48 protein-coding genes, 2 tRNA genes, 1 other RNA gene and 2 pseudogenes (1 of these 53 running past the window's edge) are annotated in these 56462 nt (G+C 69.6%); 25 read left to right on the plus strand and 28 right to left on the minus strand.

Annotated features, from left to right (window positions below; all coding sequences use genetic code 11):
- Positions 1 to 650: 650 nt before the first annotated feature.
- Positions 651 to 724 (minus strand) — tRNA-Gly (locus MFF64_RS09250).
- Between the two features lie 98 nt (positions 725 to 822).
- Entirely contained in the window at positions 823 to 4254 is a 3432-nt protein-coding gene (locus tag MFF64_RS09255) for an AsmA-like C-terminal region-containing protein (RefSeq protein WP_238190535.1), read from the minus strand.
- A gap of 272 nt (positions 4255 to 4526) precedes the next feature.
- Here MFF64_RS09255 and MFF64_RS09260 point away from each other — a divergent pair, with 272 nt between their 5' ends.
- Together MFF64_RS09260 and MFF64_RS37820 are read left to right on the plus strand one after the other, a co-directional pair.
- Complete coding sequence (locus MFF64_RS09260; protein ID WP_099907834.1) at positions 4527 to 4991, plus strand: peroxiredoxin; 465 nt, start codon at positions 4527 to 4529, stop codon at positions 4989 to 4991.
- A gap of 376 nt (positions 4992 to 5367) precedes the next feature.
- Positions 5368 to 6648 carry a M23 family metallopeptidase gene (locus MFF64_RS37820; protein ID WP_273557145.1) on the plus strand — a complete coding sequence of 427 codons (1281 nt, stop codon included), beginning with the start codon at positions 5368 to 5370 and terminating at the stop codon, positions 6646 to 6648.
- A gap of 180 nt (positions 6649 to 6828) precedes the next feature.
- Here MFF64_RS37820 and MFF64_RS09270 read toward each other — a convergent pair whose 3' ends face one another.
- Positions 6829 to 7194, minus strand: coding sequence for an ArsR/SmtB family transcription factor (locus MFF64_RS09270; protein WP_099907836.1), 366 nt, complete (start codon positions 7192 to 7194; stop codon positions 6829 to 6831).
- 107 nt (positions 7195 to 7301) lie between these two features.
- On the opposite strand from MFF64_RS09270, the gene MFF64_RS09275 reads away from it, so the two are divergent.
- Positions 7302 to 8048 carry a glucose 1-dehydrogenase gene (locus MFF64_RS09275; protein WP_099907831.1) on the plus strand — a complete coding sequence of 249 codons (747 nt, stop codon included), beginning with the start codon at positions 7302 to 7304 and terminating at the stop codon, positions 8046 to 8048.
- A 467-nt stretch (positions 8049 to 8515) separates the two neighbouring features.
- On the opposite strand, the gene MFF64_RS09280 is transcribed toward MFF64_RS09275, so the two are convergent.
- The 4 genes from MFF64_RS09280 to MFF64_RS09295 all read right to left on the minus strand — a co-directional run bounded on the left by MFF64_RS09280 (position 8516) and on the right by MFF64_RS09295 (position 12709).
- The gene (locus tag MFF64_RS09280) at positions 8516 to 8746 is read right to left on the minus strand and encodes a DUF2934 domain-containing protein (protein ID WP_099907829.1); all 231 of its coding nucleotides are present in this window, start codon (positions 8744 to 8746) and stop codon (positions 8516 to 8518) included.
- 186 nt (positions 8747 to 8932) lie between these two features.
- Entirely contained in the window at positions 8933 to 10561 is a 1629-nt protein-coding gene (pyrG, locus tag MFF64_RS09285) for a CTP synthase (protein ID WP_099907827.1), read from the minus strand.
- Positions 10562 to 10725: 164 nt separating this feature from the next.
- Complete coding sequence (secG, locus tag MFF64_RS09290) at positions 10726 to 11175, minus strand: preprotein translocase subunit SecG (RefSeq protein WP_099907825.1); 450 nt, start codon at positions 11173 to 11175, stop codon at positions 10726 to 10728.
- A 193-nt stretch (positions 11176 to 11368) separates the two neighbouring features.
- Entirely contained in the window at positions 11369 to 12709 is a 1341-nt protein-coding gene (locus MFF64_RS09295; protein WP_238190536.1) for a dihydroorotase, read from the minus strand.
- Positions 12710 to 12819: 110 nt separating this feature from the next.
- Between MFF64_RS09295 and ygfZ the strand changes: the two genes are divergently transcribed.
- Positions 12820 to 13647: a CAF17-like 4Fe-4S cluster assembly/insertion protein YgfZ gene (gene ygfZ / locus MFF64_RS09300; RefSeq protein WP_238190537.1), complete on the plus strand. Its 828-nt coding sequence runs from the start codon at positions 12820 to 12822 to the stop codon at positions 13645 to 13647.
- Between the two features lie 212 nt (positions 13648 to 13859).
- Here ygfZ and MFF64_RS09305 read toward each other — a convergent pair whose 3' ends face one another.
- The 3 genes from MFF64_RS09305 to fumC all read right to left on the minus strand — a co-directional run bounded on the left by MFF64_RS09305 (position 13860) and on the right by fumC (position 15790).
- Positions 13860 to 14111, minus strand: coding sequence for a ribbon-helix-helix domain-containing protein (locus MFF64_RS09305; protein WP_099901536.1), 252 nt, complete (start codon positions 14109 to 14111; stop codon positions 13860 to 13862).
- Positions 14108 to 14299, minus strand: a complete 192-nt coding sequence (locus MFF64_RS09310; RefSeq protein WP_099901538.1) for a DUF4169 family protein — start codon at positions 14297 to 14299, stop codon at positions 14108 to 14110. The genes MFF64_RS09305 and MFF64_RS09310 overlap by 4 nt, the downstream gene beginning before the upstream one ends.
- 81 nt (positions 14300 to 14380) lie before the next feature.
- Positions 14381 to 15790 (minus strand): class II fumarate hydratase, encoded by a 1410-nt coding sequence (fumC, locus tag MFF64_RS09315; RefSeq protein WP_238190538.1) that lies wholly within the window; start codon positions 15788 to 15790, stop codon positions 14381 to 14383.
- A 103-nt stretch (positions 15791 to 15893) separates the two neighbouring features.
- On the opposite strand from fumC, the gene MFF64_RS09320 reads away from it, so the two are divergent.
- Complete coding sequence (locus tag MFF64_RS09320; RefSeq protein ID WP_099904267.1) at positions 15894 to 17285, plus strand: cytochrome P450; 1392 nt, start codon at positions 15894 to 15896, stop codon at positions 17283 to 17285.
- Between the two features lie 135 nt (positions 17286 to 17420).
- On the opposite strand, the gene MFF64_RS09325 is transcribed toward MFF64_RS09320, so the two are convergent.
- Both MFF64_RS09325 and ssrA read right to left on the minus strand, forming a co-directional pair.
- The gene (locus MFF64_RS09325; RefSeq protein WP_099904265.1) at positions 17421 to 18068 is read right to left on the minus strand and encodes an SspB family protein; all 648 of its coding nucleotides are present in this window, start codon (positions 18066 to 18068) and stop codon (positions 17421 to 17423) included.
- 43 nt (positions 18069 to 18111) lie between these two features.
- Positions 18112 to 18477, minus strand: a transfer-messenger RNA (tmRNA) gene (gene ssrA, locus MFF64_RS09330).
- 96 nt (positions 18478 to 18573) lie between these two features.
- On the opposite strand from ssrA, the gene MFF64_RS09335 reads away from it, so the two are divergent.
- From MFF64_RS09335 to MFF64_RS09365, 7 genes are all read left to right on the plus strand, one after another.
- A complete protein-coding gene (locus tag MFF64_RS09335) occupies positions 18574 to 19257 on the plus strand; it encodes a CPBP family intramembrane glutamic endopeptidase (RefSeq protein ID WP_099904263.1) in 684 nt (227 codons plus the stop codon).
- Positions 19258 to 19420: 163 nt separating this feature from the next.
- Complete coding sequence (locus MFF64_RS09340) at positions 19421 to 20215, plus strand: thymidylate synthase (protein ID WP_238190539.1); 795 nt, start codon at positions 19421 to 19423, stop codon at positions 20213 to 20215.
- A gap of 2 nt (positions 20216 to 20217) precedes the next feature.
- A complete protein-coding gene (locus MFF64_RS09345; protein WP_099901305.1) occupies positions 20218 to 20712 on the plus strand; it encodes a dihydrofolate reductase in 495 nt (164 codons plus the stop codon).
- A 207-nt stretch (positions 20713 to 20919) separates the two neighbouring features.
- Entirely contained in the window at positions 20920 to 22134 is a 1215-nt protein-coding gene (hflK, locus tag MFF64_RS09350; protein ID WP_238190540.1) for an FtsH protease activity modulator HflK, read from the plus strand.
- Positions 22131 to 23051, plus strand: a complete 921-nt coding sequence (gene hflC, locus MFF64_RS09355; RefSeq protein ID WP_099907652.1) for a protease modulator HflC — start codon at positions 22131 to 22133, stop codon at positions 23049 to 23051. Before hflK ends, hflC begins: the two co-directional genes overlap by 4 nt.
- 202 nt (positions 23052 to 23253) lie before the next feature.
- A complete protein-coding gene (locus tag MFF64_RS09360) occupies positions 23254 to 23448 on the plus strand; it encodes a DUF2065 family protein (RefSeq protein ID WP_093571202.1) in 195 nt (64 codons plus the stop codon).
- A gap of 197 nt (positions 23449 to 23645) precedes the next feature.
- Positions 23646 to 25154 carry a DegQ family serine endoprotease gene (locus MFF64_RS09365; RefSeq protein ID WP_099907651.1) on the plus strand — a complete coding sequence of 503 codons (1509 nt, stop codon included), beginning with the start codon at positions 23646 to 23648 and terminating at the stop codon, positions 25152 to 25154.
- 349 nt (positions 25155 to 25503) lie between these two features.
- On the opposite strand, the gene tolB is transcribed toward MFF64_RS09365, so the two are convergent.
- From tolB to ruvB, 7 genes are all read right to left on the minus strand, one after another.
- A complete protein-coding gene (gene tolB / locus MFF64_RS09370) occupies positions 25504 to 26844 on the minus strand; it encodes a Tol-Pal system beta propeller repeat protein TolB (RefSeq protein WP_099907649.1) in 1341 nt (446 codons plus the stop codon).
- Positions 26845 to 26886: 42 nt separating this feature from the next.
- Positions 26887 to 28410 carry a cell envelope integrity protein TolA gene (gene tolA, locus MFF64_RS09375; protein WP_099907656.1) on the minus strand — a complete coding sequence of 508 codons (1524 nt, stop codon included), beginning with the start codon at positions 28408 to 28410 and terminating at the stop codon, positions 26887 to 26889.
- Between the two features lie 19 nt (positions 28411 to 28429).
- Positions 28430 to 28873 (minus strand): protein TolR, encoded by a 444-nt coding sequence (tolR, locus tag MFF64_RS09380; RefSeq protein ID WP_099907647.1) that lies wholly within the window; start codon positions 28871 to 28873, stop codon positions 28430 to 28432.
- Between the two features lie 30 nt (positions 28874 to 28903).
- Entirely contained in the window at positions 28904 to 29620 is a 717-nt protein-coding gene (gene tolQ / locus MFF64_RS09385) for a protein TolQ (RefSeq protein WP_099907645.1), read from the minus strand.
- A 186-nt stretch (positions 29621 to 29806) separates the two neighbouring features.
- Positions 29807 to 30211 (minus strand): tol-pal system-associated acyl-CoA thioesterase, encoded by a 405-nt coding sequence (ybgC, locus tag MFF64_RS09390; RefSeq protein WP_099907654.1) that lies wholly within the window; start codon positions 30209 to 30211, stop codon positions 29807 to 29809.
- A gap of 206 nt (positions 30212 to 30417) precedes the next feature.
- Positions 30418 to 31365, minus strand: a complete 948-nt coding sequence (locus tag MFF64_RS09395; RefSeq protein WP_099907643.1) for a metallophosphoesterase — start codon at positions 31363 to 31365, stop codon at positions 30418 to 30420.
- A complete protein-coding gene (gene ruvB / locus MFF64_RS09400) occupies positions 31358 to 32365 on the minus strand; it encodes a Holliday junction branch migration DNA helicase RuvB (RefSeq protein WP_238190541.1) in 1008 nt (335 codons plus the stop codon). The genes MFF64_RS09395 and ruvB overlap by 8 nt, the downstream gene beginning before the upstream one ends.
- 182 nt (positions 32366 to 32547) lie before the next feature.
- Between ruvB and chrA the strand changes: the two genes are divergently transcribed.
- Complete coding sequence (gene chrA, locus MFF64_RS09405; RefSeq protein ID WP_099907850.1) at positions 32548 to 33939, plus strand: chromate efflux transporter; 1392 nt, start codon at positions 32548 to 32550, stop codon at positions 33937 to 33939.
- Between the two features lie 230 nt (positions 33940 to 34169).
- On the opposite strand, the gene MFF64_RS09410 is transcribed toward chrA, so the two are convergent.
- Positions 34170 to 34823, minus strand: coding sequence for a glutathione S-transferase (locus MFF64_RS09410; RefSeq protein ID WP_099907840.1), 654 nt, complete (start codon positions 34821 to 34823; stop codon positions 34170 to 34172).
- Positions 34824 to 35147: 324 nt separating this feature from the next.
- On the opposite strand from MFF64_RS09410, the gene MFF64_RS09415 reads away from it, so the two are divergent.
- Positions 35148 to 36377, plus strand: coding sequence for a polyhydroxyalkanoate depolymerase (locus MFF64_RS09415; protein WP_099907842.1), 1230 nt, complete (start codon positions 35148 to 35150; stop codon positions 36375 to 36377).
- Positions 36378 to 36694: 317 nt separating this feature from the next.
- Positions 36695 to 36994: a 30S ribosomal protein S21 gene (rpsU, locus tag MFF64_RS09420; protein ID WP_093566187.1), complete on the plus strand. Its 300-nt coding sequence runs from the start codon at positions 36695 to 36697 to the stop codon at positions 36992 to 36994.
- A 99-nt stretch (positions 36995 to 37093) separates the two neighbouring features.
- Here rpsU and MFF64_RS09425 read toward each other — a convergent pair whose 3' ends face one another.
- Entirely contained in the window at positions 37094 to 37477 is a 384-nt protein-coding gene (locus MFF64_RS09425) for a response regulator (RefSeq protein ID WP_099907843.1), read from the minus strand.
- Positions 37478 to 37997: 520 nt separating this feature from the next.
- On the opposite strand from MFF64_RS09425, the gene MFF64_RS09430 reads away from it, so the two are divergent.
- Both MFF64_RS09430 and MFF64_RS09435 read left to right on the plus strand, forming a co-directional pair.
- Complete coding sequence (locus MFF64_RS09430; RefSeq protein WP_099907845.1) at positions 37998 to 38789, plus strand: class II glutamine amidotransferase; 792 nt, start codon at positions 37998 to 38000, stop codon at positions 38787 to 38789.
- 570 nt (positions 38790 to 39359) lie between these two features.
- A complete protein-coding gene (locus MFF64_RS09435) occupies positions 39360 to 40646 on the plus strand; it encodes a glycosyltransferase (RefSeq protein WP_238190542.1) in 1287 nt (428 codons plus the stop codon).
- 221 nt (positions 40647 to 40867) lie between these two features.
- Here MFF64_RS09435 and MFF64_RS37825 read toward each other — a convergent pair whose 3' ends face one another.
- Entirely contained in the window at positions 40868 to 40990 is a 123-nt protein-coding gene (locus tag MFF64_RS37825) for a hypothetical protein (RefSeq protein WP_273557146.1), read from the minus strand.
- Between the two features lie 214 nt (positions 40991 to 41204).
- A complete protein-coding gene (locus MFF64_RS09440; protein ID WP_099907848.1) occupies positions 41205 to 42695 on the minus strand; it encodes a carboxypeptidase M32 in 1491 nt (496 codons plus the stop codon).
- A 302-nt stretch (positions 42696 to 42997) separates the two neighbouring features.
- On the opposite strand from MFF64_RS09440, the gene MFF64_RS09445 reads away from it, so the two are divergent.
- Complete coding sequence (locus MFF64_RS09445) at positions 42998 to 44416, plus strand: metallophosphoesterase family protein (protein ID WP_238190543.1); 1419 nt, start codon at positions 42998 to 43000, stop codon at positions 44414 to 44416.
- Positions 44417 to 44568: 152 nt separating this feature from the next.
- On the opposite strand, the gene MFF64_RS09450 is transcribed toward MFF64_RS09445, so the two are convergent.
- Positions 44569 to 45333 (minus strand): AprI/Inh family metalloprotease inhibitor, encoded by a 765-nt coding sequence (locus tag MFF64_RS09450; RefSeq protein ID WP_099903462.1) that lies wholly within the window; start codon positions 45331 to 45333, stop codon positions 44569 to 44571.
- Between the two features lie 19 nt (positions 45334 to 45352).
- Entirely contained in the window at positions 45353 to 46309 is a 957-nt protein-coding gene (locus MFF64_RS09455; protein ID WP_207768118.1) for a 2-hydroxyacid dehydrogenase, read from the minus strand.
- 276 nt (positions 46310 to 46585) lie between these two features.
- Between MFF64_RS09455 and MFF64_RS09460 the strand changes: the two genes are divergently transcribed.
- The 6 genes from MFF64_RS09460 to MFF64_RS09485 all read left to right on the plus strand — a co-directional run bounded on the left by MFF64_RS09460 (position 46586) and on the right by MFF64_RS09485 (position 53151).
- The gene (locus MFF64_RS09460; protein ID WP_238190544.1) at positions 46586 to 47677 is read left to right on the plus strand and encodes an ABC transporter ATP-binding protein; all 1092 of its coding nucleotides are present in this window, start codon (positions 46586 to 46588) and stop codon (positions 47675 to 47677) included.
- A gap of 90 nt (positions 47678 to 47767) precedes the next feature.
- A complete protein-coding gene (locus MFF64_RS09465; protein WP_238190545.1) occupies positions 47768 to 49078 on the plus strand; it encodes an ABC transporter substrate-binding protein in 1311 nt (436 codons plus the stop codon).
- 392 nt (positions 49079 to 49470) lie between these two features.
- On the plus strand, positions 49471 to 50415 hold the full coding sequence (locus MFF64_RS09470) for a carbohydrate ABC transporter permease (RefSeq protein WP_238190546.1): 945 nt from the start codon (positions 49471 to 49473) through the stop codon (positions 50413 to 50415).
- 18 nt (positions 50416 to 50433) lie between these two features.
- Positions 50434 to 51324: a carbohydrate ABC transporter permease gene (locus MFF64_RS09475; RefSeq protein ID WP_099903482.1), complete on the plus strand. Its 891-nt coding sequence runs from the start codon at positions 50434 to 50436 to the stop codon at positions 51322 to 51324.
- 223 nt (positions 51325 to 51547) lie between these two features.
- Positions 51548 to 52963 (plus strand): 3-isopropylmalate dehydratase large subunit, encoded by a 1416-nt coding sequence (gene leuC, locus MFF64_RS09480; protein WP_099903480.1) that lies wholly within the window; start codon positions 51548 to 51550, stop codon positions 52961 to 52963.
- 103 nt (positions 52964 to 53066) lie between these two features.
- Positions 53067 to 53151: transfer RNA gene (locus tag MFF64_RS09485), tRNA-Leu, on the plus strand.
- Positions 53152 to 53308: 157 nt separating this feature from the next.
- On the opposite strand, the pseudogene MFF64_RS09490 reads toward MFF64_RS09485, so the two are convergent.
- From MFF64_RS09490 to MFF64_RS09500, 3 genes and pseudogenes are all read right to left on the minus strand, one after another.
- A pseudogene (locus MFF64_RS09490) lies at positions 53309 to 54175 on the minus strand (IS256 family transposase); the annotation flags it as partial.
- Positions 54176 to 54194: 19 nt separating this feature from the next.
- Positions 54195 to 55033: pseudogene (locus tag MFF64_RS09495) on the minus strand (IS5 family transposase).
- 66 nt (positions 55034 to 55099) lie between these two features.
- The gene (locus tag MFF64_RS09500) at positions 55100 to 56161 is read right to left on the minus strand and encodes an IS630 family transposase (RefSeq protein ID WP_238190547.1); all 1062 of its coding nucleotides are present in this window, start codon (positions 56159 to 56161) and stop codon (positions 55100 to 55102) included.
- 288 nt (positions 56162 to 56449) lie between these two features.
- On the opposite strand from MFF64_RS09500, the gene MFF64_RS37830 reads away from it, so the two are divergent.
- Positions 56450 to 56462, plus strand: the 5' portion of a protein-coding gene (locus MFF64_RS37830; protein WP_273557147.1) for a hypothetical protein. 113 nt of this gene lie beyond the right edge of the window; the window shows 13 of its 126 coding nt (coding positions 1–13); it begins with the start codon at positions 56450 to 56452; its stop codon lies beyond the right edge, outside the window.

Raw genomic sequence — 56462 nt, forward strand, 5'->3', positions numbered from 1 at the left:
CAGAATGCCCGAAAAACTTGCGCTCGGTGTGGACCAGTTCGCCGGGTCAGGGTCAAGGGTCACTCCATCAAACGTTCCGCTCGACGTCTTTCGCCGGCGAGGCTGTCATGCACTGGATCGTACAGGGCAGGGTCGTCGGTGACCCGACCCATGCGCTCAGACGTCTTCTTTCCCTCCACCAGGACCCGGGAAAGCGCGAGCTTGAGGGCCCCAATGTCTTCGTCCGTGAGCGTGTGGTCAGCCAAGGTACCCCCCGGGTCGGCTAGGTTGCATCCGACGACTATAACGACGCATGGGCGTCATGGCTGCATCAATGCCCGTGACGGGAGTAGGTGACATTCACTGGCGTCCTAACGGAGTGCGTGCGCTCCCCTAGAAGGGCGACGGTGACACGGCCGGCGGCCGCCCTCGACCGGAGGGGGTGCTGCGTCATGAGAGGGGCCTACGGTCGCGCCGGATGCGCTCCCTGATTTTCACACGAGCGCGTTAGCGGCGGCCCCGGGTAGGGGAATTCACACGATCGTGTGAAGACGCCTGATTCGCGGCTGGCGGGGTGGATACCAGCCAGCCTCCGGGGCCGCGACTGGTATCGATCTGGTATCCACGCTTCAGGCGGGACGCCATCCACAGGCTAAGTGCCTGAGAGATAATGGAGCGGGCGGCGGGAATCGAACCCGCATATTCAGCTTGGGAAGCTGACGTTCTACCACTGAACTACGCCCGCGGCCGTCTTCGTCATACGGGGTCGACCCGGTGCTGTCCACCTCGAAATGCCGCGCTGACGGGGACCTTCGTCGGCGCTCCCGCATCAGCGTTTCGAGGTCAGCGCTCCATGCGCTGGGATTGCGATGCGTTGGGGTCGCCACCGCCGGCGCCGAAGAGCTTGCGCAGGAAGCCCGGGGCGATCGCCGAGAGGGGGTTGACGCTGATGTTGGGGGCGCTCATCGCTCCGGCGACGCGGAAATTGATGCCGAACAGGCCCTCGTTGTGGCCGCCGCCGAGGAGTGGCCCGAAGATCGGCACCTGGGACACCACATTGTTGAGGCCGTAGAGCGGCACGAAGGTGCCGGAGACGTCGGTGCGGTCCTTGCCCGTGTCGATCCAGCCGCCCAGGGTAAAGCCCATCGCCGGGCCGGAGATCGCGGCTTCCGCGAAGGCGACGCGGGTGCCGGTGCGCTGGAAGGCGGCGCGCAGGCGGTCGAAGCCGACGTCGTTGGCGTCGCTGCGCCGGTCCTCGCTCTCGCCCTGGGCCATGATCCGGCCGAGCGCCGGCTCGTTGCGCAGGGCGAAGGAGCGGATCTGCACCAGGCCCGATTGCGGCCCGTCGTTCATCGTCATCTGCAGCGACAGGAACCCACCCTGCATGCGCTTGTAGATGTCGAGGAAGCGGAGCGCCGCGCCGGCGTCGCTGGTCTCGGCATTGAGGACCGGCGGGGTGCCGCGGTCAGGTTTCGCTACGTCCAGGCTGACCCCGGCCGAGCGCAGGCGGCCCTGGATCCGGGCCTGGCGCACGTCGTCGCCGCGTAACGACAGCTTCAGGCTGGCATTGGTCAGCGCCTCCTCGTTGAAGCCGGTGAGGATCGCGAAGCTGAGATCGGCCTCGATGTCGCGGGCGGAGGTGTCCTTGCCGCCCTTGCGCGGCGGTGCGGTCATCGCGCGCAGGAACGGCCTTGCATCGGCGACGCCGCCCTTGGCGCTGATGCGGTAACCGCTGCCGGCGCGCTCGACCTGGGCGCGGATGTCGTCGCCCGGCGAGAGCTTGAGGCTGGTGAGGTCGGCCCGCTCGAACCCCCCGTCGGCGTTGAGCGAGGCGCTGCCGCGCAGCTGGACCGAGCCGGAATCGAGCGCGATGTCGCGCAGATCGCTGCCCTGGCCGGTCTCGGTGAGGGACAGGGTGAGACGGCCCGGCCTGCCGGCGGCCTTGATCCAACCCGGCAGGAGCCCGTCGACGCTCGCCCGGGCGAGGTCGGCCTCGACCCGGACCGGGTTCCTGCCCGGCCGGCCGACCGGCACGACGAAGCGGGCATTCACCGGCCCGGCGAGCTGGGGCGCCGTGGGCAGGCCCTTGCGGGCCCGGGCCGCGTCGTCGAGGACCATGGTCACCACCGCCTCGCCCGGGGCGCCGGCCTTCGGCTGGTGCAGGTCGAGGTTGAGCGGGGCGCCGGCGAGCCGCCCGTCGCCCTTCAGGCTGAACCCGTTCCGGTCGTAGGCGACCGCGAAGCGGCCGTTCTCGAGCTTCTCCTTGCCGACGATACGCTCGGCCGCGATATCGGTGAGGGTTCCGCTCACGGTCACCGGCAGGTCGGCGATGTCGGGTACCGCCTCGAGGGAGAGGGGGAAGTCGATGCGCAGGTCGGCCTGGCCGCGCAAGGTCGCGGGGTCGAACTCGGTGCCCGACAGCGACCGAAAGAGCTTGGTCTGGAGCAGCGAGGCCAGGGCGTCGGCGCCGCCGGTGAGGCGCAGCCCGATCTGCGCGGTCACGTCGTGCGGCACCGCGTCCTTGATGACGAAGGAGCCGTCCTGAAGGGCGAGGGCGCGACCGTCCGGCATCCGGATCTCGGCGGTCGCCCCGCGGATGGCGGTGTTGCGCCCGGTGACGAGCCCGGCGACCCGGGCGCGGGAGAGCGGCGGCGCGTCGGAGGAGATGGTGAGGCCACCCTCGCTCACCGCAAAGGCGATCCGCACCGCCTGGTCGGGCATCGGCTCGCCGCGGGTGGCGGCGGCGAACTCGGCCATGCTCATGTCGACCACGATGTCGAGGCTGTCGAGCCGCCCCGTCCGCATGTTGTCGACGAGGTAGCTGCGGATCGGCGGCGCGACGTTCTCGGGCCAGAGCCGCAACGCCGCGCGCCCGTCGGTGCGGTCGGCGGTGATGCGCAAGGTCAGGCCGCCCTCGTCGGCCCGGGTGCCGAGGGTCCCGCTGACCGTGCCGTGCACGGCATCGCCCGACAGGGTGAGGGCGTCGATCTGCACGCCGTCGTCGCGGCCGGAGAGGCGGGCCTCGACCTTGGCGATCTTGACGGACGCGTCGCCGGGCGCGGCGCCGCGCAGCACCGCGTCGGTGCCCGACAGGGCGGCCGTCCAGCGTGGCCCGGCGCCGTCCGGCCCCGCCACCCACTCGCCGGCGAGGCGCACGCGGTTGCCGGCGCCGCGGTAATCGAGGGCGTCGACCTTCAGGGCGCGGCGGGCCTCGTCCCAGGCGGCGTCGACCGTCACCGCCTCGATCGTCACCGGATTGAAGTCCTTCTCCTCGATCAGGAGGTTGCCCTCGCTGGTGGCGAGCCGCAGCGTCATGCCGTCGAGGCGCGCGCCGTGCATCGCCACCTGGGCGCGGCCGGAGAGCTTCAGGTCGGTGGTGAGCGGCAGGCGCGACTGGCCGGAGAGCAGCAGCAGGTCGGAGACCGGCAGGTCGTCGAGGGTGAGCACGCCGTGGCGGCCGCCATCGGACGCCTGCTCCACATCGCCGCCGAAGCGCCAGGGCCCGTGCGGGCCGACGATGCGCATCTCGAACACCCGGGCGGGCCGCGCCGCATCGCGGTTGAACAGCCCGTCGACCCGCGGGAAGACCACGCGCTCGGCCCCGGATTCGTCGAGAAGCGTCAGGCGGGCATTGGTCAGGCGGGCCCGGTCGAGGCTGCCGATCACCCCGGACGGATCGAGCACCAGGCTCAGGATCGACGCCACGGTCGCGGAGACCGGCGAGACGGTGCCGCGGGCGGCCACCACCGCCGGCGGGGTGTGGGGCTTCACCTCCGAGGGATCGTTGGAGGCCGCGAAGGCGATCGAGCCGTCATGATGCAGGAGCGCCCGCAATTGCAGGTCGCGGAACTCGACCGAGCGGGCCTGGACCGAGAGGCCGAGGAGCGACCACAGGTCGATGGCGACCACCGCGAGGGGCGCCCGCACCACGAGGTCGCCCTCCGGATTGCGGATGTCGAGGCCGCTGGTGCGCAGGGCCAGCGCCCCGTCCCGGTCGATCTCGATGGCGCTGTCGTGCAGGCTCGCGCTCCAACCCGGGCCGAGCCGCTCGGCGATCGCCGCCGCCACCCGGGGCTCGAGCCAGGAGAAGCTCACCGGGCCGCTCGCCAGCCGCAGGTAGGCGAGGCCGAGGCCCACGCTCAGGAGGATGACGGCCGCGAGCTTGAGCAGCAGCACGCCGCGGACGCAGGTCCGCAGCAGCGACCGGGGCGCCGCCTTGATCCGCACCGCGCAAGGCTCCGGGTTCTCGCGGCCCGGCTGCGTGACGGGATCCATTCCTGGTGTCGCTCGGCCTGTCGTCACGCGTGCGTCGCCACTCCGGGCGCCCTGCGCAGGGCGCCGCCCCTTGAAGGGCCTCGTGCCCGGAGCGTGAGGGCCACGCTCCGGGCGGCGAGGCCACCGCCGATGATTGCCCGCTCCGGTGACCGGAGGGTAACGTCCTGCCGCTTATCCGTCGGGCGGCGCGCCGGGCCGGTCCCTCGCCCACGGCTGACGCCCTTCCCGCCTCTCCCAGAGGCACACCATCAATCGGCCGAAAGGAAGGCACGATGGCGCTGAACCCGGGCGACCCCGCCCCCGATTTCTCCCTGCCGGCGACCGGCGGCGAGACCCTGAGCCTCGCCGGACTCAAAGGACGCAAGGCCGTTCTGTACTTCTACCCCAAGGACGACACCAGCGGCTGCACCCTGGAGGCGCAGGCCTTCAACGGGCTCCGGCAGGCTTTCGCGGAGGCCGATACTGCCGTGATCGGCGTCTCGCCCGACCCGATGAAGAGCCACGACAAGTTCCGGGAGAAGTACGGCCTGGAATTCCCCCTGGCCTCGGACGAGACGAAGGCGATGCTCGAGGCCTACGGCGTCTGGGTCGAGAAGAGCATGTACGGCCGCAAGTACATGGGTGTCGAGCGCACGACGTTCCTGATCGACCGCGAGGGGACGATCGCCAAGGTGTGGCAGAAGGTGAAGGTGCCGGGCCACGCCGACGCGGTCCTGGCGGCGGCGCGGGCGTTGTGAGGCGCGCGATCCGGCCGCGCGCCATGGACGGCGAAGTGGGCGACGACGTTTCCAAGTAAACCGATGTTCCCCTCTCCCATGCGCGACAGGGGTCGGAAGTAAGGGTGACACGTTTCAATGTAAAACGCCGACCGTCGTGCCGGCAGCGGGACAGACTGAGCTGAACTCGAAACCGTCGCACCCTCACCCCGACCCCGCTCCCACCCGGGAGGGGGGATCCCGCGCTTGATTGTGACTCGTTTTTGATCTGGTGGTGCCGGGGAGATGCTGCGAGACGTCCGCTGCGACACTGCCGCAGAACACCGTTTCGTCCATGCCCTTGAAACATCCTTAACCTTAACCCGCGACGGTCCCGCCCAGGTTACGGACCGTCCCGATGCTCCCTCCCCGCCCTTCGTCCTTCGCTGTCCCTCTCGCGGCCTTCCTCTCGCGGCCCGCGCTCCCGCACGGCGGCCCGGACCGGGTCTGGATGGTGCGCCGCAGGACCGTGGCGCTCGCCGCCCTGGCCTTCGGGGTGCTGTCCCTGTGGGCGAGCGCGGCGACGTGGTTCATCGTCTTCCGCGACGAGGCGCTGGCCCGTTTCATGGAGCGCCAGGGCGCGATGCAGTACGCCTACGAGGAGCGGATCAGCGCCCTGCGGGCCCGGCTCGACCGGGTGGCGACGCAGAAGCTCCTCGAGCAGGACGGGGTCGAGACGCGACTCGCCGACCTCGCCGGACGGCAGGTCGCGCTGGAGAACCGGCAGGCGATGCTGACGAGCCTCGCCGAGCAAGCCGGCGGCGCCCCGGGTGCGATCGGCGAGGACGGCATGGGAGGGCCGGCCGGCGGCTGGCCGGCCCGGGACATCAGGCCCGTGCCCTCCGCGATGCCGTTCGCTCCGGTGCCCGTCCCTGAACCGACGCCCGAGGCCCTGGGCCTGCGCACGGATGCGGAGGACGTCGCGCCGGCCCCCTCCCCCGGGGTGACCAGCCGGATGGCGACCCTCGCCAACGCCCTCGACGGTCTCGAGGCGCGCCAGAGCCAGGCGGTCGGTCGCCTCGCCGCGGGCAGCCGCAGCGAGGCGGCGCGCCTGCGCGGGGTGATGGCGGAAACCGGACTCGACGCGCGGCGCTTCGCTGCCGTCCGCGGCGGTGGCATCGGCGGCCCGCTGGTGCCGGCCGGGTCCGGGCCGTTCGAGAGCGCCGTCCTCATGGCGCAGCGCGACCTCGGCGAGCGCGACAGCTTGCGGCGGATCATCGGCGCGTTGCCGGTGCGGCGGCCGATGGCGGTCGATGGCGGGCTCTCCAGCACCTTCGGCTACCGGGCCGACCCGTTCACCCGCGGCCTCGCCCTCCATACCGGCATCGACCTGCGCGGCGAGTCTGGCGCCCCGGCGCGGGCCACCGCCGCCGGCACGGTGACGCTGGCGGATTACTCGGGCGGCTACGGCAACATGGTCGAGATCGATCACGGCCACGGCCTCGTCACCCGCTATGCCCACCTGTCAGCGATCACGGTGGTGTCCGGCCAAGCGGTGGCGGCAGGCCAGATGGTCGGCAGGGTCGGCTCCACCGGCCGCTCGACCGGCACGCACCTGCATTACGAGACCCGGATCGACGGCGAGCCGGTCGACCCGCAGCGCTTCCTGCGGGCGGGGGCCCGGCTGGCGGCGCGTTGAGCGCTCCCGCCAGCGGCGGAGCGCTCGGGTCGGAGCCCGATCAGCCCGACCGTGAGACGGGCCGCCGGAGTGGGGGGCGGCGCCCCGCTCTTCGTCGGAATCCCGACATGCCGGCCTCGATCCGTCCTGGCCGCCACCGAGGGATCGATGCCGTCTCGGAACCTGAGGCCGGGGGCGCTCTCACCGCGGACCGGCCGTGTCCGCGGCACGCGCGTCGGTGCCGACGGCCGAGGCGTAGGCATTGATGATCCCCGCCAGCAGACCGGGAAAGCGCGCCTCGACCTCGGCCCAACGGGAGTAGTTGCGCAGCTCCACGCCGTGACGCTCGCTCCGGATCAGTCCGGCTTCGCGCAGCACCTTGAAATGGTTGGACAACGATGATTTCGGGATGATCCGGTCCCCGACCGCCGAGAGGGCCGAACAGGCCTCGACGCAGCCAGCCCGCATGATCTTGGCGAAGATGGCCGCCCGGCTCGGGTCGGCGAGCGCGTGCAGGATCGCCTCCGGCCGGACATCCTCGATGGCAGGGTGAAACAGCGGTCTCATCATCCATCCATATGGGGTCTTGAACTCTGCTCCCATAGTTCCAAAATTCCGAACTATGGGACCATGTCCTCCATCCTGGAGCTGGCCCAGGTCGGAGAGTAGCACTCATGTCGAAGCTTGAGGGCAAGGTCGCCGTCGTGACCGGCGCATCGAAGGGCATCGGTGCCGGCATCGCCAAAGCCTTGGCGAGGGAGGGCGCGGCCGTGGTGGTGAACTATGCGTCCAGCAAGGCGGGGGCCGACGCCGTCGTCGCAGCCATCGTCTCGGCCGGCGGCAGGGCCGTCGCGGTGCAGGGCGACGTGACCAAGGCGCCCGAGGCACGGGGCGTGATCGAGGCGGCGGTAAAACAGTTCGGCCGGATCGACGTGCTGGTCAACAATTCCGGCATCTACGAATTCGCGGCGCTCGAGGACGTGACCGAGGACCATTACCGCCGCCTGTTCGACGTCAACGTGCTCGGTCTCCTGCTGACGACACAGGCGGCCGCCAAGCACCTCGGCGAGGGCGGCAGCATCGTGAACATCTCCTCGGCGATCACTCATGTGCACACGCCGACGGCGGCGGCCTATGCGGGGACCAAGGGTGCGGTGAACGCCATCTCGGGCGTGCTCGCCAACGAGCTGGCCCCCCGCAAGATCCGCGTGAACGTGGTCAGCCCGGGCTTCGTGGTGACCGAGGGCACGCATACGGCCGGGGTCGTCGGTTCCGATATGGAAGCCGGCCTCGTCGCGCAGACGCCTCTCGGCCGCGCCGGCCAGCCGGACGATATCGCCGGAGTGGTGGCGTTCCTCGCATCCGATGACGCCCGCTGGCTGACCGGCGAGGTGATCACCGCCAGCGGCGGCATTCGCTGATACCGCAGCCGGACGATTTCTTTCGGAAGACCATATCGCCAGCCCGCGCGGCGCCTGCGCGACGCCGAAATCCGCATCGCGACGCGATCAGTCAAATTTCTTATGACACCGCCGCACCTTCGAACGGACGCGTTCGATGGTGTCAGGCAAGCCCGAACGGGCGCCGGCGCTGATGCGCCGGTCGCCTTCGCATCGATGCGAAGACGCTAGGGTATGACACACGACGATTGTCCCTGCGCGCGCGGCCAAGATGGGGTGCGCGCAGGAGCAGAGTTCAGAACGGACATCGAAAGGCCGCATTCAGACAGCGGCGATCGGCCACCGATCATCCGCTCGCCCGCGGCCCCGTTGAAAGCAGGCCGTTACAAATCCGCTCACCCGGTCGAGGCGTCCACCGCATCGACAACCTGGAAGCGGACGTTCCGAAGGGTCGCGACGGACCAGTACTCGCCTCGCCGAAAGGTGTTCTAGCCCTCGACCGTCTCGGCCGAAGAAGATTTGGCAGGATTTTCGGCGGGGACCTCCAAAGGCCTCTCGACCTGATCGTCCGCCGCGGTGTCGCGCCGACTGTCCAGCTCGGCCCGCAGCTCGCGTTCGGCGAGGAGCCAGAACTGGATCTCGTAGCCGTCCGGGCGGTGGTTGCGCTCCCAGATGTCGTAGGCGCGGGCCCGGATCGCTGCCAGGGGTATCTCACGCATCACCGATCAGCCTCTTCCACGCCGGATGCCGCTTGGTGCCGGACGGCCGGCTCGACGGGGCTCCTATACCGTGGGTTGGTATGACTGTCGCGAGGGATCGGCGGCGCAAGGCGGCGCTTCGCGCGCCAGCGACAACCTATGTTGGTCCGGACGGAACCGTCCGGACCCGATCGTCAAGTCAGCGGCTCAGACCAGCCGGCTCTGCTCGATCGCCGCGGCGACGAAGCTCTGGAACAGCGGGTGCGGCTCGAACGGCCGCGACTTCAGCTCCGGGTGGAACTGCACGCCGATGAACCAGGGATGGCCCACCACCTCGACGGTCTCCGGCAGGAGCCCGTCCGGCGAGAGGCCGGCGAAGCGCATGCCGTTGGCCTCCAGCCGCTCGCGATAGGCCATGTTGACCTCGTAGCGGTGGCGGTGGCGCTCGGCGATGCGGGTGCCGCCGTAGATCCTGGCGATCTGGGAATCGGGCGCCAGCGCCGCGGTGTAGGAGCCGAGCCGCATCGTGCCGCCGAGGTCGCCCTCAGCCACCCGGCGCTCGAGCTCGTTGCCGCGCATCCACTCGGTGAGGAGGCCGACCACGGGCTCCGGCGTCGGGCCGAACTCGGTCGAGTTGGCGTCGGGAATGCCGGCGAGCGAGCGGGCCGCCTCGACCACCGCCATCTGCATGCCGAAGCAGATGCCGAAATACGGGATCTTGCGTTCGCGGGCGTAGCGGGCAGCGCGGATCTTCCCCTCCGCCCCGCGCTGGCCGAAGCCGCCCGGCACCAGGATGCCGTTGAGGCCCTCCAGGAACGGGCCCGGGTCCTCGCGCTCGAACACCTCGGACTCGATCCACTCCAGGTTGACCTTGACCCGGTTGGCGATGCCGCCGTGGCTCAGCGCCTCGATCAGCGACTTGTAGGCGTCCTTGAGGCCGGTGTACTTGCCCACGATGGCGATCGAGACCTCGCCCTCCGGGCTCTTGATCCGGCCGACGATGTCGCGCCAGCGGTCGAGCTTCGGCTCGGGGCCGGTCTCGAGGCCGAAATGCGCCAGCACCTCGCGATCCAGGCCCTCCTCCTTGTAGGACAGCGGCACCTCGTAGATCGTGCCGACGTCCCGCGCCTCGATGACCGCCGATTCGCGCACGTTGCAGAACTGCGCCAGCTTACGGCGCTCCTCGCGCGGGATCGCCCGGTCGCAGCGGCAGAGCAGGATGTCGGGCTGGATGCCGATCGAGCGCAGCTCCGCCACCGAGTGCTGGGTCGGCTTGGTCTTCAATTCGCCGGCCGACGGGATGTAGGGCAAGAGCGTCAGGTGGACGTAGGCGCAGGTGCCCCGCGGCAATTCCTGGCCGAGCTGGCGGATCGCCTCGAAGAACGGCAGGCCCTCGATGTCACCGACGGTGCCGCCGATCTCGACCAGCACGAAATCGTAGGCCTCGTTGCCGTCGAGGACGAATTCCTTGATGGCGTTGGTGACGTGCGGGATCACCTGGATGGTGGCGCCGAGATAATCGCCCCGCCGCTCCTTGGTGATGATGTCGAGGTAGATCCGGCCGGTGGTGATGTTGTCGGCCCGCGTCGCCGGCACGCCGGTGAAGCGCTCGTAATGGCCGAGATCAAGATCGGTCTCGGCGCCATCGTCGGTGACGAAGACCTCGCCGTGCTGCGTCGGGCTCATCGTGCCCGGATCGACGTTGAGGTAGGGGTCCAGCTTGCGCAAGCGGACCTTGTAGCCGCGGGCCTGGAGCAGGGCCGCGAGGGCGGCGGAAGCGAGGCCCTTGCCGAGCGAGGAGACCACGCCGCCGGTGATGAAAACATACCGCGTCATGGGACTCGCTCCATACACAGGCGTGGCCGGGTTGCCAAACGCCGTTAGCTCAACGGGGTCATGTCCGGGCGGCGGGGCCGGCCGGACTCACAGGATTTTTCGGAAGAGAGGGCGGCGCGGGCGCGCCGCCGGACTCAGGACGCGCTTGGCTCGAGCGCGCGGGATCAGCGCGACTGCGGCGCCGCCGGGACCGCCGGAGCAGTCGGGGTGGCCGGCGCGGAGCCTTGGGTAGAGCCTTGGGTCGAGCCTTGTGTCGCGGAACCTTGGGTCGCGGGCGCGTCGCCCTGCTGCTGACGCAGCTGGTCGAGGACGTTGCCGGCCGGCGGCGCGCCGGTCTGGCCTGCGGGGGCCCTGGTGCCGGCACCGTCGAAGATCGAGCGCGGGCCGGCGCCCCGGTGCGACATGATCGCCAGGACCATGCTGGTGGCGAAGAACAGGGCGGCCAGGATCGCGGTGGCGCGGGTGAGCGCGTTGGCCTGGCCGCGGCCGGTCATGAACCCCTGCGTGCCGCCCCCGCCGCCGAGGCCGAGGCCGCCCTCGGAGCGCTGCAGCAGCACCACGCCGATCAGGGCGAGGACGATGATCAGGTGGACGACGATCAGAACGGTCTGCATCGGGCTTCCGGGCCGGCCGCACGGGCCGCCAACGTGGCAACGGCCGGCACGCGGACGCGTCCGGACCTCCAATTCCGGGCGCTCCTATACGAGAAGTGCGTCGGCGCCAAGGGTGGAAGATGGATTGAGGCTCCGCGCGAGGCGCGGGATGAACCCTCCCCGCAGAGGGGGGGGGAGGGTTGGCCGTCTCGCCTCACCCCCGCGCCGGGAACCCCTCCTCGAACCGTACCGCCTCGCCCCGCGACGGCTCGGTCAGGCTGCCCTCCCACATCACCGCCTGACCCCGCACCACCGTCCCGACCGGCCAGCCGGTGACCTCGCGGCCGTCATGGGGCGTCCAACCGCACTTGGAGGCGATCCAGGCGTTGGTGATGGTCTCGCGGCGCTTCAGGTCGACCACCGTCACGTCGGCGTCGTAGCCCACCGCCAGCCGCCCTTTCCGGGCGATGCCGAAGATGCGCTTCGGTCCGGCGCTGGTGAGGTCGACGAAGCGCTGCAGCGACAGTCGCCCGGCAGCGACGTGGTCGAGCATCACCGGCACCAGGGTCTGCACCCCGGTCATGCCCGAGGGCGAGTCCGGATAGGCTTTGCGCTTCTCCTCCAGCGTGTGCGGCGCGTGGTCGGAGCCGAGCACGTCGGCCACGCCCTGCGACAGGCCCCACCACAGCCCGTCGCGGTGGCTCACGTCGCGCACCGGCGGGTTCATCTGGACGAGGGTGCCGAGGCGGGCATAGGCCTCATCGCCATCGAGCGTCAGGTGATGCGGCGTCAGCTCGCAGGTCGCGACATCCTTGTGCTCGGCGAGGTAGCGCATCTCCTCCTTGGTCGAGATGTGCAGGATGTGGATGCGCGCGCCGGTGTCGCGGGCGATGCGCACCAGGCGCTCGGTGGCCTTGAGCGCCGCTTCCGGGGAGCGCCAGACCGGGTGGGAGGACGGATCGCCCGGCACCCGCAGGCCCTTGCGCTCGCGCAGCATCGCCTCGTCCTCGGCGTGGAAGGCCGAGCGGCGGCGGGTGCGCTTCAGGATCTCGGCGATGCCGGCATCGTCCTCGACGAGGAGCGAGCCGGTGGAGGAGCCGATGAACACCTTGATCCCGGCCGCTCCCGGCAGGCGCTCCAGCTCGGCCACGTCGCGGGCGTTCTCGTGCGTGCCGCCGACCCAGAACGCGAAGTCGCAATGCATCCGGTGGCGGGCGCGCTTCAGCTTGTCGTCGAGGGCCTCCGGGTTCGTGGTCTGCGGCACGGTGTTCGGCATCTCGAACACGGTCGTGACGCCCCCCATCACGGCGGCGCGCGACCCTGTCTCCAGGTCCTCCTTGTGGTCGAGGCCCGGCTCGCGGAAATGGACCTGGCTGTCGATCACCCCGGGCAGGAGGTGGAGGCCGCGGCAATCGAGGGTGCGGCCGGCATGGGCCTGCGACAGGTCGCCGATCGCGGCGACGCGCCCGGCCGTCACGCCGATATCGGCCAGCCCCTCGCCGTCGTGGTTGACCACAGTGCCGCCGCGCAGGAGGAGGTCGAAGCTCTGGCTCATCGTCGGGGTTCCCCTCGTCCGCAATCCGCGTTGACCCGTGCGCCGCGATTGAGGGCCGGGCGCAGGCGGCTTATGTCAGCCCTGCCCGCGGTTCAAGCAAAGGACCCCCGATGCCCCTCGCCCTCCTGCCGGACCGCACCGTCGTGGCGGTCACCGGCGCCGACGCGTCGAGCTTCCTCCAGGGTCTCCTGACCTGCAACGTCGAGACGCTGCCGGAGGGGGAAGCCCGGCTCGGCGCACTGCTCAGCCCGCAGGGCAAGATCCTGTTCGATTTCCTGGTGAGCCGGGCCCCGGACGGCTTCCGCCTCGACGTCGCCCGTGACCGGGTGACCGACCTCGTCAAGCGCCTGACGCTCTACCGGCTGCGCGCCCAGGTGACGATCGAGGTGCTGCCGCTCGCAGTGGTGGCGGGTTGGGGTGCAGAAGCCCCCTCCCCCGCCCTTCGTGACGGGCGCCTCGCCGATCTCGGCTGGCGCCTCTACCTCCCCGAGGACGAGGCTCCGGCGACGGATGCCGATGCGGCGGCTTACGCCGCCCACCGCATCGGCCTCGGCGTGCCGGAGGGCGGGACCGACTTCGCCCTCGGTGACGCCTTCCCGCACGAGGCGCTGATGGACCAACTCGGCGGCGTCGATTTCAAGAAGGGCTGCTATGTCGGCCAGGAGGTGGTGTCGCGGATGCAGCATCGCGGCACCGCGCGCACCCGGATCGTCCCACTCATCTACCGCGACGGCCCGGCGGTCCCGGTCGCCGAGCCGGTCACCGCCGGCGAGCGCAGCCTCGGCCAGACCGGCAGCGGAGCCGGGTCGCGCGGGCTGGCGATGCTGCGCATCGACCGGCTCGGCGAGGCGCTGGCAGCGGGGGAGACCGTGCTCGCCGGCGGGCGGGCGGTCGAGGTCGAGAAGCCGGGCTTCGCGACCTTCGCGTGGCCGGTGTGATCGGCAGACGACCGGAGATCTCGCGGCAGCGCCCCTTACGCTCACCCGGTCATCCCGGGACGGCGCAATGGAGCCCGGGATCAGTACCGCAGGTGAGGAAGAACGAATCGAAAGGCTCTCAGCTTGATACCGGACATCCAGTAATTCTGGATTCCGGGCTCCGCTGGGCGCCCCCGGAATGACACGGAATCTGTGGGAAGCGTCGCGCAAAGTCAGACTTCTGTCGGCTCGGCAGTCCCCTGTCCCGGCCACACCGCCCGCAGAACGAACACCCGGATCGCCGACGACAGATTCTGCTCGCCCCGCTCGGCGTCGATCCGCCCGACCAGCGCCTGAACCGACAGGCCGCGCGCCGAGGCGAGCTGGCGCAACGCCTCCCAGAACGCTGCCTCGAGGGAGACGCTGGTGCGGTGGCCCGCGATGACCAGGGAGCGCTTGAGCAACCCGCCTTCCGGCAGGCTCATGCGTCGGTGTCGGGGTTCTTCAGCCGGTGACCCTCGTGCCGGGCGGCCTCCAGGCTCTTGCGGGCCTCCTCCCGGGTCTTCGCGGCCTTCGGCCGGCCGAAGACGACGCGATTCTCCACCGCCTGGGCCTCCTTGGCGGCCCGCTCGCGGGCCTTGCGGACCTGCTTCAGGTTGATGATCTCGGCCATGACCCGATCCTCCGCGCCCCCGCCACGAGGGACAACGCCCCGCGCCGCCAGAAGCTGCGCGGGACGGATGTCAGCTTGCGGTTATTCGGCGCTCGGCGCCAGCATGTCCTCCGGGCGCACCACGGCGTCGAACTGCTCCTCGGTGACGTAGCCGAGGCGCAGGGCCTCCTGCTTCAGCGTCGTGCCGTTCTTGTGCGCGGTCTTGGCGATCTCGGCGGCCTTGTCGTAGCCGATCGTCGGGGCGAGCGCGGTGACGAGCATCAGCGAGCGGCTCATCAGGTCGGCGATGCGGTCGTGGTTGGGCTTGATGCCGACGACGCAATTGTCGGCGAAGCTCACCGCCGCGTCGGCGAGGAGCCGCACCGATTGCAGCACCGCGTTGGCGATCACCGGCTTGTAGACGTTGAGCTCGAGGTGGCCCTGGCTGCCGGCCATGGACACCGTGGTGCCGTTGCCGACGACCTGGCAGCACACCATCGTCATCGCCTCGGCCTGGGTCGGGTTGACCTTGCCGGGCATGATCGACGAGCCGGGCTCGTTCTCGGGCAGCGAGATCTCGCCAAGGCCGGAACGCGGGCCAGAGCCCATCAGGCGGATGTCGTTGGCGATCTTGAACAGGCCGCTCGCCAGCGCGTTGAGCGCGCCTTGCGTGAACACCAGGGCGTCGTGGGTCGCCAGCGCCTCGAACTTGTTGTCGGCCGAGGTGAAGGGCAGCCCGGTCAGTTCCGCCACCTTGGCGGCGAATTTTTCCGCGAATTCGGGATGCGCGTTGAGGCCGGTGCCGACGGCCGTGCCGCCCTGCGCCAGCGCCAGCACGCCCGGCAGCGTCGCGCCAACGCGGGCGCCGCCGAGCGCGACCTGCGCGGCGTAGCCGGAGAATTCCTGGCCCAGCGTGACCGGGGTCGCATCCTGCAGGTGGGTGCGGCCGATCTTGACGATCTCGCCGAACTCCTTCGCCTTGGCGTCGAGGGCGGCGTGCAGGTGCTGGAGCGCCGGCATCAGACGGCCGTTGATCTCGCGCGCCACCGCGATGTGCATCGCGGTCGGGAAGACGTCGTTCGAGGACTGGCCGCGGTTGACGTGGTCGTTCGGGTGCACCGGCGACTTGCCGCCGCGCTTCCCGCCCAGGCGCTCGTTGGCGAGGCTGCCGATGACCTCGTTGGCGTTCATGTTCGACTGGGTGCCCGAGCCGGTCTGCCAGACCACCAGCGGGAACTCGCCGTCGTGCTGGCCCTCGACCACCTCCGCGGCGGAGGCGGCGATCGCCTCGGCGACTTTCGGATCCAGCACGCCGAGATCGCGGTTCACGAGGGCCGCGGCCTGCTTGACGAGGCCCAGCGCGTGGACGAGGGGGGCCGGCATCCGCTCGGTGCCGATGCGGAAATTCTGGATCGAGCGCTGGGTCTGGGCACCCCAGTAGCGGTCCGCCGGGACTTCGATCGGCCCGAACGTGTCGGATTCCGTGCGGGTGGCTTTCTCGGTCGGCGACATCTTGGCCTCTTTGGCGGTGCGAAACGGCGCCTACTTAAGCCAAGAGTCGCGATTGCGCGATGCCCTGACACGCCTCGAATCGCGCCACCCTCAAGGAGTCCGGATGCCCTCCCCTGCGGCGGCCGTGGCCGCCCCCTTCCGTCCCGTCGTGCCGCGCCCGCGCACCGAACCGATGGGGCTGTTCAGCTTCCTGCGCGCCGCCCGCGCCAACCCGCTGACCACGTGGTACGAAGAGCATTTCGAGCGGCCGATCGTCACGGGTGAGGGCGCGCTGGGCCGCGTCACGGTGATCAGCGAGCCCACGGCGATCCGCCACGTGCTGGTCGACAATGCCGCCAATTACCGCAAGGACGACCTGCAGCGCCGGGTGCTGGCGCCGGGCCTCGGCAACGGCCTCCTCACCGCCGAGGGCGACGAGTGGCGGTTGCAGCGGCGCACCCTGGCGCCGATCTTCTCGCCCCGCCACGTCGCTCGCTTCGAGGCGCCGATGTCGGAGGCCGCCGCCCGTCTCGCCCGCCGCCTGAAACGCCGGGACGGCCAGAGCGTCGATGCGGCCCTGGAGATGACGCGCGTCACCCTCGACGTGCTGGAGCGCACCATCTTCACCCACGGCCTGGCGCGGGAGCCCGACGCGCTCGGGCGCGCCATCACCCGCTACTTCGAGGCGCTGGGACCGATCGACCCCCTCGACGTGTTCGGCATGCCGAATTGGGTGCCGCGGATCGGCCGCCTCAAGGCGCGCCCCGCCCTGCGTTTCTTCGCCGAGGTGGTGGACGAGCTGATCGAGCGTCGCCGGGCGCTGGTCACTGCCGGCGGGGCAGCACCGCACGATCTCCTCACCCTGCTGCTCAAGGCACAGGACCCGGAGACCGGCCGCGGCCTCTCCGACATCGAGGTGCGGGCGAACCTCGTCACCTTCATCGGCGCCGGCCACGAGACCACCGCCAACGCGCTGACCTGGACGCTCTACTGCCTGTCGCAGGACGAGACGGCGCGCGAAGCCATGGAGGCCGAGGTCGATGCGGCCTTCGCGGAGAACCCTGCGCCGGGCATGGACGCCCTGCCCCGCACCAAGGCGGCCCTTGAGGAGGCGATGCGCCTGTTCCCGCCGGTGCCGTTCATGAGCCGGCAGGCCCTGGCCGAGGACCGGATCGGGCGGATCAAGATCCCGCGCGGCTCGCTGGTGACGGTCGCCCCTTACGTGCTGCACCGCCATCGCCGGCTGTGGGACGAACCCGACGCCTTCCTGCCCGAGCGCTTCCTGCCGGAGAACCGCGCCCGCATCGACCGCTACGCCTACCTGCCGTTCGGGGCGGGTCCCCGGGTCTGCATCGGTGCGAGCTTTTCCGTGATGGAGGCGACGTTGGTGCTGGCCCACATCGTCCACGCCGTGCGCCTCGACCGGGCACCGGAGGCCGGGCCGGTAGTGCCGCTGCACCGGGTGACGCTCCGGCCGCAGGACGGCTTGCGGATGCGCGTGACGGCGCGGGGGTGAGGGGTTTCACCAGCGGATAGCGGACACAAAGAACCCTCCCCATTCATCCCCGGGTTCGTCGCAGGCGAGCCCGGGGATGAATGGGGAGGGTGGGAATACCTGCAGCGTCAGCCGGAGAGCCGTTCGACCGTGCGCTCAGCTCTTCTTGCGGAACGCGTCCAGGCTCACCACCGAGGCGCCCTCCTGTGAGGTGTCGGTGCGCTCGGCGGCCTCGTCGGGCTTCGCCTCCGCGTCGGAGTCGGTCTTGCCGGCCGCGTCCTTGCCCGCAGGCTTGGTCTCGGCCTTCGCAGCGGGGACGATCTTCGGCAGGTTGCTGCCGATCGCCGGGACCTTCGGCTGCGCCTCGCTCGGCTCCGAGCCGGCGCCGCGGATCGCCCGCAGGGAGGTCGTGCCGGCGGGAGCCGCATCCTCGCTGGTCGCCGTGCCGTCGTTGAGCTCGAACTTGAGACCGAACTGCACGGAGGGGTCGAAGAAGCCGGTCACCGCCTCGAACGGCACCAGCAGCCGCTCCGGCACGCCGGAGAAGGACAGGCCGACCTCGAAGGTGTGCTCGGTGACGCCGAGGTCCCAGAACTGGTGCTGGAGGACGATCGTCATGTCCTGCGGATATTTCTCCCGCAGGCGCTGCGAGATCCGCACGCCGGGATAGTCGGTCCGGAACGAGACATAGAAGTGATGCTCGCCGGCCAGGCCGTCGCGTGCCGCATCACCCAGCACCTTGCGCACGACATTGCGCAGGGCATCCTGCACCAGGAGATCGTAGCGAATCAGATCGTCTGCCATCAACCGTTGCCTGGCGCCGCATCGCTCGCGGGAAGGGAATTCGAGTGGAGGCTTCTGTTGCCAGGTGCCTCCGAACCCCGCCTATGCGGTGCTACCCGCTAGGACTTCGTTTGGTCTTGGGGACCGCTTACGCGGCCACCGCCACCGGAGCAAAGTTGTCGTTGGCAACTATTGCATTGGCCCGATCACGGCGGAACCATGCCGAGCGAAAGCTCAACCTTTACGCCCTCGTCGATCCTATTTCGCCCCCGCCGAAGCCCGAACCGAACGGGCCGTTCCGGGCTTGGGTGGAGGCGCCGGGTACCGCCCCCGGGTCCGATAGGTTTATTCCGAAGAACGTTTATCGCCATAGCCGGCCTCGCGACCGGCAAGGGGGAATATAGAGGGTCCCGTGCCGCTTTTGAAGCCCGCCGCGCGCCATTCTGCGCCCGTTTCGCGAAGTGGTGCGCCGGCGCACCCCGAGCCCCCCGGCTTCCCCCGACGCGAGCGCGGGCTCTGGCTCGGGGTGGCCGCCGCAATCCTGCGGGCTTTGCTGCTGCAACTGGCCGCATTCGGCCTCGTCCTCGGGGCGGTCGCAGGCCTCGGCCACCTGCCCGCCCTGCCGGCGGGCTTCCTGCCCTTCCCCGCCTTGAGCGGCGGCGAGCGGGCGGCGCTCGCTCTCACGGTGCTGCCGCACGCGGCCCTGGCGCTCCTTCTTCTCGCGGCGATCCGGCTTCGCCCGGGGAAAGCTTTGGGGTTCGCCCGGCCCGCCCTGCCCCGCCGCGCCGCCTGGCTCATCCTGCTTTGGCCACCGCTCCAGGTCGCCTGGACGGCGGGGCTGCTGCTGCTCGCCGGCCAGGCACCCGTCCGCGCCTGGCGTCTATCGCCGTTCCTCACCGGCGAGGTCTTCCTGGCCTGGACGCTCTGGCTGGTGGTGCTGGCGCCGCTCGCCGAGGAGATGCTGTTTCGCGGCGACCTGTTCGGGCGTCTGCGCCGGATCCTGCCCCCGGCCGCGACGGTCGCCGTCGCCACCGCGGTGTTCGTGCTCTGCCATGCCGAGCGCGGCCTGCTGCAGCCGGTCTCCGTCCTGCCCCTCGGGATCGCTTTGGGCATGGTACGACTGTGGACCGGCAGCCTGTGGCCCTGCATCGCGCTCCACGCGGCGAGCAACGGCGCCGTGGTGCTGGCGCGGGTGTGGAGTACCGGCTGATTCCGGGCCCCGGGCGCTCCGATTCCGGCCGGGAACGCGTTATCCTGCCGGGCTACGCGGCCGGGGCGGGGAACCGTTTCTCCCCCCGGGCATAGGCTACAGTTTGGAGCCCTCCGGGCGCCGCGCGGCGCTCCGGGCCGTTTTCACGCGGAGGATGTCCGCCATGCGCCCCTACCACGCCCTCCTCCAGCGCATCCTCGACGACGGCGTCGAGAAGCACGACCGCACCGGCACCGGCACCCTCTCGGTGTTCGGCCACCAGATGCGCTTCGACCTCGCCGAGGGTTTCCCTCTCGTGACGACCAAGCGGCTGCACCTGAAGTCGATCATCCACGAGCTGCTGTGGTTCCTCGCCGGCGACACGAACGTCGCCTACCTGCAATCGAACGGCGTGACGATCTGGGACGAGTGGGCCGACGAGCACGGCGATCTCGGCCCCGTCTACGGCCGGCAGTGGCGGAGTTGGGCGAAGCCCGACGGCGGCAGCGTCGACCAGATCGCCTGGGTTCTCGACGAGATCCGCCGCAACCCGGATTCGCGCCGCCTCGTCGTCTCGGCCTGGAACCCGGCCGACCTCGACCGCATGGCGTTGGCGCCCTGCCACTGCCTGTTCCAGTTCTACGTCGCGGACGGGCGGCTCTCGCTGCAGCTCTACCAGCGCTCGGCGGACGTTTTCCTCGGCGTGCCGTTCAACATCGCCTCCTACGCGCTCCTCACCCACATGATGGCGCAGGTGCTCGACCTCACCCCCGGCGATTTCGTCCATACGCTGGGCGACGCGCACCTCTATTCCAACCACGTCACCCAGGCGCGCGAGCAGCTCTCCCGCGACATCCGCCCGCTGCCGCGCCTGCGCCTCGACCCGTCGGTGCGCTCGCTGTTCGACTTCCGCTACGACGACATCAGCATCGAGGGCTACGACCCGCACCCGGCGATCCGCGCGCCGGTGGCGGTGTAAGGATGACCTCACCCCTCGTCACCCTCATCGTCGCCGTCGCGAAGAATGGCGTCATCGGCCGCGACAACGCGCTGATCTGGCGCCTGCGCAGTGATCTGCGGCGCTTCCGCGCCCTCACCGTGGGCAAGCCCGTGGTGATGGGGCGCCGGACCTGGGACTCGATCGGCCGGCCGCTGCCGGGGCGCCGCGTGATCGTCATGACCCGCGACCCCGCATGGTCGGCACCCGGCGCCGAGCGGGCGGCCGGGTGGGACGAAGCCCTGCGGCTCGCCGGCTCGGCGGAGGAGGTGATGGTGGCGGGCGGGGCCGAGATCTACGCGCTCGCCCTGCCGCACGCGGACCGGATCCACCTCACCGAGGTCGATACGGCGCCCGAAGGCGACGCCCGCTTCCCCGCGATCCCATCCGATTTCCGAGAGGTCGCCGCCGAGGCCCATCCAGCCGGCCCCGAGGACGAGCACGGATTCCGTTTCGTGACGCTCGCGCGATACGTCTGAGAGGAGAAAACCATCTCAAGTTCCCGGGTGCGGCGATCGTACTCCCGGCGGCCCGCAGAAACCTTGAGAATTCGGCCGGCGCCGGAGGTTGCTTTCGCGTGGGGCTCGGCCGATATCGCAGGGGAGCGATGCCAGAGCAGTGCGAGTGCCGCGCGGGACGCGAGAGACAGCGCGGGGCGTGCCGGCCGGGAAAGGACGTGGGCGAGCATGCCTTGGAGCAATCAGAGCGGCGGCAGTGGCGGTGGCGGCGGCAACGGGGGCGGCCCCTGGGGCAATCGCGGCGGTAATAGCGGCGGTCCCTGGGGCGGCGGTTCCGGTGGCGGAGGCGGCGGCCCGTGGGGCGGCGGGGGCTCGGGCGGCGGCAACCAGCCGCCGGACCTCGAGGACCTGCTGCGCCGCAGCCAGGACCGGCTCAGGAATCTGATGCCCGGCGGCGGCTCGGTCGGCACCAAGGGCGCGGTGCTGGCGGTGCTGGTCGTGCTGGTGCTGTGGCTGATGACCGGCTGGTACACGGTGCTGCCGAGCCAGGTCGGCATCAACACGGTGTTCGGCCGCTATACCGGCCAGTCCGGCGAGGGCCTGCGCTACAACTTCCCCTACCCGGTCGGCGCCGTGGTCAAGCCGAATGTCGGCGAGTCGCGCAGCATCCAGGTCGGCTACCGCTCGGGCGTCGGCGCCCAGCGCTCCCGGGACGTGCCCGAGGAGAGCCTGATGCTCACCGGCGACGACAACATCGTCGACATCGACTTCGACGTGCAGTGGCGCGTGAACCCGGCCAAGGCCGAGGACTTCGTGTTCAACCTCCAGAACCCCGAGGGCACCATCAAGTCGGTGGCCGAGAGCGCGATGCGCGAGGTGGTGGGCCGGCGCCAGATCCAGGCGATCCTGACCACCGAGCAGTCGAGCGTGGCGCAGGAGGTGCAGCAGATCATCCAGAAGGCGCTCGATTCCTACGGCGCCGGCGTGCTGATCAACGTGGTCCAGCTCCAGGGCGTGAGCCCGCCGTCGGAGGTGCGTCAGGCCTTCGTCGACGTGAACGCGGCCCAGCAGGACGCGGCCCGCGCCCGCAACGAGGCCGAGACCTATGCCAGCCGCGTGGTGCCCGAGGCTAGAGGCCGCTCCTCGCAGGTCCTGCAGCAGGCCGAGGCCTTCAAGTCGCAGGCCACCGCCGAGGCGACCGGACAGGCCGCGCGCTTCCGCGAGGTCTACGAATCCTACAAGCTGTCGCCCGCGGTTTCCCGCGAGCGGATGTTCCTCGACACGATGGAGAAGGTGCTGGGCGGCGTGAACAAGGTGATCATCGACCAGAACGGCGCACCCGGTACGGGCGCCGCGGCGGCCGGCGTGCTGCCGGTCCTGCCGCTTCAGGACTTCGCCAATGCCGCCCGTTCGGGCAGCCCGGCCCAGGGGAGCGCGCGATGAACGGCAACGTCCTTCGCACCGCCCTCGTCGTCCTCGGCGTCCTGGTCCTGGTGCTGATCTACGCCTCGGCCTTCACCGTGAGCCAGACCCAGCAGGCGCTGGTGCTGCAATTCGGCCGCGTGCGCACCGTGCTGAACCAGGCCGGCACCGACAAGCCCGGCCTCTACTTCAAGCTGCCGTTCTTCGAGAGCGTGACGCTGTTCGAGAAGCGGCTGCTCGACCTCGACCTGCCGGTGCAGACCGTGCTCTCGGCCGACCGCCAGAACCTCGAGGTCGACGCCTTCGCCCGCTACAAGATCAGCGACCCGCTGCGCTTCTACCAGTCGGTGAACAACATCCAGGTCGCCAACCAGCGCCTGGGCAGCTTCACCAACGCGGCGATGCGCAACGTGCTCGCCAGCGCCTCGCGGGACGCCATCGTGCGCACCCAGCGCGAGGCCCTGATGAACCGCATCCAGGAAGAGGTGAACCGGCAGGCGAAGAATCTCGGCATCGAGATCATCGACCTGCGCCTGACCCGCGTCGACCTGCCGGCGGCGAACTCGCAGGCGGTCTACCAGCGCATGCGCACCGAGCGCGAGCGCGAGGCGGCGGACCTGCGCGCCAACGGCGCCCAGGTGGCGGCCACCATCAAGGCCAAGGCCGACCGGGACGTGACGGTGCTCATCGCCGAGGCGAACCAGAAGGCCGACCAGCTCCGCGGCCAGGGCGAGGCGGACCGCAACCGCATTCTCGCCGACGCCTTCGGGCAGGACCCGGACTTCTTCGCCTTCTACCGCTCGATGCAGGCCTACGAGAAGGGACTGAGCGGGCCCGAGACCCGGCTGGTGATCAGCCCCGGCTCGGAGTTCTTCCGCTACTTCAACGACCCGCAGGGCCGGGCGCGCCCCGCCGCAGCCCCGGCCGCCGGCCAGTAGGCCGGCGCCCCGCCGCCGAGGCGAACCGACACGTGACGACACCCGAGCGCCCCGCCCCGGCGGGGCGCACTTTTGTGACGGCGGGCCCCATGGTCGGCCGTGCCGCGGAGAACGACAAGATGCGACCGCAGGGGGGAACAGGGCAGCGGGGAACGGGGACCGCGTCGGGAACCGCCCGCGGGCGGCCGCGCGGCTACCTGACGTGAAGGACCTCGTCGCCGCCCTCGGCCTGGCGCTGGCGATCGAGGGCCTGCTCTGCGCCGCCTTCCCGGCGGCGATGCGCCGTGCGATGCAGGAGGCCTCGCAGACCCCGATGGAGCGCATGCGCCTCGTCGGCCTCCTCTCGGCCGCCGCCGGCGTCGTCGTGGTTGGCGTCGTCCGCCTGCTCCTCGGCTGATCCGCGCTCCTGGACCGACATGGGTCGTGCGGTGAGCCGGGACTTGAACCGGTCCGCCGGGAGACGATCTTAAAGGGGCTCCCGGCCCGGTCGCCGGGAGTTGCCCAGGCCGGGCGGACGGATGCGGCGAGACGCCTGCCCGCTCGTCCACCGGGCCGAACCGTTATGACGACGATCCTGCCCAACGAGGTTCCCTGATGGCCGCTTCCTCGCGCCGTAACCCCGCCTTCGCGAGACGGCGCCTGCCCGCCCTCGCGGGAGCCCTGCTCGCGCTCTCCGTCGGCACCGCGGCCCTGCCGAATGTCGCCCTCGCCAAGGGCCCCGAATCGCTGGCCGACCTCGCCGCCCAGGTCACGGACGCCGTGGTGAACATCTCGGCCTCGACCACCGTCGAGGCGCGCGGCCGCACCCTGCCGCAGCTGCCGCAGGGCACCCCGTTCGAAGACCTGTTCGAGGAATTCTTCAACCGCCGCGGTCAGGGTGGCGGCGGCGAGAGCCAGCCGCGGGCGCCGCGCCGCTCGAACTCGCTCGGCTCCGGCTTCATCATCGATTCCGCCGGCATCGTGGTCACCAACAACCACGTCATCGGCGACGCCAACGACATCCAGGTGATCCTGCATGACGGCCGCAAGCTGAAGGCCGAGATCGTCGGCAAGGATTCGAAGATCGACCTCGCGGTGCTGCGGGTGAAGCCCGATCCGGACCGGCCCCTGAAGGCGGTGCCGCTCGGCGATTCCGAGAAGATGCGGCCCGGCGACTGGGTGATCGCGATCGGCAACCCGTTCGGCCTCGGCGGCTCGGTCTCGGCCGGCATCGTCTCGGCGCGGGGCCGCAACATCGAGTCCGGCCCCTACGACAACTACATCCAGACCGACGCGGCCATCAACAAGGGCAATTCCGGCGGCCCGCTGTTCAACATGAACGGCGAGGTGATCGGCATCAACACCGCGATCCTGTCGCCGACCGGCGGCTCGGTCGGCATCGGCTTCGCGGTCCCCACCGCCACGGCCGGCCCGGTGATCGACCAGCTGCGGCAGTTCGGCGAGGTGCGCCGCGGCTGGCTCGGCGTGCGGATCCAGAACGTCGACGACACCACCGCCGAGGCGCTCGGCCTCAAGGGCGGCGGCCGCGGCGCGCTGATCGCCGGCGTCGACGAGAAGGGCCCGGCCAAGACCGCCGGCCTCGAGGTCGGCGACGTGATCACCAAGTTCAACGGCGTCGACGTCAAGAGCTCGAGCGACCTGCCTCGCATCGTCGCCTCGACCCCGGTCGGCAAGGTCGTCGACGTGACCACGGTCCGCAAGGGCCAGGAGCAGACCAAGCAGGTCACCCTCGGCCGCCTGGAGGACAGCGACAAGCCGCAGCAGCAGGCCGCCCTCAACCGGCCGCAACCGGAGGCCGACGTCACCCGCCAGGCCCTCGGCCTCAACCTCACGGGCCTCTCCGACGAGTCGCGCAAGCGCTTCGGGGTGAAGGACACCGTCAAGGGCGTGCTGGTCACCCGGGTCGATCCCAACTCCAACGCCGCCGACAAGCGCATCCAGCCGGGCGACGTGATCGTCGAGGTCGGCCAGGAGGCGGTAACGTCGCCCGCCGACGTCACCCGTCGCATCGACCAGATCAAGAAAGATGGCCGCAAGTCGGCGCTGCTCCTCGTCTCCAACAAGGAGGGTGAGGTGCGGTTCGTGGCGCTGAGCCTGGAGTAACGGCACTCGCGTGGGCGGGTCCTCGTGGCCCGCCGCGCGCGCTGTCCATCCGTATCCGTTCGATGTTACCGCCGAATCGATGTCGACACCCGCCCCGCGTCGTTCCGGGCGCCGCTTTCGCGGCTTCGGAACGACGCTGAAGACGCACAGCATTCATCCCACCTTCGGCCTCATTCTGACGGTCGTCGATCGAAGATCGACCGCCCGTGGAGGAGACGTCCTTCGAGGCTGAGCGATCTTCAATCGCTCGGCATCTCAGGACGAGGTCGTAGATGGGATGGGCCCAGTAGGACGATCGGTGGCGCGAACGCCTGTGAGCCGGCCCGCTCCTTCGGGCTGGCCCCCGCCCTCACTTCTGCGCGTCGATAAGCGGCGACCAGGTCGGGTCTGAGGCGTAGGATGGGGTCGGGACCGGCTGCTCGACCTTGCCGGTGATGTCGACCATGTAGAGCTTGCCGCCGGCCTGGCCGCCAGGGTCGCGGAAGAACATCACGTACTGGCCGTTCGGCGCCCAAGTCGGGCCCTCGTTGTGGAACCCCTCCGTGAGCACCCGCTCACCGCTGCCGTCAGGCTTCATGATGCAGATCGAGAACGAGCCCTTCCGCTGGCGGGTGAAGGCGATGTAGTCGCCCCGCGGCGACCAGGCCGGCTGGGAGGCCGAGCCGTCGCCGAAGGACAGGCGGCGCGGGTTCGAGCCGTCGGCGCCCATGATGTAGATCTGCTGCTGGCCGCCGCGGTCGGATTCGAACACGATCTCGCGGCCGTCCGGCGAGAAGGACGGCGAGGTGTCGATGGCGTTGGCGTTGGTGATCCGGGTCTGCGCCTTGGAGGCGAGGTCCATCACGTAGATGCTGGCATTGCCGCCGTCCTGGTCGCTCATCACCAGGCGGCGCCCGTCCGGCGAGAAGCGCGGGCTGGTGCTCATCTCGGCATTGGTCGGGATCACCTGCCGGGAGCCGGTCGAGAGGTTGATCACCTGCACCCGCGGCTGCTGGCCGGTGACCTGGGACATGTAGGTGATGTCCTGAGTCGAGGGCGAGTAGCGGGGGGCCACCACCGAGGCCTCGCCGCTGGTCAGGTAGCGCACGTTGGCGCCGTCCTGGTCCATGATGGCGAGGCGCTTGCGGCGGTGCTCCTTCGAGCCCGACTCGTCGACGAAGGCGACGCGGGTGTCGAAGAAGCCGCCGATGCCGGTGATCTTGGTGTAGACCGCGTCCGAGATCAGGTGGCCCATGCGGCGCGCATTGGCGCCGTCACCGGCATATTGCTGGCCGATCATCTGTTGGCCCGACAGCACGTCCCACAGCCGGAACTCGGCCTTGAGCCGGCCCGACCCGTCGCGGGTGACCCGCCCGGTGACGAGGCCCTGCACGCCGGTATCCTTCCAGGCAGAGAAATTCGGGGCGGCGTCGAAATTCGGGTTCTCGGGGAACCGGCCCTTCTCGACCGGGGTGAAGTAGCCCGAGCGCTTCAGGTTGCTGGTCACGATGCCCGACAGAGTCGGGCCGAGGCTCGGATCGCCGGAGAAGTCGGCGATGGCGATCGGCATCGGCTGGAAGGCGCCGCCGGGGCCGATGCGCAGGTTGAGCTGCGCCTGCGCAGTGCCGGAGAATCCCGGGACGAGGCCGGCGGTGAGGCACAGCCACAGGAGCGCGGCGAGCGCGTGACGCAATCGCGAAGGGGAGTGCATGGAGGGGACGTCCGTCGTGGGGTGAGGCAAGCGGCGTGAGGATCAGGCCCGCGGCAGCTCGAACTCCGCGTTGATGACCCGCCAGTCGTTGTAGAACGGCGCGTACTGGGACGGGATGCGGAAGGGCGCGCAGCGCCGCACCGCCCGCACTGCGGCCTCGGCGATCGAGCGGTCGACCGCGCTGCCGCCGGCGCGCAGGATGCGCGGATCGGTGGTGAGAGACCCGTCGGGGTTCAGGCGGATGTCGAGTTGCGGCAGCACGATGCCTTGCGCGGCACCGGGGGGCGCCGAGTAGCAACGCTCGATCTGCTGCTGCAGCAGGCCGACCAGGGCATCGCGCTGGCTCGGGTTGAGGCGCTGCGATGTACCGGTGGCGGCCCCGAGCGCCGCCGTGCGCTGCACCTCGCGGCCGGTGGCGCCGGTGGAGTGCGACGGCCCGTGCGCCGCCAGCGCGTCGCGGATCGCGCCCGAATTGAACTTGTCGGCGAGTTCGGCCTGGCGCCGAGCCTTGGCCTCGGCGGCGGCCTTGGCCTTCGCGTCAGCCACCGCCTTGGCCTTAGCGGCGGCTTCGGCCTTCGCCTTGGCTTCCGCGGCGGCGTGGGCCCTGGCTTCGGCCTCCGCACGCGCCTTCGCGACGGCCTCGGCTTTCGCCTCGGCTTCGGCCTGGGCCTTGGCTTCCGCTTCCGCCTTGGCTTCGGCACGCGCCTTCGCTTCGGCCTGAGCTTTTGCCTCCGCCCGCGCCTTGGCTTCCGCCTGAGCCTTGGCCTCTGCACGGGCCTTCGCCTCGGCCTCCGCTTCCGCCTTGGCCTCCGCGCGAGCCTTCGCTTCGGCTTCGGCGCGAGCCTTGGCCTCGGCTCTAGCCTTCGCGGCGGCCTTCTCGGCAGCCGCCTTCTCGGCCGCAGCCTTGGCCTCGGCCAGTTCCTCGCGCCGGATCGCCTCGGCCTCCGCCTTCTCGGCGGCGGCCTTCTCCGCCGCGGCCTTCGCAGCCTCCTTCGCCGCAGCCGCAGCGGCCTTCTCGGCCGCCGCCTTGGCAGCAGCCTTCGCGGTCTCCTTGGCGGCCTCGCGAGCCGCCTCCTTGACGGCTTCCTTGGCCTCGCGCTCCGCCTCGGCCTCCGCCTTGGCCTTCGCGGCGGCAGCGGCCGCAGCAGCGGCCTTCTCGGCATCCGCCTTGGCGGTGTCGGGGCGCGCGGGCGGGAGCGGGGCGGGCTCTGGCTGCTCGAGGGCCGGGCGTAGGGGCGGCGCCGGCATCTCCTCGGCGTTGGCGACCTTGATCTCGGGCGGGCGCGTCGGCGGCGTCGGCACGTTGGCCTTGGCCTCGCCCGGGTCGTTCTCCTGCTGCTTCTCCGCCACGCGGTCGGCCCGCGGGCTCTTGGCCGGGGCGTCGCCGTCGCGCTGGCCCTTGGTCAGCTCCGAGAACTGGTTCTCGGTGATGACCTCGACCGGCACGCCCTCCTCGGCCTGCGGCAGCACGTGCGAGGCGGCAGCGAACAGCGCCAGCCCGATCAGCACCACGTGCGCGCCGGCCGAGACCCAGACGCCGGGCTCGGACCTGTCGAAGGGAAACACCACGGCGAACCCCGTCCTGCTACCGCTGGTCGGGCTCGGTCACGAGGGCGACCTTCTTGAAGCCGCCGCTCGTCACGATCGCCATCACCTGGGCGACGCGGCCGTAATCGACCCGCTTGTCGCCGCGCACGAAGACCCGCTCCTCGAAGCCGTCCTTGGCGGTGGCCGAGATCTTCGCGACGATCGCGTCGTCGGTGAGCTCGTCCTCGCCGAGGAAGACCTGGCCGGTCTGGCGGATCGAGAGGGTGATCGGCTTCGAATCCTGGTTGAGCGGCGCGGCCTTGGTCTGCGGCAGGTCGAGGGGCACGCCGACGGTCATCATCGGCGCCGCGACCATGAAGATGATTAGGAGCACCAGCACGACGTCGATGAACGGCGTCATGTTGATCTCGTTGATCGCGCCGCCCCGCCGGCCGCGCCGACGGCGCCCGCCGCCCTGGACCGCTCCGGAGGCCATGCCCATCTGGCTCAATCCTTCTGAAAGCTCGGGTGATCAGGCCGCGAGGGCCATGCGCTCGTCGATCTGGCGCGACAGGATGGCCGAGAACTCGTCGGCGAAGCCTTCAAGGCGCCCCTGCGCCTTGGCCACCGAGGCCTGAAGCTTGTTGTAGGCGAGAACCGCGGGTATCGCCGCGAACAGGCCGATGGCAGTGGCGAACAGGGCCTCGGCGATGCCGGGCGCCACGACCGCGAGGCTGGTGTTCTTCGAGGCGGCGATCGACGTGAACGCCGTCATGATGCCGAACACCGTGCCGAACAGGCCGATATAGGGGCCCGCCGAGCCGATCGAGGCCAGGAACAGCAGGCGCGATTCCAGACGCTCGACCTCGCGCTGGATCGTCACGTCGAGGACCTTGTCGATGCGCTGGCCGAGGCTTCGGATCGAGCGGCCCGACCCCTCGTAGGAGCGGCGCCACTCGCGCATCGCGGCGACGAACAGGGCCGCGAGCCCGGTCGCCGGCTTGTCGTTGTGGGCGCGGAAGAGCTCCTCCAGCGGCCGACCGGACCAGAACTCCTCCTCGAACGCGTCCATCTCCGCCTTGGTACGGCGGAACAGCAGCGTCTTGTCGATGATGATCGACCAGCACCAGATCGAGGAGCCGAGCAGGCCGAGCATCACCACCTTGACGACGAAGTGGGCCTGCCAGAACAGACCGAACATCGTGATCTCGGCCACGGGCATCGCCTGGGCGGCGTCGGCGGGATTCATGCGGCTTTCCTCGCGTCCCGGGCCGATGAACGGCCCTCGGGCACTCCAACCGGGATCGGGGCTTTTCGTATGGTGGTTCGATCGCGCCCGAATCTGTCGAAAGTATGGGCCGCCGCTCCGCGAAGGAGCATTCGCCCGTCGCGAGTTAAGCCCCCGGCAGGGTTAAGGAATGATGAGCGCGACCGCTCAACGCCGCGTGAGCGTCCGGCGCAGGGCCTCCGGCAGGCGCACCGCCCGGCCCTCGCGCACGCAGGCCACCACGACATCCGCCCGCACCAGGGTCTCGTCACCGCGGCGCACCTCCTGGTCGAGATGCATCGAGGCGCCGCGCAGCTCCCGCGTGGCGGTCAGCACCGTCAGGGCGTCGTCCATGCGGGCGGGCTTGAGGTAGTCGAGGCTCATGCGCCGCACCACGAAGACGAGACCGTCGGCCTCCCGGTGCAGGTCGGACTGGTCGCCAGCGAGCCCGCGCAGCAATTCGGTGCGGCCCCGCTCCATGAAGCGCAGGTAGCTCGCGTGGTAGACGAAGCCGGAGAAATCCGTGTCCTCGTAATAGACGCGCACGGGCAGGGCATGGGCGTCCGGGGGCATGGTCTCGGGTTCGGTCACGCAGGGTCCTCGTCCAGGCACCTCCCCTCCCCCTGTGGGGAGGGGTCGAAGGTGGGGGTGGTGCAGCATAGAACTCGGCGGTGCCTCCTGCACCACCCCCACCCCTGGCCCCCACAGGGGGAGGGGAGGTGCACGTACTTACGAAGGGCCGGCCTTCACGCGCGGCGCACGAACCCGATCGCCTCCCCTCACGCCACCGCCTCCGCCCCCAGCTCCACCACCACGATCTCCGGCGGAACTCCGAAGCGGATCGGCGCGATGCTCAAACCCAATCCACCGGAGATCACGAGATCGCTCGCCTCGCGGACGTGGCCGTAGACGAAGCGGCGCGGGTAGCGCGAGGGCACCACGGGCGACCAGCCGAACAGCCGCACCTGCCCGCCATGGGTGTGGCCCGACAGGGTCAGCGCCACCCGGGCCGGCACCTCGGCGAAGATGTCGGGCTCATGCGCCAGCAGGATCATCGGGGCACCGTCCGGCACCGCCGCCAGGGTGGCGGGCAGGTCATGCAGGCCGACTCGGCCGCGACCGGTGCGGCGCCGGGCCGGCAGCAGGGCGAGCTGGTCCTCGATCCCGGCGAGCCAGACCGGGCCGGCCCGGGTCGCGAGCGGCAAAGCCTCGTTCGACAGGACCCGGATGCCGTTCTGCGTCAGCGCCGTGCCGGCGATGGTCGGGCCGTGCCCGCGGCGCAGGGCGTCCTTGTCCTCCCACCAGTCGTGGTTGCCGAGCACGGCGTAGACACCGAGGGGCGCGGTGAGGCCGGCGAGCACCGGCGCCCATTCGGCCGCGGGAATGTACCGGGTGACGTAGCGCTGGCCGGCCACGAAGTCGCCGACCAGCACCACGAGGTCGGCCTGCAAGGCGTTCGTGGCCGCGACGATGCCGGCGATGCGCTCCAGGCTCATCCAGGGGTCGCAGGCATGGATGTCGGTGAGGACGGCGATGCGCAGGGTGAGCCCCGCCGGCCAGGGCGCAGCGGGGTTCGGCCGGATCGCGTAGCGCGTCACGACCTGCCGGAACGGCTCGATGCCGGTGGCGTAGGCGCCGGTGCCGACGCCCGACAGCGCGACGGCGCCTGCGCCCTGGAGCACGCGGCGGCGGGTGAAGAGGCGATACCCCCTCCCCTCCTCACGCATCCTCATCCCCGGTGAACAGCCCGAACTGCACGGCGGGGTCGCGGTTCGGCTCCGGCAGGCCGAGATGGCGGAAGGCGTGGGCGGTGAGTACCCGGCCGCGCGGCGTGCGCTGCACGAAGCCCTTCTGGATCAGGTAGGGCTCGATGATCTCCTCGATCGCGTCGCGCGGCTCGGAGAGCGCCGCCGCGATGGTCTCGACTCCCACCGGCCCGCCGTTGAACGAGTGGGCGATGATGTTGAGGTATTTCCGGTCCATCGTGTCGAGGCCGGCGGGATCGACGTCGAGGAGCCGCAGCGCCCGGTCGGCAATGGCCCGGGTGATGGTGGGAGCGTCCTCCACGATGGCGAAGTCGCGCACCCGCCGCAGCAGCCGCCCGGCGATGCGCGGCGTGCCCCGCGCGCGCTTGGCGATCTCGTTGGCGCCGTCCGGCGCCATGCCGATGCCGAGCACCCGGGCGCCGCGGCTGACGATGAGTTCCAGTTCGTCGATGTCGTAGAATTCGAGCCGGATCGGGATGCCGAAGCGGTCGCGCAGGGGCGTCGTCAGCAGGCCCGCCCGCGTGGTGGCGGCGACCAGCGTGAATTTCGGCAGCTCGATCTTGACCGAGCGGGCGGCCGGCCCCTCGCCGATGATGAGGTCGAGCTGGTAATCCTCCATCGCCGGGTAGAGGATCTCCTCCACCGCCGGGTTGAGGCGGTGGATCTCGTCGATGAACAGGACGTCGCGCTCTTCCAGGTTGGTGAGCTGCGCCGCCAGGTCGCCGGCCTTCGCGATCACCGGACCGGACGTGGAGCGGAAGTTCACCCCGAGCTCGCGGGCGACGATCTGGGCGAGCGTGGTCTTGCCGAGGCCGGGAGGACCGACGAACAATACGTGATCGAGGGCCTGGCCGGTCTTCTTCGCCGCATCGATGAACACCTGGAGATTGGCGCGCGCCGCCCTCTGGCCGGTGAAGTCGGCGAGGCTGAGCGGCCGGATCGAGGCTTCGAGATCGTCCATGCGACGCTCGGGGGTGAGGAGGGCTTTGGGCTTGCTCAAGCGGGACCTGACGGGCTCTCACGGACGGCGCGAGGCCGGCGGCACCCGCTCTCCCGGATGTAATCGCTGCGCTCTGTCGCACAACGCGACCGATCGCGCTACGCTGCGGCGCCACCGACATCGGAGAGCCCATTCCCGTGACGATGCGCGAGCCCGCGGCGGTCGCCGCCGCGCCCGAACTCGCTCCTCCCCGGCCCGTCACCCTGACCGAGGCCCTGCCGGTCTGGCTGCGGGTCGCCGCCCTGTCCTTCGGCGGGCCGGCCGGGCAGATCGCGGTGATGCACAGGGTGCTGGTCGAGGAGAAGCGCTGGATCTCCGAGAACCGCTTCCTGCACGCGCTCAACTTCTGCACCCTGCTGCCCGGGCCGGAGGCGCAGCAGCTCGCGACCTATGTCGGCTGGCTGATGCATGGGCCCCGGGGCGGCCTCCTCGCCGGCGGGCTGTTCGTGCTGCCGGGGCTCCTTGCCATCATGGCCCTGAGCTGGATCTACGTCCTCTACGGCCAGGCGGGCCCGGTCGCCGGGCTGTTCTTCGGCCTCAAGGCGGCGGTGCTCGCCATCGTGCTGGAGGCGGTGCAGCGCATCGGCCGACGGGCGCTGCGCGGCCGGGTGATGACCGGGCTCGCCGCCGCCGCCTTCGTGGGCATCTTCTTCCTCGACGTGCCGTTCCCGCTCATCGTCGTGGCGGCGGGCCTCGTCGGATTCCTCGGCGGCCGGGCCGGGCATCCGGCCTTCCGCCCCGGCGGCGGGCACGCGGCGAGTGCGGCGGGTGGCCCCTACCTGTTCGGCGACGATGCGCTGCCGCAGGAGCGCGCGAGCTGGCGCGACACGCTGATCACCCTCGCGATCTGGTCCGCGATCTGGCTCGTCCCGGTCGCCGCGCTGCTCCTCGTCCTCGGCCCGGACGACGTCTTCTCCCGCATCGCGGTGTTCTTCTCCAAGATGGCGCTGGTGACCTTCGGCGGGGCCTACGCGGCTTTGGCCTACGTGGCGCAGGCGGCGGTGGAGCAGTACGGCTGGATGCGGCCCGGCGAGATGCTCGACGGCCTCGGCATGGCCGAGACCACGCCCGGCCCACTCATCATGGTGACGCAGTTCGTCGGCTTCCTGGCCGCCTTCCGGGCACCCGGGACGCTCTCTCCCCTCGTGGCCGGCACGCTCGGAGGCCTCCTCACCACCTGGGTCACCTTCGCGCCCTGCTTCCTGTGGATCTTCGTCGGCGCGCCGTATGTCGAGCGCCTGCGCGGCCATCCGGCGCTCGCCGGCACGCTCTCGGCGATCACCGCGGCGGTGGTGGGAGTGATTCTCAACCTGGCGGTCTGGTTCGCCCTGCACACGCTGTTTCGCGAGCTGCGCCCGATGGTCGCCGGGCCGGTGAGGCTCGACGTGCCGGTTCTCGCCAGCGTCGATCCCTACGCGTTGGCCCTGGCGCTCGCGGCGTTCGTCGCGGTGTTTCGCTTCCGGGTCGGGATGATCCCGGTCCTGGCGGCTTGCGCGGCGGCGGGGATGGGATTGCGGCTCGCGGGATTGATCTGACGACAGCCGATCACAGCGCGAGCGGAACCGGCACCCCGCGCCGCCACGGGATCATCCCGGGGCCACGAAAGGGAGCCCGGGATCCGGATCCGCTGATCGTGCAGGACGATGCGGGACGCGGTTCGCCTCGTCCCGACGCATCCGCGATCGTGGATTCCGGGCTGCGCTGCGCGGCTCCGGAATGACGCGGAGGGTTTCGATCACCACGGCGGCGAACCAGGGACATTCACTCAAAACTCCATGTCCAGTTCCTCGATCTCCTCCGGCTCGTCCGCGGCCGCCGCGATCCAGTCCCGCATCAGGTCCCAGTCCATGATCCTGTCGCGATAGGCGGCGCAGTCGGGCGGCAGGGCGACACCGTAGGTGACGAACCGGGTGCAGACGGGAGCGTACATCGCATCCGCCACCACCGGCCGATCGCCGAACAGGAACGGCCCCCCGTGGGCCTTGAGGGCCTCCTGCCAGATCTCGACCACCCGGGCGATGTCGGCCTGGGCGCCGCCCCAGAGCTTGAAGTCGGTGTAGCGCGCCCGGAGGTTCATCGGCAGGGCCGAGCGCAGGTTGACGAAACCGCCATGCATCTCGCCCGAGATCGAGCGGGACCAGGAGCGGGTGGCGAGGTCGTCGGGCAGGAGCCCGGCCTGCGGGCGCACCTCCGTCAGGTACTGCGCGATGGCGAGCACGTCCCAGACCCGCACCGCCCCGTGGGTCAGCCGGGGCACCAGGAACGAGGGCGTGAGGTGGAGGAGCTCGGCCCGGCTCGCCGGATCGCCGGACAGCACCTCCACGGCGAGGTCGAGCCCCGCCATGCGGCAGAGCAGCCAGCCCCTCAGCGACCAGGACGAGTAGTTGCGGCTTGAGATCGTCAGCGTCGCCTCGGCCATCCCGTCCTCCCCGGGCCGTCATCGCGCGGCCCGTCTGCCCCTGGGTTCCCCACCCCGCGATCCAAGACTCGTGCCGATTGCAGCTCGTGCCGACGGAACTTCCGCCGACCGCAACGGACGTCGCCGAGACAGGCGCAATCTTCGCACAAGTCGCGCGGACCTAGACTGCCCCGGCGAGTGACTTGGCACGAGGGTCGCATCCCGCGAGCGTTGGGGATGGCTGCCGCGTTTCGCCGAAAGTCCGGTCGCGGGGGGAGGAAGCCGTGCCTTACGCTTAGCAGCGGGCCGCACCCCGCGCGTGTTCGTGAGGGAGTGCCCGGGCCGATGCTCTACGATGCCTTCGAGGTCCAGTCGGACGCCGCCGCCGCCACCCGTGCCTGGGGGCGGGTGCTGCACGAGGGCACCGCGCCCTGGACGCAGGCCGGCTACGGCGCGCCGGCGACATGGGTCGCGGCCGCCGCGCGGATGATGATGCGGGCCGGCCTCACCCATGCCCGGCCCTCCTACGGGATCGAGGCGGTGCGGATCGGCAACCGCGAGGTGCCGGTGACCGAGGAGCCGGTGCTCTCCACGCCCTTCGGCACCCTGCTGCGCTTCCGCAAGGACATGGTCAGCGAGCAGCCCCGGGTGCTGGTGGTGGCGCCCCTGTCGGGCCATTTCGGAACGCTCCTGCGCGGCACGGTGCGTACCCTGCTCACCGACCACGACGTCTACATCACCGACTGGCACAATGCCCGCGACGTGCCGCTGAGCGCCGGCCGCTTCGGCTTCGACGATTACGTCGCCCACCTGGTCCAATTCCTGGAGACCATCGGCGAGGGCGCCCATCTCGTGGCGGTGTGCCAGCCCGCCGTGCAGGCGCTGGCGGCGGCGGCCGTGATGGCCGAGAGCCGCAACGCGGCGCACCCGGCGAGCATGACCCTGATGGCCGGCCCGGTCGATACGCGGATCAACCCGACCAAGGTCAACGAACTCGCGACCTCGCGGCCGATCGAGTGGTTCGAGCGCAACCTGATCGCTACCGTGCCGCGCCGCCATGCCGGGGCCGGGCGGCGGGTCTATCCGGGCTTCATGCAGGTGGCGGCCTTCATGTCGATGAACGCCGCGCGCCACATGCACGGCCATCTCGACCTCTACTGGCATCTCGCCGAGGGCGAGAGCGACGGACCGGCGCGCGCCAAGGCGGTGCAGATCGAGACCTTCTACGACGAGTATTTCGCGGTGCTCGACCTCGCGGCGGAGTTCTACCTCGAGACGGTCAAGACCGTGTTCCAGGACGCGACGCTGGCGCAGAACAAGCTGACCTTCCGCGGCGCACCGATCGATACCCGGGCGATCCGCAGGACCGCCCTGATGACCGTGGAGGGCGAGCGCGACGACATCTGCTCCGTCGGCCAGACGGTGGCGGCGCACGACCTCTGCACGGGCCTGAAACCCTTCCGCAAGCGCCACCATCTCCAGGCCGGCGTCGGCCATTACGGCGTCTTCTCCGGCCGCAAGTGGGAGAGCCAGACCTACCCGCTGGTGCGCAGCTTCATCCAGGCCAACGCTTGATCCGCCGCGCCGCCGACTTGGCTGCGATGACATTCCGCGGGGCGCGTTCCGAGCCCGACGCCGCTCAAATTTCGGTCAGGCGGCCACTCCCCGGTTGGAAGTCGTGGCGGAGTGGTGTAAGGCCCCGATCAGGCGCATACCGTGCGCCGACAGCTTGCGCCGGGCTCCGGTGCGACCGCGATGCGACCTAAGCCCCTCCCGGCCCTTCCAGGTGCGGGCCATGGGGTGCATTTCGGTTGGCCGGGCAGGCAGCCATCCGGGCGCATTCCGCGCAAGGTCGGCCACGATTCTGGATTTAGACAAAAGGATAGACACCCTTGCAGGTACTCGTTCGGGACAACAACGTCGATCAGGCTCTCCGCGTCCTCAAGAAGAAGATGCAGCGCGAGGGCATCTTCCGCGAGATGAAGCAGCGCAAGGCTTACGAGAAGCCGTCGGTGCGCAAGGCCCGCGAGAAGGCTGAGGCCGTGCGCCGCGCCCGCAAGCAGGCTCGCAAGACCGCCATCCGCGAGGGCCTGATCGCGGCGCCGAAGCCGAAGCCCCGCGTCGGCGCTCCCCGCCGTCCGGGTCCGGCCCCCTCCGCGGCCCCGGCTGCCGCTCCGGCCGCCTCCGCGTAAGCGACTCAAAGCGGGCGACTTGCCGCGCCCCGCCCATCGGGCGGGGCCCCGACCAGACGTGAGCCCGACGCCGCAAGGCGTGCGGGCTCTTGTCGTTGGTCAGGCCGCAGCGGCGTAAGCCGCCCGCTCCGCCTCCACCAGCACGTCGAGGGGTCGCCAGGGCTTCTGCATGTAGACGGCGTGGTCCGGCACGGTCTGGGCCGCTCCCGGCCGCGAGGTCACCACCAGGCGCACGTCCGGCCAGTCCCGCTCCACCGTGCGGGCCAGGGTGGCGCCGTCGATCTCGCCGGAGAGCTGCATCTCCGTGAACAGCAGCGCCACCTCGGAGCCGTGCTCGCGCATCACCGCCAGCGCGTCGGCGGCACTGTCGCAGGCGATGACCTCGAGGTCGGTCTCCTCCAGGATCGCCGCGGCGAAATCCCGAACGGACTCATCGTCCTCCACCACGACGGCGATCGGCGCGGTGGGTGCTGCTCTGCCCATGAAGCCTCCTGTATCCTTTGAGGATTTGTTGGTTCCCAAGTTCTCTTGGTTCCTGAGTTCTCTTGCTTCCCAAGTCCTCGTGAGCGCTCGGGATTGATACTGGGCCGATCGGCCGCCCGACGAATCGCCGCGCTGCCCCCGGTGCGCGACGCAACGGGGACGAGCGGAACCGAAGGGACGGGGGACGAGCCCGGCGGGACACGCGTGCCAGGACGATGGACGCAACTCAGCGACGCGAACACGCCTGCGTGAGCATCAACGACTCAATCCTGACATTGATCCCGGCAAAAGGTCTACCCTCGCCCGGTCAACGGACGGGCCGCGCGCATCCCGGGTCTTCCCCGGCGCCATTGCCCGCGCCTTGGGCACGGGCCTTGGGCATATGGGGAACGTTCGAGCATGCTGCGGTGCATTAACGAGCTGTTCACCGTCCCGGCCGGAATGTTACCGTTCGATGAAGGCGGCGGACGAGGCACGGCCCGGAGCGGGACCGGCATCCGCCGCGGGAGGTGAAGAGCCGATGTGCCGCTTCCTCGCCTACCACGGCGACCCGGTCTATCTCGACGAGCTGGTCTGCGCGCCGACCCATTCCCTCGTGCACCAGTCGCTGCACGCGGCGGAGGCCCAGACCGAAACCAACGGCGACGGTTTCGGCATCGGCTGGTACGGCGATCGGCCGGAGCCGGGCCTCTACCGCGACGTGCGGCCGGCCTGGTCCGACGAGAACTTGCGCAGCCTCTCCCGGCAGATCCGCGCCCGCACCTTCTTCGCCCATGTCCGCGCCTCGACCGGCACCGCGACCACCCGGGCGAACTGCCACCCCTTCGCCCATGGCCGCCACCTGTTCATGCATAACGGCCAGATCGGCGGCTATCCGCGCATCCGCCGGCGGCTCGAGGCGATGATCCCGGACGGGCTCTACGAGGCGCGCCAGGGTACCACGGATTCGGAGGCCCTGTTCCTCCTCGCCCTCGCGCACGGCCTCGACCGCGATCCGGTCGCCGCCATGGCGGCGAGCGTGTCGGCCGCCCGCGGCCTGATGCGCGAGGCGGAGATCGACGAGCCCCTGCGCTTCACCGCCGTGCTCACCGACGGTGAGAGCCTCACCGCGTATCGCTGGGCCTGCGACGGCCGCCCGCCGAGCCTATACTGGCGCGAGACCGGCACCGGCCTCGCGGTGGTCTCCGAGCCGATCGACGGCCTGCGCGCCGGCTGGGCCGAGGTGCCGAAGGGCGGCACGCTCCTCGCCCGTACGGGCCAGCCGGTGCGGGTGGTCGGGCCGGAGGAGACGGGATTGCGGGCGGCGGCCTGACGATCGGTCCGTCTTCGCTTCCCAGCCCTGTCCGACACGGGCTTGCCGATGCGCGCTTAGCCTCTGACGGCCAAGCCATCGTCAACGCGGGCGCGTCCCCTCCCCCTGGAGGGGAGGAGAGCCGCGCGACCTTCAAGGGGGAGCACGCGGACCAGGTCATGGGAGTGCGCTAGCCCACTCGGCAGGGGGGATCCTGCGCCACATCCCCGGTCCGGACGCTTCCCCGGAGTGCTCTGCGGTGGACGCGACGCCGGCAGGCCTGGTTCCTTCCTCGGCAGCCCGACAGCGGCAGCCCCTTCGCGCGGGTGAGTGGCCTCAACTCCCCCCCGAGGAAGAGGCATCATTCGTATCTTTCTTTATATGCGCATCAAGCAGCCAAAACTATCATCGGCTTTCGCTCCTGATTAAAAGCAGGATCACGAAAGACTTCTCCGCACCTGCCCCGTGGGCAGGCGGGATAGACGCGCGTTCAGCTCATCGAAAGTCAAGAACCGCTGAATGCCGGGCGACGTCACGCGTAGCGTCGAGGCGCAGGGGCGGCTTTGCATAGTCGGGAGGCAGGAGCGGCTCGTGCCATCTCTCGGGACGACCAAGTGCGGCGACGAGAAGCGGCGCGTGTTTCTCGCGGCCCTGGGCTCCCATGGCGACGTGCTGCCGGTCATCGCCCTCGGCGCGGCGCTCCAGGCACGGAGCCATCCGGTCCGGGTCGCGGCACCCGAGCGATTCCGGCCGCTCGCCGCCCGCGCGGGTCTCTCCTTCCATCCCATCGGCACCGAGGCCGATTTCGCGCGGGCCATGGGCCAGCCGGACCTGTGGCACCCGATCCGCGGCGCGCGGACGATGCTGGGAGCGGTCGCGCAGGCGATCGAGCCGACCTATCGCTGGCTGGAGGCCGAGGCGCGCCCCGGCCTCGACCGGGTGGTCGCCTCTACCCTGGCGCTCGGGGCGCGAGTGGCGCAGGAGCGCCTCGGCCTGTCGCTGACGACCCTCCACCTGATGCCGATGCTGGTCGAGAGCCGCCTGGCACCGCCGCGGATGCCGGGCCTGCCCCTCCCCCGCCTCATGCCGGCCCGCCTGCGCCACGGCCTCGGCCGCGGCGCCGACCGCTTCGTCCTCGATCCGGCCGCCCTTCCGCCGCTCAACGCCTTCCGGGCCGAGCTCGGTCTCGCCCCGGTCAAGCGCCTGCGGCACTGGTGGCACAGCCCGGAGCAGGTCCTGCTCGCCGTGCCGGACTGGTATGCCCCGCCGCAGGCCGACTGGCCGGCGCAGATCACCCAGGTCGGCTTTCCCCTCGCCGACACCTACGGCGATGCCGCCGGCCTCGCGCCCGACCTCGCCGCCTTCCTGCAGGCCGGGCCGGCGCCCCTCGTCTTCACCTACGGCTCGGCGATGGCCGGCGCCCATGCGTTCTTCGCCACCGCCGTCGAGCTGTGCCGGCTGGCGGGGCGGCGCGGCATCCTGCTCACCGGCCGGGCCGACGAGATCCCGCGCGACCTGCCGCCCGGCGTGCTTCACGCCGCCTATGCGCCGTTGAGCCGGCTGCTGCCGTCCTGTGCGGCCCTGATCCACCACGGCGGGGTCGGCACCGTGGCGCAGGCCTTGGCGGCCGGCTGCCCGCAGCTGATCGTGCCGGTGGCCTTCGACCATGCCGACGAGGCGCAACGGGTGGTGCGCCTCGGGGTCGGCGCCTCGCTCCGGCGCTGGCGCTTCACCGCCAGGCGGGCGCGCCGGGTGATCGAGGAGCTGGTGGGCTCGGTGGCGGTGGCGCGGGCCTGCCGCGAGATCCAGGTGCTGATGCGGTCCGAGAGCGGCGTCGCGGATGCCTGCGAGGCCATCGACGGCCAGGGATCGCTCTGACGGGCCGCCCCGCCTCGATCGTGGCGCCGAGCGCCAGCCGGTTCGTCTGCACGGCGCGACGCGAGGAAGGCCGGGCGCTCGGCCTCGAACGCCTCGGGCGCCACGCGCAGGGCCACGGATATCTGCATGGCCCCGGTGACGTCTCCGGCCCGCCAGGGCCTGCACCCATCACCACCACGTGCTCGCTGTCCTGCGTCACTGTGGGTACGGAGCGCCGCGTCTCAGGCGGCCTCCACGGCGCCCACACGACCCTGATCGTTCGCCGGGAGGGAGATCGCGAAGGCGACGACCAGGATGGGACGAGCGACGACGATGTCGAGCTTCCTGCCGAGGGTGCAGCGCATGGGCGCACTGAGAACTGGCTGGATGATCAGCCCCTAGCGCGCCAAAATTATGCAGTCTTAAGCATACATAGCAAGTGAATACGACGGAACATTACTGAAAATAAAATCAAAAGGCGAAAATTCAAATCATTCACATTTATCCGAAAGCACATCTCCGTCGCGCTCGTCAAGCGCGGCGGAGATCGGCCCTTATTCCTGAGTCGGATGGACCCGATCAGGCATCGAGGTAGCGCCGCCGGAGATGGCCGAGGAAGATCTCGGCCGAGAGCGGCTGCCCGGTGGCGGCCTCCAGGATCTCCTGCGTGCCGAACGCGCTGCCCTTGCCGTGCACGTTCGCCCTCAGCCAGCCGACGAGGGGCGCGAAGTCGCCCCGCGCGAGGCCGGGGCGCAGGTCGGGCTCCGCCCGGCAGGCGGCGTCGAACAGCTGGGCCGCCATCATCGCCCCGAGGGTGTAGGTCGGGAAGTAGCCCCAGGCGCCACCGGGCCAGTGGATGTCCTGCAGGCAGCCCCGGGCATCGTCCGGCACGGTGAGCCCGAGGAGCCGGTGCATTCCCTCGTTGAAGGCGCCCGGCAGGTCGCCGATCTCCATCTCCCCGCGGATCAGCGCCCGTTCCAGCCGGTAGCGCAGCAGGATGTGGGCCGGATAGGTGCACTCGTCGGCGTCGACCCGGATGAAGCCCGGCGCAACCCGGGTGTAGTTCCGGTAGAGGGCGTCGGCCTCCCAGGCCGGGCCGGTGCCGCCGAAGGCCTTCCGCACCAATGGCGCCAGATAGGCGACGAAGTCGCGGCTGCGGCCGGCCTGCATCTCCAGGGTGAGCGACTGGCTCTCGTGCAGGCTCATGCCGCGGGCGGCGCCCACGGGCTGACGGCGCCAGGCGGCGGGGCGGCCCTGCTCGTAGAGGGCGTGGCCGGTCTCGTGCAGCACGCCCATCAGGGCGCGGGCGAAATCGGCCTCGTCGTAGCGGGTGGTGATGCGCACGTCGTCGGTGGCGCCGCCGCAGAACGGGTGCAGGCTGACGTCGAGGCGCCCGCGCGCGAAATCGAACCCCGCCGCCCGCATCAGCGCGAGCCCGACCTGGCGCTGGATCTCGACCGGGAACGGCCCCTCGGCCACCGGCGCCGGCCCCGCCGCTTCCTGGCGCGCCCTCACCTCGGCGATCAGGCCCGGCAATTCGGCCTCCAGCGCGGCGAAGAGCGGGTCGATCGCGGCCTGGCGCAGGCCCGGATCGTAGCTGTCGAGGAGGGCGTCGTAGGGGGAGAGGCCCAGGGCCTCGCCCTTCGCCCGGCCGATCTCGCGCTGGAGGCGCAGGACCTCGGCGAGGTCGGGCTCCAGCAGCGCGAAATCCGAGCTGCGGCGCGCCTCGCGCCAGGTCATTTCCGCCCGCGATACCGCCCGCGAGCTCGCCTCGACGAGGTCGCGCGGCACCGCCGCGGCGTGGGTGTAGGCGCGGCGCATCTCGGCGAGATTCGCCCGCTGCCAGTCGTCGAGGCCGTCCTCGTCAGCGGCCGCTGCCAGCCGGTCGGCGGTGACGGGATCCGTCAGGAGGTCGTGAGCGAGCCCACGCAATACCGCGATCTGGTCGCCCCGGCCCTCCGCCGCCCCATCCGGCATCAGCGTCTGCGCGTCCCAGCCGAGGATGCCGGAGGCATCCTCGAGGGCGCTGATGCGGGCGAAGGTGGCTTCGAGGGCGCGGTAGGCCTGCATGGGGAGTGTTTCCCGCTCGGAATAGAACGTCGTCGAGTTGTCGGACAGTGGCCTGCTACCTGGCAAGGTCCAAAACGTGATCCAGTCGCCTTGCATTTTCCGGTGCGAATAGGCAAACCACCGATCATCCGCTATGATGACGCAGTGGCAGCATGGCCTATGGCCCATCGTTGCCGTAAAGGTCAAGAAGCACGTCGTCTCCATAGGCGCCACGTTCGCACATGCTGGGCAATCCGTGGATAATTAATCCCGTGCCGCCCATTATTTCGATATTATATATTTCTCAATCTTGGAGGATCTAAATGGCGACGACCCCAAATCCCACCGATGCGCTCATTCCAAAGTCGCACGGCCACCAGTTTGTCATGTATGGCGATTCATGCTCGGGAATACCAGGGGCATTGCACGAGCGGACATTTGCAAGCGTCAACGCTGTCGTGCAGCGACTGAAGCCGCGGCCCGAATTCATACTCTTTCCCGGCGACGAGATCATCGGGCTAACACCCGACCCATCTGCTCTCCGGGCGCAATGGAAACATTGGCTTGATGTTGAGATGGCTTGGCTTGATCGTCGGAACGTCCCGATTTGGCACACCACTGGTAACCACACAGCGTATGACAGGATGAGTGAGGATATCTTCCGCGAAGTTCTACAACTTCCTGCGAACGGCCCCGAAGATCAAAGAGGCCTTTCCTACTGGGTTCGCCGCGATAATTTACTGATGGCGTTCGTCCATACGCTTTGGACTGGCCTTGGCGGCGAAGGGCACGTTGAAACTGGGTGGCTTAAATGCGTACTCGATCAGCACGCAGATGCGAAATACAAGATCGTACTGGGTCACCACCCGGTTTACGCAGTCAACGGATTTTCTGGAGCCTACCAGCGTGAAATCGGCCATGAGTATGCCGATAAATTCTGGAATATTTTGAAGGAAGCTAACGTCATCGCTTATGTGTGCAGCCACATTCTCGCGTACGATGTCCAAGTGCATGGCGGGGTTCTTCAAATCTGCACCGCCGGCGCCGGCACTGCGCATAGGATGCCTGAAAACATCGAGTACCTGCACTGTATTCAGGCGGCACTCGATCAAGATGGCTTGAGATATCAGGTGCTGGATACGAATGGCCATGTACGGGAGCGTTTGCGGTGGCCGCCCAAAGTCGCAGGTCCTTCAGCCGATTGGCAACGCGTCGAGGCAGGACGATCGGACGCAATCTTTACTGGCCCAGTCGACCCTGGAACCATCGTCGAGTTCCAAATTTCTGGAATTACGGCGACGGAGGCCTGGGCGCCGGAACAAACTATGTTCACGGCACATTCCCCGGAAGCGATGGCGCCGATCTGGCTGGGCCTGCGTGGACCGAGGCAGACCCTGACTCTGATTGCGGGGAAGAAGCCAGGACGAAGCCCCTCTTATTGGTTCGGCCCCGATCTGCCTGCTGATCGTGAGTTCGATCTCCATGTCGCTCTTTATCCAGACATGGGGCCAGGAGGGATTCTTTATCGTAACGCGGGCGATTCTGCGTGGAGCTCGTTCAAATCTGCCACAGCATCGGGGATCGAAAGTCTTCACTGGCCGAAATCGTGGAGTGTTGGGCAGGGGCAGCACGGATCGAACGATCGTCCGTTCAAGGGTTTTCAGTTGCTTGTGAAGGCGTCCCGAGAAATTTCTCAAGAGTACTCCCTCAGCAGATGTGACTTGGATCCAAGGTCGCTGTGATTGCCGACAGTGTATTCAACCCCGCGGACTGATCGAGCCGACGGCGGCGTGTCGATACGATCAGTCAGCATTTGCTGGCGCACTTGAGGCGTAACTGCTCCGCTGATCAAACTTGCTCGATTCGAGCAAGGGCGCACAGTGCCCCCCCAGCCTCACGGCTCCACCCGCCGCAGCAAGAAGGTCGTCCCGATCTCCGGGTCCCGCCGCCAGCGCCCCTCCCCCACCGGGATCAGCTCGACGCTGTGGCCGCGCCGCGCGACGAGCGTGAGGCGGCCGGCCTCGTAGTGCCAGGCGGTGGGATCGAACAGGGCGAGGCCCGGATCGCGGCAGCCCTCCTGGACCTGGGCGCTCTCGGCCACGAGCCTCACCCGGCAGACGTCCTTCTCGACGAAGCGGTCGAGGGTGTAGAGCCCCGCGACCGCCGCGGCGGTCGCGGGGGCGCCGGTCCAGAAATCGCGCGAGGCCTCGCGCGCCGACGGCTGGATCGAGAGCGCCGCCGGCGTCACCAGCGGCGCCTCGGGAGCGGCGGACCGCGTGCCGGCCTGCGCCAGGCTGTAGCGCTCGCCGCTGAGGGATTCCGCGCTGCGGGTGCTCTCGCCCTCCGGGGCAGCGAAGGCCAGAACCGGCTGGCCCTCGCGGTCGAGGAGCTGGATCAGGTCGCCCTCCTGGCGCCAGCCACCGAGGCCGTTGACCACCGGCAGCGCCCGCCGGCAGCCGGCCGGAAAGCGCAGGGCCTGGCCGACCGGGCCGGGCTCCGCCGCCAGCATCAGGCCGCAGCGGCGGAAGCTGCCGTCGAGGGCCAGCTCCCACGGGCCGGCCGCCCCGGCGACGTCCCGGGGCGGACCGACATCTTGCGCCGCCGCGCCCCCCGCCCAGATCGCCAGACCGAGGACGGGAAGGAGGCGGCGCAGGCACATGGCTCGGGTCTTTCGTTAGTCAGGCCTTCCAGGGTGTCTCGGCCACGGGGGTCACCGGACCGTTGCCCTGGAACCAGGAGGTCAGGTTAGCAACGACGAGCTGGCCCATTGCGTTGCGCGTGTGAATCGAGGCCGAGCCGACATGGGGCAACAGAACCGCGTGCTCCTGGGCGATCAGGGCCTCGGGCACCTTCGGCTCGTCGGCGAAGACGTCGAGGCCGGCGCTCTGGATCGTGCCGTCGGCGAGGGCTGCGGCCAGCGCGTCCTCGTCGACGAGCGTGCCGCGGGCGACGTTGATGAGCACGCCCTGCGGCCCCAGCGCCTCCAGCACCTCGCGGCCGATCATGTTCTTCGTCTCGGGGCCGCCGGGTGCCACCACCATCAGCACGTCGCAGGCCTTCGCCATCTCGAGGAGCGAGGGGAAGTACTCGTAAGGCACGTCCGCCTGCCTGGTCCGGCCGTGATAGGCGATCGGAAGCCCGAAGGCGACGAGGCGGTGGGCGATCGCCCGGCCGATGCGGCCGAGTCCCAGGATGCCGACCTTGCGCCCGCGCAGGGTACCGGTAAGCGGATAGGGCTTCTCCAGCCACTTCCCCTGGCGCAGGTAGCGGTCGACCTGCGGGATCTGCCGCACGGTGGCGAGCAGGAGGCCGACCGCCAGATCCGCGACCTCGTCGGTCAGCACGTCCGGCGTATTCGTCACCATCACGCCGCGCCGCCCGCAGGCGGCGGCGTCGATCGTGTCGTAGCCGACGCCGAAATTGGCGACGATCTCGAGCTTCGGCAGCCGGTCGAGCAGCGCGTCGTTCACGTGGACGTGGCTCACTGCCATGCCGCGGATCTTCGGCCCGACCTCGTCCAGAAAACGCTCCTTGTCCTCGGCCTGGTCGCCGCGGTGGAGGGTGAAGAGCCTCTCCAGGCTGTCGGTCACCAGCGGCATCATCGGCCGCATGATCAGCACGTCTGTGGACTTCAAGCCCGTCTCCCGGTCGTTTCTCGCGCATCCGACGATGGACGCATGGCGAGGGCGCTTGATCTTGCGCCTCGCGCACCCGATGATGGCCGCCAACACGAGAGGCGGCAACCCAGGCCGCCCCGTTCTTACGGGTCGAGGAAACAACCCAGATGAGCGCCAGACGCCCGACTGAGGGCCCGCCTGTCGTGTGTTCGTCGTCTGCCTGTGGCAGCGCTGCCGTTTCGGTCCGCGCGCCGCGCGCGACCTTTTTTTGATAGACACGACCACGAGGAGCCGATGGCCGGGCTGGAAATCAGGAACGTGCGCAAGTCGTTCGGGGCCACCCCGATCCTGCACGGCGTCTCGATCGACATTCAGGATGGGGAATTCGTGATCCTGGTCGGCCCGTCGGGCTGCGGGAAATCGACCCTGCTGCGGATGATCGCGGGTCTCGAGAACATCACGGCGGGCGAGATCCGGATCGGATCGCGCGTCGTCAACGCGGTGCCGCCCAAGGAGCGCGACATCGCCATGGTGTTCCAGAACTACGCGCTCTATCCGCACATGACGGTGCGGGACAACATGGCCTTCTCGCTGAAATTGCGGAAGGCCGCCAAGGAGGAGATCGAGAGCCGGGTCAGCCGCGCCGCGGCGATCCTCGGCCTGGAGAAGCTCCTCGACCGCTATCCGCGCCAGCTCTCCGGCGGCCAGCGCCAGCGCGTCGCGATGGGGCGGGCGATCGTGCGCGATCCGCAGGTCTTCCTGTTCGACGAGCCCCTGTCGAACCTCGACGCCAAGCTGCGCGTGGCGATGCGGGCCGAGATCAAGGAGCTGCACCAGCGGCTGCGCACCACCACGGTCTACGTCACCCACGACCAGATCGAGGCCATGACCATGGCCGACAAGATCGTGGTGATGCATGACGGCGTGGTCGAGCAGGTCGGCGCCCCGCTCGAGCTCTACGACCGGCCCGACAACATGTTCGTCGCCGGCTTCATCGGCTCGCCGGCGATGAACTTCCTCAAGGGCAAGATCGCGGGCGACACGTTCCGCACCGATGGCGGCCTGACCCTGCCGCTGCCGACCCGCGGTGCCCGCCCCGCCGACGGCATGCCGGCGGTCTACGGCCTGCGGCCCGAGCATGTCCGCCTGTCCGAGGGCGGCGTGCCGGTGGAAGTGGCGGTGGTGGAGCCGACCGGCTCCGAGACCATGGTGCTGGTGCGCCCGCCGGGCGGCGGCGCGCAGGACATCTCCAAGGAGGTCGCCCGCGACATCGCCTGCGTGTTCCGCGACCGCATCGGCGCCGGCCCGGGCGAGCGGATCAACATCACGGCGGATCCCGGCCTCGTCCACCTGTTCGACGCCGAGAACGGCCGCCGTCTGAACTGACGACAGGATTCCGGCCGGCCAAGCGGGACGCGATCCCGCCGCCGGCCGACCCGTATCAACGATAACGATCATCCCGGGAGAGACGCCACGATGTCAGCTTTCGATCGTCGCCAGATCCTCAAGGGCGGTGCTGCCCTCGGCCTCGCTTCTGCTGCGGGCCTGGAGGGCTTCGCCCGCGCCTGGGCGCAGGAGAACCAGTGGAAGCCCGAACAGGGCGCCTCGCTCAAGCTCCTGCGCTGGAAGCGCTTCATCCCGTCCGAGGACGAGGCCTTCATGCGCCTCGTCGACGCCTTCACCAAGGCCACGGGCGTGCCGGTGACGGTGACGAGCGAATCCTTCGACGACATTCAGCCCAAGGCTTCGGTGGCGGCCAATACCGGGCAGGGCCCGGACATGGTCTGGGGCCTCTACTCCTTCCCGGCCCTGTTCCCATCGAAGTGCATCGAGGTCGGTGACGTCGCCGATTATCTCGGCAAGAAGTACGGCGGCTGGCTGCCCGCCGCCGAGGCCTACGGCAAGGTCAAGGGAAAGTGGATCGCCATCCCGATGGCGTTCAACGGCGGCTACCTCAACTATCGCATCTCGGCCATGAACAAGGCCGGGTTCACGAAGTTCCCGGAAGACCACGCCGGCTTCCTGGAACTGTGCAAGGCGATGAAGAAGAACAACACGCCGGCCGGCTTCGCCCTCGGCCACGCCACTGGCGACGCCAATTCGTGGATTCACTGGGCCCTGTGGTCGCACGACGCCTACCTGGTCGACGCCAACGAGAAGATCGTCATCAACTCGCCGGAGACCGCCAAGGCGCTCGAATACGTCAAGGCGCTCTACGAGACCTTCGTGCCCGGCACGGTGTCGTGGAACGATTCGTCCAACAACAAGGCGTTCCTGTCGGGCGACCTGTACCTGACCAACAACGGCATCTCGATCTACGCCGCGGCCAAGAACGAGAAGAAGGACATCGCGGCGGACATGGACCACGCCGCCTACCCGGTCGGCAAGTCCGGCAAGCCGACGGAGTTCCAGCTCGCCTTCCCGATCCTGGCCTATACCTACACCAAGGCCCCGAACGCCTGTAAGGCCTTCATGGCCTTCGCGTTGGAGGCCCAGAACTACAACGCCTGGCTCGAGGCGTCGCAGGGCTACCTCTGCCACCCGCTCAAGGCCTACGCCAACAACCCGATCTGGACCGCCGACCCGAAGAACAAGGTGTTCGGCGAGGCCTCGACCCGGACGCTGGCCGCCGGCGGCCTCGCCCCGGTGAGTGAGAAGGTCGCCGCCGTGCTCGCCGACTTCGTGGTCGTCGACATGTTCGCCTCCTACTGCACCGGCCGCGAGGACCTGAAGACCGCGATCCGAACCGCGGAGCGCCAGGCACAGCGGATCTTCCGCTCGGCCTGAGGACCGGGCACCGCGTCTCCTCCCCCTCGAAGGGGACGGATCCGCCGACGAGCCTTGGTGAGGGTGCGAGACCTTGTTCGATGGCCTCGGCCATCTCGCACCCGCCCACTCATTCCGGGGACGCGAGAGCGGAGCCCGGAATCCAAGACCGCTGGAGCATCAGGAAAAGGCGGACCGCATTCCGCCTGGTTCGGCACGACACTGAGATGCTGAACCAGCCTGCGTCATCCCGGGACCGCGGAAGCGGAGCCTGGGATGACGCAGTGAAGCGTGACTGTGAGCGCCCATCCTGCCGCAGATGCAGTTGAGTGCGCCCTGTAATTCGTGAATTGTCGTTTCTGGCTCCGCCCTCTGCAGGGGCAAGACCAAACAACACCCGGAGGAGGCTCCCCGTGGCCGACATCGCCCTCGCCCGCCCCGCCGCGGCGGCGCCCACGACCGGCTCGGCCTGGAGCCGATTGCGGACGAGCCGCGGCTGGCTGGGATTCTGGTTCATGCTGCCGGCAGCCGCGATCCTGCTGCTGTTCCTGGCCTATCCGCTGGCCAAGGGCACTTGGCTCTCGCTCACCGACACCCGCATCGGACGCGGCGGCAACTTCGTCGGACTCGAGAATTACGAGTGGCTGTGGGACGACAGCGTCTTCTGGCTCTCGGTGTTCAATACCCTGGTCTATACGGGCTTCGCCTCGGTGGCGAAGTTCGCGATCGGCCTCTACCTGGCACTGCTCCTCAACAAGCGGCTGCCGTTCAAGGCCCTGATCCGCTCGATCGTGCTGATCCCCTTCGTCGTGCCGACCGTGCTCTCGGCGCTCGCGTTCTGGTGGATCTTCGACAGCCAGTTCTCGATCATCTCGTGGTCGCTGCGCCATCTCGGCCTGCTCGACCGCAACATCGATTTCCTGGGCGATCCGACCATGGCGCGGATCTGCGTGACCTTCGCCAATATCTGGCGCGGCGTGCCCTTCATCGCCATCACGCTGCTCGCCGGCCTCCAGACCGTCTCGCCCTCGCTCTACGAGGCGGCGACGATCGACGGCGCGACGCCGTGGCAGAACTTCCGCCACATCACCCTGCCGCTGCTCACCCCGATCATCGCCGTGGTGATGACCTTCTCGGTGCTGTTCACCTTCACCGACTTCCAGCTGATCTGGGCGATGACCCGCGGCGGTCCCGTCAACGCCACCCACCTGATGGCGACCCTGTCCTACCAGCGCGGCATCCTGTCGGGGAATCTCGGCGAGGGCGCAGCCATCGCCACCGCGATGGTGCCGTTCCTCATCCTGGCCATCGCGATCTCGTGGTTCGGCCTCCAGAACCGCAAGTGGCAGACCGGCTAAAAGAAGGACAGAAGAACCATGGCCGCGACCACGACCGCCGACACCACCGACAACAACGAGGGCATGGCCTATCTCGACACGCTGCCGAGGCGCGTCGTCACGGTCTATCTGCCGCTCTTCGTCATCCTGGTGGTGCTGCTCTTCCCGTTCTACTGGATGGCGCTGACCGCCATCAAACCGGACGACCAGCTCATCGACATGGAGACCTACAACCCGTTCTGGGTGGTCTCGCCGACGCTCAAGCACATCTCGAAGCTGCTGTTCCAGACCCACTATCCCCTGTGGCTCTGGAACACGATGATGATCTCGGTGGCGGCCACCGTGCTGTCGCTGTTCGCCAGCGTGCTCGCGGCCTACGCGATCGTGCGCATCCGCTACCGGGGCGCGGTGGCGGTCGGCGCGGCGATCTTCCTCGCCTACCTGGTGCCGCCCTCGATCTTGTTCATCCCGCTCGCGACCATCATCCAGGCCTACGGGCTCTACGATTCGCCCTTCGCCCTGGTGCTGGTCTACCCCACCATTCTGATCCCGTTCTCGACCTGGCTCCTGATGGGGTACTTCAAGACCATCCCCTACGAACTGGAGGAATGCGCGCTCATCGACGGGGCCAGCCGCTGGCAGATCCTGCTCAAGATCATCCTGCCGCTGGCGGTACCGGGGCTGATCTCGGCCGGCATCTTCTCGCTGACGCTGTGCTGGAACGAGTTCATCTACGCCCTCACCTTCCTGTCCTCGACCCAGAACAAGACCGTGCCGGTGGCGGTGGTGAGCGAGTTCGTCGACGGCGACATCTACCGCTGGGGCTCGCTGATGGCCGGGGCGCTCGTCGGCTCGCTGCCGCTGGTGATCCTGTACTCGTTCTTCGTCGAGCACTACGTCTCGGCGATGACCGGGGCGGTGAAGGAGTAACAGCACCGGCGCCCCCGGAAGCCGCGCTCGGGGGCGCCGCCCAGGACAACGGCCCGGTCTTCGCTCGCCCAGGTCTTCGCACGCCTTGCGACCGATGCATCCCCTTGCGGCGCCACGGGGTCTACCCGCCGGCCGATGAGACGGTTACATGACGGGTCCGCCGGGCCTCAACGCCGCGCGCCCGGCTTCCACGACAGGTCTTCGTGACAAGGCAAAAACCCCGATGACTGCCCCTCGCACCCTCTACGACAAGATCTGGGACGACCACGTCGTCGATCGTCAGCCGGACGGCACCTGCCTCCTCTACATCGACCGTCATCTCGTGCACGAGGTCACCTCTCCCCAGGCTTTCGAGGGGCTTCGTCTCGCCGGGCGCCGGGTGCGCCACCCGGAGAAGACGCTGGCAGTCGTCGACCACAACGTCCAGACCTCGGACCGCAGCTTCGGCATCGAGGATCCCGAGAGCCGCACGCAGATCGATACGCTGGCCGAGAACGTCCGCGAGTTCGGCATCGAGTACTACGACGCGCTCGATAAGCGGCAGGGCATCGTCCACATCATCGGGCCGGAGCAGGGCTTCACCTTGCCGGGCCAGACGATCGTCTGCGGCGATTCTCACACCTCGACGCACGGCGCCTTCGGGGCGCTCGCCCACGGCATCGGCACCTCGGAGGTCGAGCACGTGCTCGCCACCCAGACGCTGATCCAGAAGAAGGCGAAGAACATGCGCGCCGTCGTCGACGGGCGCCTGCCCGCCGGCGTCACCGCCAAGGACATCATCCTGGCGATTATCGGCGAGATCGGCACCGCCGGCGGCACTGGCCACGTGCTGGAATATGCCGGAGAAGCCATCCGCTCCCTCTCGATGGAGGGCCGGATGACGATCTGCAACATGTCGATCGAGGGCGGCGCCCGGGCCGGCATGGTCGCCCCCGACGAGACCACCTTCGCCTACATCAAGGATCGGCCGAAGGCGCCGAAGGGCGAGGCGTTCGAGCGCGCCGTCGCCTATTGGCGCAACCTCGTCTCCGACGAGGGCGCGCATTTCGACCGCGAGATCCGTCTCGACGCGGCCAATTTGCCGCCGATCGTGACCTGGGGCACCTCCCCTGAGGACGTGATCTCGGTCCAGGGCCGGGTGCCGGATCCGGCCGCGATCGAGGACGAGAACCTGCGCTCCTCCAAGGAGAAGGCCCTGTCCTATATGGGCCTGACCCCGGGCACCAGGATCACCGACATCGCCCTCGACAAGGTGTTCATCGGCTCCTGCACCAACGGCCGGATCGAGGACCTGCGGATCGTCGCCCGGATGGTCGAGGGCAAGAAGATCCACCCGAACGTCTCCGGCATGGTGGTGCCGGGTTCGGGCCTGGTGAAGCAGCAGGCGGAGCAGGAGGGACTGGCCAAGATCCTGATCGAGGCCGGCTTCGACTGGCGCGAGCCGGGCTGCTCGATGTGCCTCGGCATGAATGCCGACCGCCTCAAGCCGCACGAGCGCTGCGCCTCGACCTCGAACCGCAACTTCGAGGGCCGCCAGGGCCACAAGGGGCGCACCCACCTCGTCTCCCCGGCGATGGCGGCAGCCGCCGCTATCGCGGGCCACTTCGTCGACATCCGCGAGTGGCCGGCAGGAAGCTGAGACTTCGCGCCTGAGCTTGCTCATGAAACGGCGGAGTTCGGCGTTGACGCGGGCTCCGCCGCCGACTACACGACTGTCACCGCGGCGCCGCAAGGCGCTTCGGGCCCAGGTGGCGGAATTGGTAGACGCGCTGGTTTCAGGTACCAGTGGTGCAAGCCGTGGAGGTTCGAGTCCTCTCCTGGGCACCAACACCCATCGATGGTGTTGATGTTGTCACCAAGCAATAAGCTCGCAGATCTACGCGTCCATGATCGGTCTGCATCGAGGAAGATGGAACTCGATCGTGTTCCAGGGCGTGCTGTAGCTGGGTGTGGTCCACCACGCTGACCGGCAGGGCCGGACTGGTCAGACTGCGAGGTTGGGCAGGCTGACGAGGGGATCATCGCCGATCGGGGCGATGCTTTCCAGGGTCATGTATCGGCAGCGCTGCACGGCCCATTCGTCGTTCTGCTCCAGCAGGATCGCGCCCACCAGCCTGCGGATCGAGGGCTCGTCGGGGAAGATGCCGACGACCTCGGTGCGCCGCTTGATCTCGCCGGTGAGGCGCTCGAGCGGGTTGGTCGAGTGCAGCTTGGCACGATGAGCGGCTGGGAAGCCCATGTAGGCCAGCACGTCGGTCTCTGCCGTGTCCATCAGGGCTGCCAGCTTCGGGACCTTGGGGCGGAGCTGATCGGCGACCCGCCGCCACTGCTGGCGGGCGGCTTCGGCATCCTCCTGCGCGGAGGCAGTGGCGATGAAGGCCGAGACGACGCGCCGGCCCGAGCGGCCGGCATGGGCCAGGACGTTGCGCATGAAGTGTACCCGGCACCGCTGCCAGGAGGCGGTCATCACCTTGACGACGGACGCCTTGATGCCCTCGTGCGCGTCCGAGATCACCAGCTTGACCCCGCGCAGGCCGCGCCGGGCCAGCTTGCGCAGGAACTCGGTCCAGAAGGTTTCGGCCTCGGACGGGCCGATGTCGAGCTTCAGCACCTCGCGCCGCCCGTCCGTGTTGACGCCCACCGCCACGATGAAGGCCACCGTGACGACGCGGTGGTTCTGGCGCACCTTCACGTAGGTCGCGTCGATCCAGAGATAGGGCCACTCGCCCTCGATGGGTCGGTCGAGGAAGGCGTTCACGCGTTCGTCGATCTCCTGGCACAGCCGGCTGACCTGGCTCTTGGAGATACCCGTCCCGCCCATCGCCTGGACGAGATCATCGACCGCACGGGTCTAGGGCGTCTCTGCAAACTCAGGTGAGCCAGAGCATGGTCATTACCGAGGGTGACCATGGCGAGGTAGTTCGTGGCCCGCTTTTCGTAGCGGGTGGCGATGCGGCGATACTGCTTGAGCCGGTTGATCAGCCGCTCGACCTTGTTGCGTTCCCGGTAGGCGGCCTTGTCGAAGTCGGGCTGACGCGGCTGGTCCTTGCGGGTCGGGATCACCGGCTCGACCCTCTGCTGCCTGAGCCGGCGGCGGGCGGGTGGACTGGAGTAGCCCCGGTCTCCCGCCGCCCGGCGCGGACGCAGGCGGGGACGGCCACGCCCCGGCCGCCGCACCGCGCCCTTGTCCATCAGCGCGTCGAGCGCAAACTGCTCGTGCCGCTCGCCGGCCGTCAGGACAGCCGCCATCGGCTTGCCCCCGCCCTCGGCACGCAAGTGCAGCTTGGTCGAGAACCCGCCCTGGCTGCGCCCGAGCGCCTCGCCCGCACCCTCGACCGTGCCCTCACCCCCCGATGGCGCCAGACCGGCGTGCGCCGGCGGCGTGCTGGTGGGCGCGCACCACCGTCGCGTCCACGAAGTGCAGATCCCAGTCGAGGTCGCCGCGGGCATCCGCCTGCGCCTGCAGGCGCTGCAGCACCCGGTCGAACACGCCGGCCTTGCACCAGCGGTAGAACCGGCTCGAGACAGTCCCAACCGCCCCGTAGCGCGCTGGTAGATCCTCCCACGGCGCGCCCGTGCGCAGGATCCAGAGCATGCCGTTGAGCACTTGGCGGTGATCCACCGCAGGACGGCCGGTGCGCGGCTTCTGAGGCGGCAGCAGCGGGGCGATCTGCTCCCACTGCGCGTCGGTCAGTTCAAAGCGTCGCATCCCGATCACGTGGGGGCTCGCCCTGCTCGTGTGAACCCCTTTGCAGAGACGCCCTAGTGCACTGACTCAGACGGAAGGTGCAGCCTGGCTGTTGAGGATGGCGGCGGCCGGCTTGGTCCAGATGAACGGCCTGGGCCGCTCGTTGTGTTCGGCAATGTAGCGCTTGATCGCCGCCTGCAGGTCGACGATCCCGGTGAACGTGCCGCGTCGCAGTCGCCGACGCGACAACGCCGAGAAGAAGCCCTCGACGGCGTTGAGCCAAGAGGCGGAGGTCGGGGTGAAGTGGAACACCCAGCCCGGATGACGCGACAGCCAGGCCCGGACCTTCACGTGGGTGTGGGTGCGGTAGTTGTCGAGCACCACGTGGATGATCGTGCCGGCCGGCACCGCCGCCTCGACGGCGTTGAGGAAGCGCAGGAACTCCTCGTGGCGGTGGCGCTGCATGCAGCGGCCGATCACCGTGCCCTCCAGCACGTTGAGCGCTGCAAACAGCGTCGTGGTGCCGTGGCGGATGTAGTCGTGAGTGCGGGTCGCCAGGCGTCCTGACGCGAGCGGACGGTCGGGCCGGGTGCGTTCGAGGGCCTGGATCTGGCTCTTCTCGTCGACGGACAGCACCACCGCGTGACGAGGCGGGTCCATGTAGAGGCCGACGATGTCTTCCACCTTCTCGGCGAAGGCCGGGTCAGTGGAGCGCTTGAAGGTGCGCACGCGGTGCGGCTGCAGGCGGTGTTCCTGCCAGATGCGCTGGACCGAGCGCAGCGAGATGCCGGTCGCGGCAGCAACCGCGCGACCGGTCCAATGGGTGACCTCACCCGGCGGCTCGGAGCAGGTCAGCGCCAGCACCTCGGCGACGGTGCTGGTGGAGTGGGGCGGCTTGCCGGGCGGGCGGGTCTTGTCGCGCAGCAGGCCGTCGACCCCCTCTTCCGCGAAGCGCTGTTGCCAGCGCCAGACAGCGGTTCGGCTGACGCCGGCCTGGTGGGCGACTTCAAGCACCGGAAGGCGCTCGGCGGAGAGCAGGACGATGCGGGCGCGCTGGACGTGCTTGAGCGGGCGAGCACGATCCTGGCTGATCGCGTGCAGCCGTGCCTTCTCGTCCTCAGTGAGGATCACGCAGACGGTCTGAGCCATGCCGCAGACTCGCACGGCTCACACCTGGTGTGAACCTTTCGAATGCGTCAGTGCACTAGCAGCGCCTGTGCCATCGATAGCTTGTTCATGCCACAGTCGGCGTGCTGCGCGCATGTATCATCACAACCGTATGGGCGGTCTAGACTTCAGAAAATTCGAGGGATATCTCGCCATTCTGGAGTTCGCCCGTTGCAGCGTCGATAGAGAGCGCCGTTGCTCTCCATGGCACCGGCGAGAACTCTACGGCCGCTTTGCGCCTTGGTCGGCATCGTGCGGGAATGCCTCATCATGGCCCCACCGA

The sequence above is a fragment of the Methylobacterium frigidaeris genome, assembly GCF_022179185.1.
In the GTDB taxonomy this organism is placed as follows: Bacteria; Pseudomonadota; Alphaproteobacteria; order Rhizobiales; family Beijerinckiaceae; genus Methylobacterium; species Methylobacterium frigidaeris.

Excerpts from the sequence above, each read along its gene's own strand:
- MFF64_RS09255 (WP_238190535.1), bottom strand. The coding sequence starts at position 4,254 with ATGGATCCCGTCACGCAGCCGGGCCGCGAGAACCCGGAGCCTTGCGCG.
- MFF64_RS09260 (WP_099907834.1), top strand. The coding sequence starts at position 4,527 with ATGGCGCTGAACCCGGGCGACCCCGCCCCCGATTTCTCCCTGCCGGCG.
- MFF64_RS37820 (WP_273557145.1), top strand. The coding sequence starts at position 5,368 with ATGCTCCCTCCCCGCCCTTCGTCCTTCGCTGTCCCTCTCGCGGCCTTC.
- MFF64_RS09270 (WP_099907836.1), bottom strand. The coding sequence starts at position 7,194 with ATGAGACCGCTGTTTCACCCTGCCATCGAGGATGTCCGGCCGGAGGCG.
- MFF64_RS09275 (WP_099907831.1), top strand. The coding sequence starts at position 7,302 with ATGTCGAAGCTTGAGGGCAAGGTCGCCGTCGTGACCGGCGCATCGAAG.
- MFF64_RS09280 (WP_099907829.1), bottom strand. The coding sequence starts at position 8,746 with ATGCGTGAGATACCCCTGGCAGCGATCCGGGCCCGCGCCTACGACATC.
- pyrG (WP_099907827.1), bottom strand. The coding sequence starts at position 10,561 with ATGACGCGGTATGTTTTCATCACCGGCGGCGTGGTCTCCTCGCTCGGC.
- secG (WP_099907825.1), bottom strand. The coding sequence starts at position 11,175 with ATGCAGACCGTTCTGATCGTCGTCCACCTGATCATCGTCCTCGCCCTG.
- MFF64_RS09295 (WP_238190536.1), bottom strand. The coding sequence starts at position 12,709 with ATGAGCCAGAGCTTCGACCTCCTCCTGCGCGGCGGCACTGTGGTCAAC.
- ygfZ (WP_238190537.1), top strand. The coding sequence starts at position 12,820 with ATGCCCCTCGCCCTCCTGCCGGACCGCACCGTCGTGGCGGTCACCGGC.
- MFF64_RS09305 (WP_099901536.1), bottom strand. The coding sequence starts at position 14,111 with ATGAGCCTGCCGGAAGGCGGGTTGCTCAAGCGCTCCCTGGTCATCGCG.
- MFF64_RS09310 (WP_099901538.1), bottom strand. The coding sequence starts at position 14,299 with ATGGCCGAGATCATCAACCTGAAGCAGGTCCGCAAGGCCCGCGAGCGG.
- fumC (WP_238190538.1), bottom strand. The coding sequence starts at position 15,790 with ATGTCGCCGACCGAGAAAGCCACCCGCACGGAATCCGACACGTTCGGG.
- MFF64_RS09320 (WP_099904267.1), top strand. The coding sequence starts at position 15,894 with ATGCCCTCCCCTGCGGCGGCCGTGGCCGCCCCCTTCCGTCCCGTCGTG.
- MFF64_RS09325 (WP_099904265.1), bottom strand. The coding sequence starts at position 18,068 with ATGGCAGACGATCTGATTCGCTACGATCTCCTGGTGCAGGATGCCCTG.
- MFF64_RS09340 (WP_238190539.1), top strand. The coding sequence starts at position 19,421 with ATGCGCCCCTACCACGCCCTCCTCCAGCGCATCCTCGACGACGGCGTC.
- MFF64_RS09345 (WP_099901305.1), top strand. The coding sequence starts at position 20,218 with ATGACCTCACCCCTCGTCACCCTCATCGTCGCCGTCGCGAAGAATGGC.
- hflK (WP_238190540.1), top strand. The coding sequence starts at position 20,920 with ATGCCTTGGAGCAATCAGAGCGGCGGCAGTGGCGGTGGCGGCGGCAAC.
- hflC (WP_099907652.1), top strand. The coding sequence starts at position 22,131 with ATGAACGGCAACGTCCTTCGCACCGCCCTCGTCGTCCTCGGCGTCCTG.
- MFF64_RS09365 (WP_099907651.1), top strand. The coding sequence starts at position 23,646 with ATGGCCGCTTCCTCGCGCCGTAACCCCGCCTTCGCGAGACGGCGCCTG.
- tolB (WP_099907649.1), bottom strand. The coding sequence starts at position 26,844 with ATGCACTCCCCTTCGCGATTGCGTCACGCGCTCGCCGCGCTCCTGTGG.
- tolR (WP_099907647.1), bottom strand. The coding sequence starts at position 28,873 with ATGGGCATGGCCTCCGGAGCGGTCCAGGGCGGCGGGCGCCGTCGGCGC.
- tolQ (WP_099907645.1), bottom strand. The coding sequence starts at position 29,620 with ATGAATCCCGCCGACGCCGCCCAGGCGATGCCCGTGGCCGAGATCACG.
- ybgC (WP_099907654.1), bottom strand. The coding sequence starts at position 30,211 with ATGCCCCCGGACGCCCATGCCCTGCCCGTGCGCGTCTATTACGAGGAC.
- MFF64_RS09395 (WP_099907643.1), bottom strand. The coding sequence starts at position 31,365 with ATGCGTGAGGAGGGGAGGGGGTATCGCCTCTTCACCCGCCGCCGCGTG.
- ruvB (WP_238190541.1), bottom strand. The coding sequence starts at position 32,365 with ATGGACGATCTCGAAGCCTCGATCCGGCCGCTCAGCCTCGCCGACTTC.
- chrA (WP_099907850.1), top strand. The coding sequence starts at position 32,548 with ATGCGCGAGCCCGCGGCGGTCGCCGCCGCGCCCGAACTCGCTCCTCCC.
- MFF64_RS09410 (WP_099907840.1), bottom strand. The coding sequence starts at position 34,823 with ATGGCCGAGGCGACGCTGACGATCTCAAGCCGCAACTACTCGTCCTGG.
- MFF64_RS09415 (WP_099907842.1), top strand. The coding sequence starts at position 35,148 with ATGCTCTACGATGCCTTCGAGGTCCAGTCGGACGCCGCCGCCGCCACC.
- MFF64_RS09425 (WP_099907843.1), bottom strand. The coding sequence starts at position 37,477 with ATGGGCAGAGCAGCACCCACCGCGCCGATCGCCGTCGTGGTGGAGGAC.
- MFF64_RS09430 (WP_099907845.1), top strand. The coding sequence starts at position 37,998 with ATGTGCCGCTTCCTCGCCTACCACGGCGACCCGGTCTATCTCGACGAG.
- MFF64_RS37825 (WP_273557146.1), bottom strand. The coding sequence starts at position 40,990 with ATGCGCTGCACCCTCGGCAGGAAGCTCGACATCGTCGTCGCTCGTCCC.
- MFF64_RS09440 (WP_099907848.1), bottom strand. The coding sequence starts at position 42,695 with ATGCAGGCCTACCGCGCCCTCGAAGCCACCTTCGCCCGCATCAGCGCC.
- MFF64_RS09445 (WP_238190543.1), top strand. The coding sequence starts at position 42,998 with ATGGCGACGACCCCAAATCCCACCGATGCGCTCATTCCAAAGTCGCAC.
- MFF64_RS09450 (WP_099903462.1), bottom strand. The coding sequence starts at position 45,333 with ATGTGCCTGCGCCGCCTCCTTCCCGTCCTCGGTCTGGCGATCTGGGCG.
- MFF64_RS09460 (WP_238190544.1), top strand. The coding sequence starts at position 46,586 with ATGGCCGGGCTGGAAATCAGGAACGTGCGCAAGTCGTTCGGGGCCACC.
- MFF64_RS09465 (WP_238190545.1), top strand. The coding sequence starts at position 47,768 with ATGTCAGCTTTCGATCGTCGCCAGATCCTCAAGGGCGGTGCTGCCCTC.
- MFF64_RS09475 (WP_099903482.1), top strand. The coding sequence starts at position 50,434 with ATGGCCGCGACCACGACCGCCGACACCACCGACAACAACGAGGGCATG.
- leuC (WP_099903480.1), top strand. The coding sequence starts at position 51,548 with ATGACTGCCCCTCGCACCCTCTACGACAAGATCTGGGACGACCACGTC.
- MFF64_RS09500 (WP_238190547.1), bottom strand. The coding sequence starts at position 56,161 with ATGGCTCAGACCGTCTGCGTGATCCTCACTGAGGACGAGAAGGCACGG.